The 41,179-nt window shown below is 49.2% G+C and carries 36 protein-coding genes, 1 tRNA gene and 1 pseudogene; 17 read left to right on the forward strand and 21 right to left on the reverse strand.

The genetic code is table 11. The features are described 5' to 3' along the window. Positions 1–140: pseudogene (locus LVQ76_RS21205) on the forward strand (IS4 family transposase); the annotation flags it as partial. Positions 141–197: 57 nt separating this feature from the next. Here LVQ76_RS21205 and LVQ76_RS21210 read toward each other — a convergent pair. The 3 genes from LVQ76_RS21210 to pncB all read right to left on the reverse strand — a co-directional run bounded on the left by LVQ76_RS21210 (position 198) and on the right by pncB (position 4,773). Beyond that, entirely contained in the window at positions 198–1,379 is a 1,182-nt protein-coding gene (locus tag LVQ76_RS21210; protein ID WP_151992702.1) for a porin, read from the reverse strand. 595 nt (positions 1,380–1,974) lie between these two features. Continuing rightward, entirely contained in the window at positions 1,975–3,375 is a 1,401-nt protein-coding gene (asnS, locus tag LVQ76_RS21215; RefSeq protein WP_232864997.1) for an asparagine--tRNA ligase, read from the reverse strand. A 195-nt stretch (positions 3,376–3,570) separates the two neighbouring features. Next, on the reverse strand, positions 3,571–4,773 hold the full coding sequence (gene pncB, locus LVQ76_RS21220) for a nicotinate phosphoribosyltransferase (protein WP_232922423.1): 1,203 nt from the start codon (positions 4,771–4,773) through the stop codon (positions 3,571–3,573). Between the two features lie 266 nt (positions 4,774–5,039). Here pncB and pepN point away from each other — a divergent pair, with 266 nt between their 5' ends. Beyond that, entirely contained in the window at positions 5,040–7,652 is a 2,613-nt protein-coding gene (gene pepN, locus LVQ76_RS21225) for an aminopeptidase N (protein WP_232922424.1), read from the forward strand. 92 nt (positions 7,653–7,744) lie between these two features. On the opposite strand, the gene ssuB is transcribed toward pepN, so the two are convergent. From ssuB to ssuE, 5 genes are read right to left on the reverse strand one after another with little or no spacing between them, the layout of a single operon-like run. Further along, complete coding sequence (gene ssuB / locus LVQ76_RS21230) at positions 7,745–8,518, reverse strand: aliphatic sulfonates ABC transporter ATP-binding protein (protein ID WP_232864994.1); 774 nt, start codon at positions 8,516–8,518, stop codon at positions 7,745–7,747. Next, the gene (gene ssuC, locus LVQ76_RS21235) at positions 8,515–9,306 is read right to left on the reverse strand and encodes an aliphatic sulfonate ABC transporter permease SsuC (RefSeq protein ID WP_064517571.1); all 792 of its coding nucleotides are present in this window, start codon (positions 9,304–9,306) and stop codon (positions 8,515–8,517) included. Before ssuC ends, ssuB begins: the two co-directional genes overlap by 4 nt. 10 nt (positions 9,307–9,316) lie before the next feature. Next, positions 9,317–10,462, reverse strand: coding sequence for an FMNH2-dependent alkanesulfonate monooxygenase (gene ssuD / locus LVQ76_RS21240; RefSeq protein WP_064517574.1), 1,146 nt, complete (start codon positions 10,460–10,462; stop codon positions 9,317–9,319). Beyond that, entirely contained in the window at positions 10,459–11,430 is a 972-nt protein-coding gene (locus tag LVQ76_RS21245; RefSeq protein ID WP_232864992.1) for a sulfonate ABC transporter substrate-binding protein, read from the reverse strand. The genes ssuD and LVQ76_RS21245 overlap by 4 nt, the downstream gene beginning before the upstream one ends. Next, the gene (ssuE, locus tag LVQ76_RS21250; RefSeq protein WP_232922425.1) at positions 11,423–11,998 is read right to left on the reverse strand and encodes an NADPH-dependent FMN reductase; all 576 of its coding nucleotides are present in this window, start codon (positions 11,996–11,998) and stop codon (positions 11,423–11,425) included. Before ssuE ends, LVQ76_RS21245 begins: the two co-directional genes overlap by 8 nt. Before the next feature lie 248 nt (positions 11,999–12,246). On the opposite strand from ssuE, the gene pyrD reads away from it, so the two are divergent. Together pyrD and zapC are read left to right on the forward strand one after the other, a co-directional pair. Beyond that, positions 12,247–13,257 (forward strand): quinone-dependent dihydroorotate dehydrogenase, encoded by a 1,011-nt coding sequence (pyrD, locus tag LVQ76_RS21255; protein WP_232922426.1) that lies wholly within the window; start codon positions 12,247–12,249, stop codon positions 13,255–13,257. 173 nt (positions 13,258–13,430) lie between these two features. Beyond that, the gene (zapC, locus tag LVQ76_RS21260) at positions 13,431–13,973 is read left to right on the forward strand and encodes a cell division protein ZapC (protein WP_232922427.1); all 543 of its coding nucleotides are present in this window, start codon (positions 13,431–13,433) and stop codon (positions 13,971–13,973) included. Here zapC and LVQ76_RS21265 read toward each other — a convergent pair. Then, the gene (locus LVQ76_RS21265; RefSeq protein WP_232922428.1) at positions 13,970–15,082 is read right to left on the reverse strand and encodes a YcbX family protein; all 1,113 of its coding nucleotides are present in this window, start codon (positions 15,080–15,082) and stop codon (positions 13,970–13,972) included. The two genes, zapC and LVQ76_RS21265, sit on opposite strands and share 4 nt — an antisense overlap. Positions 15,083–15,206: 124 nt before the next feature. On the opposite strand from LVQ76_RS21265, the gene rlmKL reads away from it, so the two are divergent. The 6 genes from rlmKL (at position 15,207) to rmf (ending at position 23,141) form a co-directional block, all read left to right on the forward strand. Then, positions 15,207–17,324 (forward strand): bifunctional 23S rRNA (guanine(2069)-N(7))-methyltransferase RlmK/23S rRNA (guanine(2445)-N(2))-methyltransferase RlmL, encoded by a 2,118-nt coding sequence (gene rlmKL, locus LVQ76_RS21270; protein ID WP_151992691.1) that lies wholly within the window; start codon positions 15,207–15,209, stop codon positions 17,322–17,324. Between the two features lie 5 nt (positions 17,325–17,329). Then, positions 17,330–19,237: an ABC transporter ATP-binding protein gene (locus LVQ76_RS21275; protein ID WP_154149520.1), complete on the forward strand. Its 1,908-nt coding sequence runs from the start codon at positions 17,330–17,332 to the stop codon at positions 19,235–19,237. A 16-nt stretch (positions 19,238–19,253) separates the two neighbouring features. Continuing rightward, a complete protein-coding gene (gene pqiA / locus LVQ76_RS21280) occupies positions 19,254–20,522 on the forward strand; it encodes a membrane integrity-associated transporter subunit PqiA (RefSeq protein WP_232864989.1) in 1,269 nt (422 codons plus the stop codon). Then, the gene (pqiB, locus tag LVQ76_RS21285; RefSeq protein WP_232864988.1) at positions 20,512–22,152 is read left to right on the forward strand and encodes an intermembrane transport protein PqiB; all 1,641 of its coding nucleotides are present in this window, start codon (positions 20,512–20,514) and stop codon (positions 22,150–22,152) included. The genes pqiA and pqiB overlap by 11 nt, the downstream gene beginning before the upstream one ends. Continuing rightward, positions 22,149–22,715 carry a membrane integrity-associated transporter subunit PqiC gene (gene pqiC, locus LVQ76_RS21290; protein ID WP_232922429.1) on the forward strand — a complete coding sequence of 189 codons (567 nt, stop codon included), beginning with the start codon at positions 22,149–22,151 and terminating at the stop codon, positions 22,713–22,715. Before pqiB ends, pqiC begins: the two co-directional genes overlap by 4 nt. 258 nt (positions 22,716–22,973) lie before the next feature. After that, positions 22,974–23,141, forward strand: a complete 168-nt coding sequence (rmf, locus tag LVQ76_RS21295; RefSeq protein WP_034456319.1) for a ribosome modulation factor — start codon at positions 22,974–22,976, stop codon at positions 23,139–23,141. A gap of 259 nt (positions 23,142–23,400) precedes the next feature. Here the strand turns inward: rmf and fabA are convergent, their stop codons facing one another. Continuing rightward, positions 23,401–23,919, reverse strand: coding sequence for a bifunctional 3-hydroxydecanoyl-ACP dehydratase/trans-2-decenoyl-ACP isomerase (gene fabA, locus LVQ76_RS21300; protein ID WP_034494356.1), 519 nt, complete (start codon positions 23,917–23,919; stop codon positions 23,401–23,403). 68 nt (positions 23,920–23,987) lie between these two features. Further along, complete coding sequence (locus LVQ76_RS21305; RefSeq protein ID WP_232864987.1) at positions 23,988–25,742, reverse strand: AAA family ATPase; 1,755 nt, start codon at positions 25,740–25,742, stop codon at positions 23,988–23,990. Between the two features lie 175 nt (positions 25,743–25,917). Here LVQ76_RS21305 and matP point away from each other — a divergent pair, with 175 nt between their 5' ends. Then, entirely contained in the window at positions 25,918–26,370 is a 453-nt protein-coding gene (matP, locus tag LVQ76_RS21310) for a macrodomain Ter protein MatP (RefSeq protein ID WP_151992685.1), read from the forward strand. Positions 26,371–26,475: 105 nt separating this feature from the next. Here matP and ompA read toward each other — a convergent pair whose 3' ends face one another. Both ompA and sulA read right to left on the reverse strand, forming a co-directional pair. After that, positions 26,476–27,555 carry a porin OmpA gene (gene ompA / locus LVQ76_RS21315; RefSeq protein ID WP_232864986.1) on the reverse strand — a complete coding sequence of 360 codons (1,080 nt, stop codon included), beginning with the start codon at positions 27,553–27,555 and terminating at the stop codon, positions 26,476–26,478. 359 nt (positions 27,556–27,914) lie between these two features. Continuing rightward, positions 27,915–28,424, reverse strand: coding sequence for an SOS-induced cell division inhibitor SulA (sulA, locus tag LVQ76_RS21320; RefSeq protein ID WP_232922430.1), 510 nt, complete (start codon positions 28,422–28,424; stop codon positions 27,915–27,917). Positions 28,425–28,644: 220 nt separating this feature from the next. Between sulA and LVQ76_RS21325 the strand changes: the two genes are divergently transcribed. Continuing rightward, positions 28,645–29,259, forward strand: coding sequence for a TfoX/Sxy family DNA transformation protein (locus tag LVQ76_RS21325; protein ID WP_232905455.1), 615 nt, complete (start codon positions 28,645–28,647; stop codon positions 29,257–29,259). On the opposite strand, the gene yccS is transcribed toward LVQ76_RS21325, so the two are convergent. Both yccS and LVQ76_RS21335 read right to left on the reverse strand, forming a co-directional pair. Next, positions 29,256–31,391, reverse strand: coding sequence for a YccS family putative transporter (gene yccS, locus LVQ76_RS21330; RefSeq protein ID WP_232864984.1), 2,136 nt, complete (start codon positions 31,389–31,391; stop codon positions 29,256–29,258). The two genes, LVQ76_RS21325 and yccS, sit on opposite strands and share 4 nt — an antisense overlap. A gap of 24 nt (positions 31,392–31,415) precedes the next feature. After that, on the reverse strand, positions 31,416–31,862 hold the full coding sequence (locus LVQ76_RS21335; protein WP_232905454.1) for a YccF domain-containing protein: 447 nt from the start codon (positions 31,860–31,862) through the stop codon (positions 31,416–31,418). A 131-nt stretch (positions 31,863–31,993) separates the two neighbouring features. On the opposite strand from LVQ76_RS21335, the gene helD reads away from it, so the two are divergent. Further along, positions 31,994–34,048 (forward strand): DNA helicase IV, encoded by a 2,055-nt coding sequence (gene helD / locus LVQ76_RS21340; protein WP_232922431.1) that lies wholly within the window; start codon positions 31,994–31,996, stop codon positions 34,046–34,048. Here helD and mgsA read toward each other — a convergent pair whose 3' ends face one another. Together mgsA and csgI are read right to left on the reverse strand one after the other, a co-directional pair. Then, the gene (gene mgsA / locus LVQ76_RS21345; protein ID WP_064517611.1) at positions 34,049–34,507 is read right to left on the reverse strand and encodes a methylglyoxal synthase; all 459 of its coding nucleotides are present in this window, start codon (positions 34,505–34,507) and stop codon (positions 34,049–34,051) included. A 95-nt stretch (positions 34,508–34,602) separates the two neighbouring features. Next, positions 34,603–35,268: a curli synthesis inhibitor gene (gene csgI / locus LVQ76_RS21350; protein ID WP_232864982.1), complete on the reverse strand. Its 666-nt coding sequence runs from the start codon at positions 35,266–35,268 to the stop codon at positions 34,603–34,605. Between the two features lie 187 nt (positions 35,269–35,455). Between csgI and LVQ76_RS21355 the strand changes: the two genes are divergently transcribed. Continuing rightward, positions 35,456–35,869 carry a CoA-binding protein gene (locus LVQ76_RS21355; RefSeq protein WP_064517615.1) on the forward strand — a complete coding sequence of 138 codons (414 nt, stop codon included), beginning with the start codon at positions 35,456–35,458 and terminating at the stop codon, positions 35,867–35,869. Positions 35,870–36,022: 153 nt separating this feature from the next. Here LVQ76_RS21355 and hspQ read toward each other — a convergent pair whose 3' ends face one another. Continuing rightward, entirely contained in the window at positions 36,023–36,340 is a 318-nt protein-coding gene (hspQ, locus tag LVQ76_RS21360; protein ID WP_034456306.1) for a heat shock protein HspQ, read from the reverse strand. Positions 36,341–36,400: 60 nt separating this feature from the next. Continuing rightward, positions 36,401–37,591 carry a 23S rRNA (cytosine(1962)-C(5))-methyltransferase RlmI gene (rlmI, locus tag LVQ76_RS21365; RefSeq protein WP_232922432.1) on the reverse strand — a complete coding sequence of 397 codons (1,191 nt, stop codon included), beginning with the start codon at positions 37,589–37,591 and terminating at the stop codon, positions 36,401–36,403. Between the two features lie 90 nt (positions 37,592–37,681). On the opposite strand from rlmI, the gene yccX reads away from it, so the two are divergent. Beyond that, positions 37,682–37,963: an acylphosphatase gene (gene yccX, locus LVQ76_RS21370; RefSeq protein WP_232864980.1), complete on the forward strand. Its 282-nt coding sequence runs from the start codon at positions 37,682–37,684 to the stop codon at positions 37,961–37,963. On the opposite strand, the gene tusE is transcribed toward yccX, so the two are convergent. Continuing rightward, positions 37,960–38,289, reverse strand: a complete 330-nt coding sequence (gene tusE, locus LVQ76_RS21375; protein ID WP_064517637.1) for a sulfurtransferase TusE — start codon at positions 38,287–38,289, stop codon at positions 37,960–37,962. The two genes, yccX and tusE, sit on opposite strands and share 4 nt — an antisense overlap. 107 nt (positions 38,290–38,396) lie before the next feature. Then, positions 38,397–39,056 (reverse strand): FtsH protease modulator YccA, encoded by a 660-nt coding sequence (gene yccA / locus LVQ76_RS21380; RefSeq protein ID WP_034456301.1) that lies wholly within the window; start codon positions 39,054–39,056, stop codon positions 38,397–38,399. Positions 39,057–39,282: 226 nt separating this feature from the next. Between yccA and LVQ76_RS21385 the strand changes: the two genes are divergently transcribed. Together LVQ76_RS21385 and LVQ76_RS21390 are read left to right on the forward strand one after the other, a co-directional pair. After that, the gene (locus LVQ76_RS21385; RefSeq protein WP_232922433.1) at positions 39,283–40,911 is read left to right on the forward strand and encodes an ABC transporter substrate-binding protein; all 1,629 of its coding nucleotides are present in this window, start codon (positions 39,283–39,285) and stop codon (positions 40,909–40,911) included. A 162-nt stretch (positions 40,912–41,073) separates the two neighbouring features. Further along, positions 41,074–41,161, forward strand: a tRNA-Ser gene (locus LVQ76_RS21390). The last annotated feature ends 18 nt before the right edge of the window (positions 41,162–41,179 follow it).

The following is a 41,179-nucleotide window of genomic DNA, read 5'->3' on the forward strand; positions in this document are numbered from 1 at the left end:
TCCCGGGTCACCTGAAGCATTTTTACAGCAACGCAGCGATGCTAAAACTCCCCTCGAGGCGTGAGCGTGAATATGCAAGGGAAGTGAGAGAAAAAAGGTCGAAATATCCCTTAAAAAACAATGCCGGTCACCTTAAGTGACCGGCATTAGCCGAAGCCCTGTTTTTAAATCATCCTTGCAACAAAGTTGCTGGATAATTAGAACTGGTAAACGATACCAACAGTGGTCTGGTCATCAGTTTCTTGACCAGTCGCTTGTGCGTAGCTGTTGTCGTCCAGCAGGTTAAATTTGTATGCCGCGTAAACGTTCATGTTTTTGTTGAAGTAGTACCAGGTACCGACTTCGACATATTTAACCAGGTCAGCATCGCCGCCTGCAAAGCCTTTACGACCAACAAGGTCCTTACCTTTAGACTGCACGTAACCCACGGATGGACGCAGACCGAAATCGAATTGGTACTGAACAACCGCTTCGAAGTTCTGAGTTTTGTTAGCGAAGTTTGCATCTGGTTCACGAGTCATGTTCTGCGTTTCTGCATACATAACTGCTGCGTACACGTTGTTTGCATCGTATTTAGCAGAAGTAGACCATGCTTCAGCTTGATCACCACTTGCGCCGCCGTTATAGCGAACACCCGCTGGAGTTGATGCTGTTTCTGCATTCTTCTGTGCATCGGTACGGTCAGAGTTTGCATAACCCGCAGCTACGCTGAAGCCTTCTGCAAAGTCATAAGTTACAGCAGTGCTGTAGCCTTCGCCGTTAGCTTTAGCGCCGTTACCACTCAGGCTAGCTGAGATTGGGGTACCAGTAGTGTCGTCATAGTTAACGGTAACTGGACTGTTACGATCGTTTTTACCCTGGTATTGCAGAGCAAAGTTCAGACCGTCAACCAGACCGAAGAAGTTGCTGTTACGGTAAGTCAGAACACCATTAGTACGGCCAGTCATGAAGTTGTCGGTAGCAGCCCATGAATCGCCACCCCAAACAACGAACATATCGGTGTAAGCCGCTACGTCGTAGATTGCGCCATAGTTACGGCCGTAATCCAGGGAACCTGCATCACCAAATTTCAGACCAGCAAATGCCAGACGAGTATTTTGGCTCTGAGCGCCTTCCGGGTTGGAAGCGGTCATGTTGTATTCCCACTGACCGTAACCAATCATCTGGTCATTGATCTGGGTTTCACCCTTGAAGCCAATACGAGCATAGGTAGAGTCAGCGTTTGTGCTGTGACCGTTAGTCGTCCAGCCATGCTCACCAACAGCCTTACCATAGAAGTCCAGTTTGTTGCCGTTTTTGTTGTAGATTTCTGCAGCGTTAGCTGCACCGGCTACCAGCAGAGCAGGGATTAACACTGCCAGAATATTGCGCTTCATCATTATTTATTACCCTCATTAGGTTTTTTTGTAACACCTGCCACTGCCGTCAATAATTCTATACGGAACTATTGATGAGAGTTTGGTGTCTTTCTGTATCTGTCAGGCATCTTTCCATCCATGAAACCGTTTCGCTAGCCTGAAAGTGCTACAAACATCGAGAGTGAGTTACAAGAAGAAACTATGTGTAACTAAATGTGTATTTTATGGAACTTTGTGAACTAACTCAAACTTCTTAGCCGCTTCGTATAAAATTCGACCTTTCCATTCCTATATATATGAATTACTTATGTTTAATCCGTATAAGGATAAACTTAGTGAATTCTTCGCTTACATTTGCACATTTTTCGAGTGTTTTTTGGATGTCCAGACATCTGTGTGAATTTTGGCCGAATGTGCTAAGTCAAACATCAGAATGAGGCTGCAAGGGGAAAGTAAGGTTATTTTGTGTTTGTCTGTTTCATAGACACAATTGGTAACGGGCAAGTTGCAGGAAGGGGTTGAAATTGACGTTTGTTTAACTTTCGTTGAAGAAAAAAGACGTTTGTACGACAGGCAAAAAAAAGGCCAGCGATGCTGGCCTTAGAAAAACGACGACTTAGAAGCTTGCGTTACGCGGTGTACGTGGGAATGGAATCACGTCACGAACGTTCTGAACACCGGTTACATAGGCAATCAGACGCTCAAAACCAAGACCGAAGCCCGAATGTGGAACGGTGCCGTAACGACGCAGGTCGCGGTACCACCAGTAGTCTTCTTTATTCAGACCCATCTCAGCCATGCGCGCATCCAGCACATCCAGGCGCTCTTCACGCTGAGAACCACCGATGATCTCACCGATGCCCGGCGCTAACACGTCCATTGCGGCAACGGTTTTACCGTCTTCGTTAAGGCGCATATAGAACGCTTTAATATCTTTCGGGTAATTCTTCACAACTACCGGTGCTTTGAAGTGTTGCTCAGCAAGGTAACGTTCATGCTCAGAAGAAAGGTCAACGCCCCAGTAAACTGGGTTTTCGAATTTCTGGCCACAATTCTCGAGAATTGTAACAGCGTCGGTGTAGTCAACCTGAGCGAAATCAGCATCAATGAAACGCTGTAAACGTGCGACTGCATCTTTGTCAACGCGCTCTGCGAAGAACTCCATGTCATCCATGCGCTCATCAAGCACCGCTTTGAAGACATATTTCAGCATCGCTTCTGCCAGACCTGCTACGTCGTCCAGATTTGCGAAAGCGACTTCCGGTTCTAACATCCAGAACTCAGCCAGGTGACGGCTGGTGTTAGAGTTTTCAGCACGGAAGGTTGGGCCGAAGGTATAAACCTTGGACAACGCGCACGCATAGGTTTCACCGTTCAACTGACCCGATACGGTCAGGAACGCTTCTTTGCCAAAGAAGTCTTTATCGAAATCGACTTTGCCAGCGTCGTTACGTGGCAGATTTTCCATATCCAGCGTAGACACGCGGAACATCTCGCCTGCGCCTTCGGTGTCTGAGGCAGTAATCAGTGGTGTAGAAACCCAAAAATAACCTTGCTCATGGAAGAAGCGATGCAGCGCCTGGGCCAGTGTATGACGAACGCGTGCAACAGCGCCGATCATGTTGGTACGCGGACGCAAGTGAGCAACTTCACGCAGATACTCAATGCTGTGGCGTTTAGCCGCCATCGGGTAAGTATCAGGATCATCAACCCAACCAGTCACTTCAACTTCAGTGGCCTGGATTTCAAAGCTCTGGCCCTGACCGAGAGACTCTACAACTTTACCTGTGACAACGACTGAACAGCCAGTGGTCAGGCGCAGTACGTCTTCATTGTAATTAGGCAGAGTATTATTAATGACGGCCTGTACAGGAGAGAAGCAGGAACCGTCATAGACGGCGAGGAAGGAGATACCAGCTTTTGAATCTCTACGAGTACGCACCCATCCGCGCACGGTGACTTCTTGGTCAACGGCTACACGGCCCTGGAGTACGTCGGCTACAGGCACAACGCTCATATTTTTCTCTCTATTAATTGGTCAATGACAAAAATAAATTACCCACAATGGGGGGTTATCTATGTTACCTGTCGCGAGCAATCAGACAAGTAGAAAAATCATCAGGGAGCAAGAAATACAATAAAGAAGGGGGCGTGGGGGGATAAATAGGAAAACTCATGGGCTCAATGAATATCACCCATGAGTTTATCTGAATCAGCTGGCTTTCTTAACCTGTGGCAAATCGAAGGCTTTACGCAATGCGCGGACGAACGCTTTATCGTGGCAAATCGTTTTGCCCGGGCTGTCAGAAAGTTTCGCCACCGGCTTGCCGTTACACTCCACCAGTTTGATAACAATATTCAGCGGCTTCACCTGTGGAATATCGCAGGTCAGGCGAGTACCGATACCAAAACTTAAATTGATGCGCGCTGCGAAGTGGCGATACAACTCAATAGCTTTTGGCAAATCCAAATTATCAGAGAACACCAATACTTTGGTTTTTGGATCAATGCCAAGCTTCTGATAATGAGCGATAGCTTTTTCGCCCCATTCGACTGGATCCCCTGAATCATGGCGCAATCCCTGGTATTGGCTGGCAAACGAGAGGTCAAAATCGCGCAAGAAGGCATCCATAGTGATGCAATCCGTTAATGCGATACCGAGTTTGTCAGGATACTCGTCAAGCCATGCCTGGAGTGCTGCACGTTGGCTGTTCGCCAGTGTAGGGCTGATTTGCTGATGTGCCTGGAACCATTCGTGGGCCTGAGTGCCCATTGGGGTTAAATTCAGTCGATGCGCCAGGTCGTAATTACTGGTACCGACAAACCACGTTTCTTGTTGCAGGCGGCTGACAATCGCCTCCTGAACTTCACGGGAGAAACGGCGGCGGGTACCAAAATCCATCAGACGGAATTTGGAAAGGTCGGTGTCTGCTGTCAGTTCTTTGAATTGAACCAGCTTACTTTCCAGACTCTCCAGCGCCATTTGCGGCGTGACGCCGGGTGAACGGTGCTGATGCACCACTTCACTGATCACGGCCAGCAGCGGCACTTCCCACATAATTACTTCCAGCCAGGTGCCGGTCAGACGAATGTCTAAATGACCATTGTTATTGCGGATATGGACTGTCGAGGGGTCGTAGCGAAAAGTACGCAGCCACGCGAGATAATCTGCTTTAAAGAACGGCAGACTTTCCAGGAAGGTAAATTCCTCGTCGCTAAGCGCGAGGTGCTGCATTAAATCAACCTGTTCACGGATGTCATCTGCATAAATGCCCAGCAGATCGTCACCGCGGCAACGGAACTCGGCCGCGACGCTCACGTCGTGATAACGGTGGAAAACCGCCTGCTGCATATGAAGCTTATAGGCGTCAGTATCCAGAAGCGTTTGCAAAATCGGGGAAGCGTATCGTGTCATGGCGCGTTGCAGCATCCTCTCACAGGAGCGTTTCCATAAGGGCTAAGCAGATAAAAGACGCAGGAGTATACCCTGATTATCTGTTTATTAAACCTGGATCACAACACACGAACCGATCCGGGTCGATGGCAATTTGTGCCGCTTGTTATATAAATGTAGCAATATGCGCCAGATGCCCAGAAAAGTTGATGATTCTGCGTGGCAACATTAGAGCAACAGGAATAGACTGAACCCCGAAAACTTACGGAAGATATATAAGGTTTTTTATGACACAACAGCCACAAGCCAAATATCGCCACGACTACCGTGCGCCAGATTACACGATTACCGATATCGATTTGACCTTTGACCTTGATGCCACAAAAACCCTGGTCACTGCGGTCAGCCAAATTACCCGCCAGGGCGCGGCTGGTGCGCCACTGCGTCTTGATGGCGAAGACCTGACGCTGGTTTCAATTTCGGTCAACGGTGCTGCCTGGGAAGATTATCGCCAGGAAGATGGCGCATTGATTATTGAATCGCTGCCAGAAGCCTTCACGCTGACCATCGCTAATGAAATCAGCCCGGCAACTAATACCGCGCTCGAAGGGCTTTATCTTTCAGGCGATGCGCTTTGCACTCAGTGTGAAGCTGAAGGTTTCCGCCACATTACCTGGTATCTCGACCGACCAGACGTTCTGGCGCGTTTCACCACCAAAATCATTGCCGATAAATCCAAATATCCATTCCTGTTATCTAACGGCAACCGCATTGCCGAAGGTGAACTGGAAAATGGCCGTCATTGGGTTCAGTGGCAGGATCCGTTCCCAAAACCTTCCTACCTGTTTGCGCTGGTGGCGGGTGATTTCGACGTCTTACGTGACACGTTCAAAACGCGTTCTGGCCGCGATGTGGCGCTGGAATTGTTCGTCGATCGTGGCAATCTCGACCGCGCAGGTTGGGCGATGACCTCTTTGAAAGCGTCGATGAAATGGGATGAAACCCGCTTCGGCCTGGAATACGACCTCGACATCTATATGATTGTCGCCGTCGATTTCTTCAACATGGGCGCGATGGAGAACAAAGGGCTTAACGTCTTTAACTCCAAATACGTGCTGGCCCGTGCGGAAACCGCGACGGACAAAGACTATCTCGATATCGAAGCCGTTATCGGCCACGAATATTTCCATAACTGGACCGGTAACCGCGTGACTTGTCGTGATTGGTTCCAGTTAAGCCTGAAAGAAGGGCTGACTGTTTTCCGCGATCAAGAATTTAGTTCAGACCTCGGTTCACGCGCAGTAAACCGCATTCAGAATGTGCGCACCATGCGTGCTGCGCAGTTCGCTGAAGACGCAAGCCCGATGGCGCATCCGATTCGCCCGGACAAAGTCATTGAAATGAACAACTTCTACACCCTGACGGTGTATGAGAAGGGTTCAGAAGTTATCCGTATGCTGCACACTTTGCTGGGTGAAGAGAACTTCCAGAAAGGGATGCTACTTTACTTTGAGCGCCATGATGGCAGCGCAGCAACCTGTGATGATTTCGTGCAGGCGATGGAAGATGCGTCGAACGTTGACCTATCGCACTTCCGCCGTTGGTACAGCCAGGCAGGTACGCCTGTAGTCACCGTGCGTGATGACTACGACCCGGAAAAAGAGCTGTATACGCTGACCATCAGCCAACACACGCCGCCAACCGCCGAGCAGCAGGAAAAGCACCCGTTACATATTCCGTTCGACATCGAACTGTATGACAACGAGGGCAAAGTGATTCCTTTGCAGAAAAATGGTCATCCGATTCACCACGTGCTGAATGTGACTCAGGCCGAGCAGACGTTTGTTTTTGATAACGTTTACTTCCAGCCAGTTCCGTCTTTGCTACGTGAATTCTCTGCGCCAGTGAAACTGGAATATAAGTGGAGCGATCAGCAGCTAACCTTCCTGATGCGTCACGCGCGTAACGATTTCTCGCGTTGGGATGCGGCACAAAGTCTGCTGGCAACTTACATCAAGCTGAACGTCAACCGCAGCCAACAGGGCCAGCCGTTGTCGCTGCCGCTGCATGTTGCTGATGCGTTCCGTGCAATTTTGCTGGACGAGAAAATCGACCCGGCACTGGCGGCAGAAATTCTGACGCTGCCATCGCAGAACGAAATCGCCGAGCTGTTCCAGAAAATCGATCCACAGGCAATTGCTGCAGTGCATGAAGCACTGACTCGTACTTTGGCAAACGAGCTGGCTGATGAGTTCCTGGCGGTTTACAACGCCAACAAACTCGATGCTTATCGCGTCGAGCATGCGGATATCGGCAAACGTGCGCTGCGTAATACTTGCCTGCGTTATCTGGCCTTTGGCGAGAAGCAGCTGGCTGAGCAACTGGTGCGTAACCAGTTCGAAAGCGCTGATAACATGACGGACTCTATTGCCGCTTTATCTGCGTCAGTTGCTGCGCAATTGCCGTGCCGTGCAGAACTGCTGGCTGCATTTGATGAGAAATGGCATCAGGACGGTCTGGTTATGGATAAATGGTTTGTGCTGCAAGCGACAAGTCCTGCGGCTGACACGCTGAGCAAAGTGCGTGAATTGCTAAACCATCGTTCATTCAGCATGGGTAATCCAAACCGCGTGCGCTCGCTGATTGGTGCGTTTGCCTCGGCTAACCCGGCTGCATTCCACGCGCTCGACGGCAGCGGTTATCAGTTTATGGTGGAAATGCTCAGCGAGCTGAACCACCGTAACCCGCAGGTTGCGTCTCGTCTGATTGAGCCGTTGATTCGCCTGAAACGCTATGACGAGAAACGTCAGGGCATGATGCGTGCAGCGCTGGAACAGCTGAAAGGGCTGGAGAATTTGTCGGGCGATCTGTTCGAGAAAATTTCTAAAGCGTTAGCTTAATATCGCTTTTATAAGGTGGATGTCGCTTACCGCTAATCCACCCTACAAAAGTTTGACCAGGTCGGATTAGCGTAAGCGACATCCGACATAATTTAACCGGTGCGCACCACGCGTGCCGGTTCTTCTATAACCTGCCGTTTCATCACTCGTTCTAACACCTGAGATTCCAGTTCAGCCAGCCGGACAGAGCCGAGCTTACGGGGACGTGGCAAATCTACCGTCAGATCCAAACCGATCTTTCCTTCTTCAATCAGTAACACTCGATCCGCCATCGCAACGGCTTCGCTAACATCGTGCGTCACCAGCAATACCGTAAACCCATGTTCCTGCCACAAAGAGACAATCAACTCCTGCATTTCGATACGCGTCAGGGCATCCAGTGCACCCAACGGTTCATCCAGCAATAACAGGCGTGGGCGATGAATTAGAGCCCGGGCCAACGCCACGCGTTGTTTCTGGCCGCCGGACAGGGCGGCCGGCCACTCGGTAGCGCGATTGGCAAGCCCAACCGCTTCCAGCGCTTTCATCGCCGATTCTTTCCAGTTCCCTTTCAGCCCCAGGCCAACATTGTTAATCACTGATTTCCACGGCAGCAGGCGAGCATCCTGGAACATTAAGCGTGTTTCATCCTGGCTCTCGCGCAGTGGTGCGTTTCCGGCAATCAGCGAGCCACCGTTGGCATTTTCCAACCCTGCCAATAAACGCAGCAAGGTACTTTTACCGCCGCCGCTGCGCCCAACCACGGCAACAAATTGCCCGGCAGGGATATGTAATTCCAGCTCATCAAGAATCGTTTTATTACCGTAGCGTTTGGTTACGCTGTTAAGGAGCAGGGGAGTCCCCTGGTTTAAGCGAGCGGTATTCATGCGTTCTCCTCCTGCAACTGATAAGCCGGATGCCAGCGCAGCCAGACACGTTCGAGTAATTGCGCGCTGATGTCAGCGAGTTTGCCGAGCAGGGCGTAAAGAATGATGGCGACCACCACCACATCGGTTTGCAGGAATTCGCGGGCGTTCATTGCCAGATAACCAATTCCTGAGTTAGCAGAAATGGTTTCTGCCACGATTAAGGTCAACCACATCAGGCCTAAGGCGAAACGAATTCCGACCATAATCGAAGGAAGTGCACCGGGTAGAATCACCTGCGCGAACAGACTAAAGCCCGACAACCCATAGCTACGTGCCATCTCCAACAAACCCTGGTCGATATTACGGATGCCATGCCAGGTATTGATATAAATAGGGAACAGCGTACCGAGTGCGACGAGGAAAATCTTCGCAGATTCATCGATACCGAACCACAAAATCACCAACGGAATCAGCGCCAGGTGCGGAACGTTACGCAGCATCTGAATCGAACTGTCCAGCAGGCGCTCTCCCCAGCGAGACAGGCCGCTTATCAATCCGAGCACTAACCCCAGAGAACCGCCAATGCTAAAACCAATCACCGCACGCCATGAGCTGATAGCCAGGTGCTGCCATAATTCACCGCTGGCTGAGAGATTCCAGAATGCAATCACCACCCCTTCAGGAGAAGGGAGGATTCGCGACGAGAGCCAGCCTGCGCTCGAAGAGAGTTGCCAGATTGCGATAACCGCAACCGGCAAAAACCACGGTGCCAGCCTCAGTAACAGTTTGTGCGTTGAAGGGGTCATTGGCTGCTCCTTAGCTTTGCGCCACTTTGCGCGGGATAAAGTCATTTGCTACCACTTCGCCCCGTTCATGAACCAGGCGCGGCTGTGGAATTTGTGGAATCGCGACATCAAGATGTGGGAACAGCAACTCCCCAACTCGATAAGCCTCTTCCAGATGCGGGTATCCCGAAAGAATAAAACTGTCGATACCAAGCGCAGCGTATTCGTTGATGCGCTCCGCAACAGTTGGGCCATCACCTACCAACGCAGTACCCGCACCGCCACGCACCAGGCCAACGCCCGCCCACAGGTTCGGGCTAATTTCCAGGTTGTCACGTTTGCCGCCGTGCAACGCCGCCATGCGGTGCTGCCCGACGGAATCGGTGCGCGCAAATGCGGCCTGCGCTTTGGCGATGGTTTCATCATCAAGCTGAGAAATCAGGCGATTAGCGGCATCCCATGCTTCTTCGTTGGTTTCGCGCACTATCACATGCAAGCGAATGCCGAAACGTACCGTGCGGCCATGAGCTGCGGCTTTCGCTCGGACTTGCTCAATTTTTTCTTTCACTAAATGTGGTGGCTCGCCCCAGGTGAGATAGAGATCCACTTGTTCGGCGGCAAGATCCTGTGCCACATCTGAAGAGCCACCAAAATAGAGCGGGGGACGGGGCTGTTGCACTGGCGGGAACAACAGTTTTGCCCCTTTAACCTGAATGTGTTTGCCTTCGTGATCTACCGTTTCGCCTTCCAGCAAACGACGCCAGATATTGGTAAATTCCGCAGAGGCTTCATAACGCTCTTTATGATTGAGGAACACGCCGTCTGCAGCCAGCTCTTCCGGGTCGCTACCGGTCACCAGGTTAAATAAAGCACGCCCGTTGGAAAGTCGGTCGAGCGTTGCGGCCTGGCGTGCAGCCACGGTTGGCGAGGTCACGCTTGGGCGCAGCGCGACCAGAAATTTCAAACGCTGCGTCACCGGAATCATAGATGCGGCAACCAGCCAGGCATCTTCACAAGAACGGCCCGTTGGGATCAGTACGCCAGTAAAACCGAGTCTGTCAGCAGCCTGAGCAATCTGTTGCAGATAACCGTGATCAACCGGGCGTGCTGCATCGTTGCTTCCTAAGTAGTGGCCATCGCCATGGGTAGGTAAGAACCAGAACATATTTAAACTCATGACTTGTTTCCTTGTGTTGAGGGCTGCCAGATGCGGGTGCGAATATCGACTTTCTTAGGCACTAAGTGGTTGTCATAAAACAGATCTGCGGTTTGCTGTTGTTTTTTCGCAGTCTCGGCGCTGACTGGTGTAATCACCGTTGGTGGGCGATGATCGAAATAGGTGGCAATCACTTTTTCCGGTAGCCCCATGGTTTTTGCCAGCAGCGCGACGCTTGCATCACGTTGGCTACGGGTTAACGCATCGGCGTCGCTAAATGTTTTCAGAACCTGTTGCAGGAACGGACCGTTTTGTTCGGCATAAGGGCGTGAAGCAAGATAGAAAGAACCCGTCTGATTCAGCTCGCTACCGTCGGTTAACACGCGCACACCGCCGTTTAACAAGGCCGCAGAATAGTACGGGTCCCAAATCGCCCAGGCATCAACGTTGCCCTGTTGGAATGCAGCACGCGCATCAGCCGGAGTTAAATAAGCAGGCTGGACATCGGTAAATTTCAGCCCAGCTTTTTGCAGCGCTCGTAGTACCAGGTTGTGGGAACTGGAACCTTTCTGGAAAGCAATTTTATGCCCTTTAAGATCCGCCACGGTTTTTATTGGGCTATTTTCCGGTACCAGAATCACTTCGGCTTTTGGTTTTGCAGGCTCAGACCCGACATACACAAGATCAGCGCCCGCGGCCTGCGCGAAGATTGGCGGAATATCACCGGTGCTGCCGAGATCGATACTGCCGATGTTCAGCGCTTCGAGCATTTGCGGGCCCGCCGGGAATTCAATCCACTGGAATTTTGTGTTTGGATACTCTTTTTCCAGCAGCTGGTGGCTTTTCGCCAGCACCATGCTGACCGAGCCTTTTTGATAACCAATGCGTAGCTGCTCAGGACCAGTTTCAGCCGCGTGAAGTGTAGCGCTCAGGCTTAATGTTCCTGCGAGTGCAAGCCAGGGCGCGGTTCGTTTCAGAAAGTTAAACATGAGCAACTCCTTGCGTTTTAAAAGGGGAGGAGACAATGAAATCCCGGCGGTGCAGAGCCTGCCAGAAGGTTTCCAGCGAGTTATCGAGGCGTTGTTGTAAGTTGTTGCTGAACACTGGTTTGTGCTGGTAATCCGCTATCTGGCTGTCATCAGCAAACACGCCATGTAGGATTTCCTGTGCTTTTAGCGCATTAAGGACAGGCTTTAGTGCGTAATCGACTGCCAGCATGTGCGCGACCGTACCGCCAGTGGCTAAAGGCAGAACGACTTTCTTATCCAGTGCGCGCTCAGGAAGCAGGTCGAGCAGCGTTTTCAGAGCGCCAGAAAATGAAGCTTTATAAACAGGTGTTGCGATGATCACGCCATCGGCCTGCTGCAATTGCTCAATGAGCGTTAAAAGAGCGGGGCTATCGAAACGTGCGTACAGCAAATCTTCAGGCGCAAAATTTTGTAGATGCCAGTGACACACCTCGATATCCAGAGCGCTCAGTTTTTCGCGGGCATATTCCAGCAGTGCACTAGAACGGGATGGGAAGCGCGGGCTTCCAGCAAGGGTAATCACACGCATATTGTTTCCTTATAACTAATTGTTTGCTTTTAGATAACATTGATAACAATTGAGTGTGATATTCGCGCAGAACTCTTATTCCACTAAATGATTTATCTGGAAAACAATTGCTAAAAAACGCATAACATCAGGGATAGAGGGAAACGATTGCGCTGATTCAGCCTTTTTTGTCACAGGTCAATTCCATTCAATGACGTTATCGACGATAATACGGCCCCGGTTTGCATACCGGGAATCCAGGAGAGTTCATGTACTACCCCTTCGTTCGTAAAGCCCTATTCAAGCTCGATCCAGAGCGCGCTCATGAAGTGACATTCCAGCAATTGCGTCGTGTATCAGGTACACCTCTCGAATGGCTGGTGCGGCAAAACGTGCCGTCAAAACCTGTCACTTGTATGGGATTGACCTTTAAGAACCCATTAGGTCTGGCTGCAGGTCTGGACAAAAATGGTGAGTGCATTGATGCGTTGGGTGCAATGGGCTTTGGCTCCATTGAAATTGGCACGGTAACGCCTCGCCCACAGCCTGGTAATGACAAGCCAAGGATCTTTCGTCTGGTAGAGGCTGAAGGATTAATTAACCGTATGGGTTTCAATAACCACGGTGTTGATAACTTGGTTGAGAATGTCAAAAAATCCCATTTTGACGGGGTGCTTGGCATCAATATTGGTAAGAATAAAGACACTCCAGTTGAACAAGGGAAAGATGACTATTTGATCTGCATGGATAAAATTTATCCTTACGCGGGTTATATAGCGATTAATATTTCATCACCAAATACCCCTGGATTACGCACGTTGCAATACGGCGATGCGCTGGATGATCTGTTATCTGCAATCAAAAATAAGCAGCGAGCGCTTCAGGAATTGCATCATAAATATGTCCCTGTGGCAGTGAAGATCGCGCCGGATCTTTCTGAAGAAGAATTGATCCAGGTAGCTGATAGTTTGGTACGCCATAATATTGATGGGGTAATTGCGACCAATACGACATTGGATCGCAGCCTGGTTCAGGGCATGAAATATTGCGATGAAATGGGTGGCTTAAGTGGTCGCCCGGTTCAGTTAAAAAGCACAGAAATTATTCGCCGCTTGTCGCAAGAATTAAATGGTCGCTTGCCGATTATTGGCGTAGGCGGTATTGATTCATTGATTGCCGCACGCGAGAAGATGGCAGCGGGTGCCTCTTTAGTACAAATATATTCCGGCTTCATATTTAAAGGCCCACCTCTGATTAAAGAAATTATTTCAGGTTTGTAATCTCTGAATGTTTTACTTTCGGACAACCGGGGCTTTATTTTGAGTCCCGGTTGTTTTATATTCCATCACTGTTGCTAATTTGAACATATTGGTCTTTTATTAATGTGTTCATTTACGAAGCGGTGATAAGGATATTTCTAATCGCAGGTATATGGGGATAAGGGCAAATAATTATGCGGATTAAACCGGACGATAATTGGCGTTGGTATTATGATGAGGAGCATGATCGTATGATGCTCGATTTAGCCAATGGTATGCTTTTCCGTTCCCGTTTCCCTCGTAAAATGCTTACTCCCGATGCCTTTGAAAACACAGGGTTTTGTGTTGATGATGCAGCTCTTTTTTTCTCTTTTGAAGAAAAATGTCGTGATCTCGTATTAAGCAAAGAGCAGCGCGCTGAACTGGTATTAAACGCACTCGTAGCGATTCGTTATCTCAAGCCGCAGATGCCAAAAAGCTGGCACTTTCTCTCTCATGGGGAATGCTGGCAGCCAATACCGGGCGATGCAGCCTGTGTGTGGTTAAGCGACGATATGCAGCAGGTGAATCTGCTGGTGGTAGAAACAGGTGATAACGCTGCACTCTGTTTATTAGCACAACCAGGCTTGCAACTTGCTGGCCGTACCATGCAGCTCGGTGATGCGATTAAAGTGATGAATGACAGATTAAAGCCGCAACCAACAAGTCACGCCCTTAACCTTGATCAGGCAGTTTAATTTCCCGCTAACTCTACATCTCCTGCAGGAATACAACTACAGCAAAGGATTGTGCCATCATCATTGATAGCATTTTTCTTCAACGCTTTGACTTCCCCACTGACTAACTTTATCCGGCAGCTGCCGCAAATCCCGGCCCGACAAGAATAGGGCACGCGAATTCCTTGTTGTTCGAGTTGTTCTAGTAAAATTTGTTGGTTGTTACCGCGAAATTGTTGACCCTGCCAGTCAATCGCCACCAAACTTTCTTGCTGCTCGAAAGGCTCAAGAGTTTCTTCGGTCACTCCTGCGCCATAAACTTTCGCAGGTTTTGTCGCCAGTACTTCGAGTTCATCACCCACGCGAATCACACCGCTATTGCGGGCAATCAGATTTTGGCCAAAATCGACATCACCATTATCCAGTGCGGTACGGAATTTTTGTAATGTTGCCAGCGGCTCGCCACTCGGATGTTTGCGGCCACGCTCCGGGCTGACGGTGGTGAAAATACAGCGGCTACATGGTTTTGCTACATCAAAGGTGACGCCGCCAATCCGTACTACTTGCCAGCTATCTTCGTCCCAGGCTTGTGCGCCGGTGACCACAATATTCGGGCGAAATTGCGTCATTTTTACACTCGCTGGGCAGCGATTTTGCAAATCGCGCAGCGAAGCTTCATTAGCCAGCAAGAATGGGAAACCGTCGGCAAAAGAGAGTGGTACCTCTTCATGGCGTTTAACGCGGCGTGTTAAATTTTCACCCAGCCAGCGCAGTTGTACCGGGCGTGAGAAAAAACCGCTTAGCCATTGGTTAATGTCATCTGGAGCAATTTGCGCGGTGAAATGGTTTCCCCAGACTTCCGTTGGCGCAGCCTCAGGCCGGAAATCGCTAAAGCGTATTGTGGCGGAACTGCCGTCTGGCGCACTCAAAAATAGACCATCGTGAATAATGGCCGGAGTAAATAGCACCATCTGCGGGAACTGACGTGCGGTAATAAAAGTGCCGTCAGGTTCTGTCACCATAAAGATGCGGTCAAAAGCTAAGCCGCTAGTTGTTGCCTGTGCATGGGAGAGCGCAAGGCCGCGCATCGATTTCACCGGGTGAATATAAAGCTGGGATAGGGTGATCATGATACGCACGCGCTCCTTGCATAAATGAAGAAAAAGAGAATATAAGAGGCCAACTTTATGACATGCGTGGCGGATTGGCTATAATGCGCCACAATTTTCTTTTTATACCTGATTAAGTGACGATATGAATTCTCTGTTTGCCAGTACGGCGCGTGGGCTTGAAGAGCTATTAAAAACTGAACTGGAGGGCCTTGGTGCGCAAGCATGCCAGGTGGTTCAGGGCGGCGTACATTACCAGGGGGACTCACGTCTGCTCTATCAAAGCTTGATGTGGAGCCGCCTTGCGTCCCGCATTTTGCTGCCATTAAATGAATGCAGTGTTTATAGCGACCTGGATTTATATCTGGGCGTACAGACCATCGACTGGCCTGCATTGTTTGGCTCGGATGCCACATTTGCAGTGCATTTCAGTGGCCTGAATGACGTCATCCGTAACAGTCAATATGGCGCGTTAAAAGTGAAGGATGCGATTGTTGACTCCTTCACGCGTAAAAACTTGCCGCGTCCGAACGTTGAACGTGAACAGCCAGATCTGCGCATTAACGTTTGGCTGAACAAAGATACCGCCAGTATCGCGCTGGATTTAAGCGGCGAAGGTCTACATCAGCGCGGTTACCGCGATAGCACTGGTGCTGCTCCTATTAAAGAAACGCTGGCATCCGCTATTGTTATGCGTTCAGGCTGGCAGCCGGGTACTCCGCTGCTCGATCCAATGTGCGGTTCCGGCACGCTGTTGATTGAAGCTGCGATGATCGCCACCGATCGTGCGCCTGGTTTACATCGCAAACATTGGGGCTTCCTTGGTTGGGCGAACCATGATTTCGATCTGTGGAAAGAGATCACCACCGAAGCGCAGGTTCGTGCGCGTAAAGGTCTCGGCGAATACACTTCGCGTTTCTATGGTTCCGATAACGACTCACGCGTGATTGAACGCGCCCGCGCCAACACCCGTCGTGCAGGTCTGGGCGATATCATCAGCTACGAAGTCAAAGACGTGGCTAAATTGACCAATCCGCTGCCGGAAGGCCCGGTTGGTACGGTTGTTAGTAACCCGCCATACGGCGAGCGTCTGGATAGTGAACCTGCGTTGATTGCGTTGCACAGCCTGCTTGGCCGCAATATGAAAAACCATTTTGGCGGCTGGAATTTGTCGCTGTTTAGTGCATCTCCGGATTTGCTAAGCTGCCTGCAACTGCGCGCCGAACGCCAGTTTAAAGCTAAGAACGGCCCGCTGGATTGTGTGCAGAAAAACTATCAGTTATCTGCCACCAGCACGGGTGCACAATCAGGCCAGATCGCTGATGATTACGCGAACCGCCTGCGCAAAAATATCAAAAAACTCGATAAATGGGCGCGGCAGGAAGGCATCGAATGCTACCGAATTTACGATGCCGATTTGCCAGACTATAACGTTGCTGTTGACCGCTACGGCGAGTGGGTTGTGGTTCAGGAATATGCGCCGCCGAAAACGGTTGATGCTAATAAAGCACGTCAGCGTCTGTTTGATGTAATTGCTGCAACAATGTCTGTACTGGAATTACCATCCAACCGACTGATCCTGAAAACCCGTGAGCGTCAGAAAGGGAAAAGCCAGTATCAGAAAATGGATGAGAAGGGCGACTTCATGGAAGTGAGCGAATATAACGCTCGTCTGTGGGTCAACCTGACTGACTATCTTGATACCGGTTTGTTCCTCGACCACCGTATTGCGCGCCAAATGCTGGGCAAAATGAGCAAAGGGAAAGATTTCCTTAACCTATTTGCTTATACCGGCAGCGCGACAGTTCACGCAGGGTTAGGTGGCGCTAAAACGACGACCACCGTTGATATGTCTCGTACTTACCTTGAGTGGGCTGAGCGTAACTTGCGTCTTAACGGCTTGAGTGGCCGTGCACACCGCCTGGTTCAGGCTGATTGCCTGGGCTGGTTGCGTGAAACCGATGAACAGTTTGATCTGATTTTTATCGATCCACCGACGTTCTCAAACTCAAAACGTATGGAAGAATCTTTTGATGTCCAGCGCGACCATATCGTGCTGATGAAAGACCTTAAGCGTCTGTTGCGCCAGGGTGGCACCATTATGTTCTCCAACAATAAACGTGGCTTCAAAATGGACTTTGACGGGCTGGCTAATCTGGGCTTGAGTGCTCAGGAAATCACGCAGAAAACCTTGTCACAAGATTTTGCCCGTAATCGCCAAATTCATAACTGCTGGCTCGTTACTCACGTAGCCAAGGATTAATTGTCATGTCATTGATTAGTATGCACGGTGCCTGGTTGTCGTTTAGTGACGCACCGTTGTTAGATAACACCGAACTCCATATTGAAGAAAACGAACGCGTCTGTCTGGTTGGCCGTAACGGTGCAGGTAAATCCACACTGATGAAAATCCTCAACCGTGAAGTGCCGCTTGATGATGGGCGCATGGTTTACGAACAGGATTTGATTGTCGCGCGTTTGCAACAAGATCCTCCGCGTAATGTCGCGGGCACGGTTTACGACTTCGTTGCGGAAGGCGTGGAAGAGCAGGCCGAGTACCTCAAGGCGTATCACGATATTTCCCATAAAGTGATGACCGACCCGAGCGATAAAAACCTCAATGAAATGGCGCGTATCCAGGAGATTTTGGATCATCAGAATCTCTGGCAACTGGATAGCCGCATCAATGAAGTGCTCGAACAATTAGGCCTGGAAGCTGATACTGAACTGTCGGCACTTTCTGGCGGCTGGTTGCGTAAAGCGGCACTGGGCCGTGCGCTGGTGAGTTCTCCACGCGTTTTGTTGCTTGATGAGCCAACCAACCACCTGGATATCGAAGCTATCGACTGGCTGGAAGGTTTCCTGAAAGAGTTCCAGGGCAGCATTATTTTCATCTCGCACGACCGTTCATTTATTCGCAATATGGCGACGCGTATCGTCGATCTTGATCGCGGCAAACTGGTTTCTTACCCTGGCGATTACGATCAGTATCTGCTGGCAAAAGAAGAAGCTTTGCGTGTTGAAGATCTGCAAAATGCCGAGTTTGATCGCAAACTTGCGCAGGAAGAAGTGTGGATCCGTCAGGGCATTAAAGCACGCCGTACGCGTAACGAAGGCCGTGTGCGTGCCTTGAAAGCGATGCGTAACGAACGTAGTGCTCGTCGTGAAGTGTTGGGCAGCGCTAAAATGCAAGTTGGTGAAGCGGCGCGTTCCGGCAAGATCGTCTTTGAAATGGAAAACGTGTTTTACCAGATCGCTAACAAAAATCTGGTGTCCGATTTCTCAGCCCAGGTGCAGCGCAGCGACAAAATCGCGCTGGTGGGGCCAAACGGCTGTGGCAAAACCACATTGCTGAAACTGATGTTAGATCAGTTGAAAGCGGATAGCGGGCGCGTGCATTGCGGTACCAAACTTGAAGTTGCGTACTTTGACCAACACCGTGCGGAGCTTGATCCTGATCGTACGGTAATGGACAACCTGGCGGAAGGTAAGCAAGAAGTGATGGTGAATGGCAAGCCACGCCATGTACTGGGTTACTTGCAGGACTTCTTGTTCCATCCGAAACGCGCCATGACTCCGGTTCGTGCGTTGTCTGGTGGTGAGCGTAACCGCCTTTTACTGGCGAAGTTATTCCTAAAACCAAGCAACTTGATGATTCTCGATGAACCGACGAATGACCTGGATGTCGAAACGCTCGAATTACTTGAAGAGTTGATTGATGGTTACCAGGGCACGGTCATGTTGGTGAGCCACGATCGTCAATTTGTGGACAACACTGTTACTGAATGCTGGATTTTTGAAGGCGAAGGTAAGATTGGTCGTTACGTCGGTGGTTATCATGACGCCAAAGGTCAACAGGCATCTGCGCAAACTTTGCGCCACTCTGTGGCAGATAAGGCGCAAAACAACCAGCCAGCAAAGGCGGAAGTTGTTAAACGTGCAAGTAGCAAGCTAAGCTATAACCTGCAACGTGAATTAGAGCAATTACCACAACGTCTTGAACAACTTGAAGCGGAACTGGAAGCTATCCAGGCTAAGGTCGGAGATGCTGAGTTTTTCAACCAGCCACACGACGTCACACAAAAAACATTGAGCGACCTGACCACGGCAGAAAAAGCACTGGAAGAGGCTTTTGAACGCTGGGAATATCTTGAAGCTCTGAAAAACGGCGCGTAACACAAGGAGACACGATATGTGTGCCACGCATCATCATCGTTCACACATATTATGCTCACAATGTGACTTACTGGTTGCGCTACCGGTATTGGAGGACGGCCATAAGGCCGTCTGTCCACGTTGCGGTACAACACTTCTCACTCAGTGGTCCTCACCACGTCAACGTCCTACAGCTTATGCGCTGGCAGCTCTGTTTATGTTGCTGCTCGCCAACCTATTTCCCTTCATCAACATGAAAGTAGCAGGACTCAGCAGTGAAGTTTCGCTGCTTGAAATTCCTGGCGTCATGTTCAACGAAGACTACGCAAGCCTCGGCACTTTCTTTATGGTCTTTGTGCAGGCGGTGCCTACGTTCTGTTTAATCACGATTTTGTTATTAGTTAACCAGGTGGCATTACCACTAACTCTTAAAAAGCGCCTGGCACGAATCCTATTCCAGCTAAAGTCCTGGGGTATGGCTGAAATTTTTCTTGCTGGCGTCTTGGTGAGTTTCGTCAAATTAATGGCTTACGGCGATATTGGTGTCGGGAGCAGTTTTATTCCGTGGTGCCTGTTCTGTGTGTTGCAACTGCGGGCTTTCCAGTGTGTGGACCGGCGCTGGCTTTGGGATGATATTGCGCCTGAGCCGGCGATTTCGGTACCGCTTAAAGTCGGTGTATCAGGCCTTCGCCAGGGGCTGCGTTCTTGTTCATGCTGCACAGCAATCGTGCCAGAGGATCAGGAAATTTGTCCCCGCTGCGAAACCAAAGGGTACGTTCGTCGCCGTCATAGCTTGCAATGGACACTCGCTCTGTTGCTGACTTCAATTATGCTTTACCTACCCGCAAATATATTGCCCATTATGATAACCGAAGTATTGGGCAGCAAAATCCCGTCGACGATTATTGCCGGGGTTATTTTGTTGTGGAGCGAAGGCTCTTATCCGGTTGCTGGAGTTATTTTCATCGCCAGTATTTTGGTTCCGACACTGAAAATGTTAGCGATTGCCTGGTTGTGCTGGGATGCTAAAGGCCACGGTCAGCGTGATAGTGAAAGAATGCATTTGATCTACGAGGTGGTCGAATTTGTCGGGCGTTGGTCAATGATCGATGTGTTCGTTATAGCGGTATTATCGGCCCTGGTGCGTATGGGAGGATTGATGAGTATCTACCCGGCGATCGGAGCCGTGATGTTTGCATTAGTAGTGATTTTGACAATGTTTGCGGCGATGACCTTTGACCCTCGCTTGTCCTGGGATCGCGCACCGGATTCAACTCATGAGGAGTCGTCTGAGCATGGAAAATAAAAGCGGGGAAGCAAAAGTAGCAAAGGTGAAAAATTGGTCCCCGGTATGGATTTTCCCTATCGTAACCGTGCTAATCGGCGCGTGGATCTTATTTTATCACTACAGCCATCAAGGGCCTGAAGTCACGTTGATTACCACTAATGCCGAAGGCATCGAAGGTGGGAAAACCATGATTAAAAGCCGCAGTGTCAATGTGGGCGTGGTTGAAAGCGCGGTGCTGTCAGACGATTTGCTTCATGTCGAAATTACAGCCCGGCTGAATTCGGGCATGGAAAAACTTCTGCATAATGACACAGTATTTTGGGTCGTTAAGCCGCAAGTCGGGCGTGAAGGTATTTCCGGGCTTGGTACTCTGCTCTCTGGTGCATATATCGAACTGCAACCGGGCAATAAGGGGTCGCAATCCGCTAAATATGATTTGCTGGATGCTCCTCCATTGGCACCACCTGATGCTAAAGGTATCCGCATTACCCTCGACAGTAATAAAGCAGGGCAGCTTTCTCCAGGTGACCCGGTGCTGTTCCGTGGCTATAGAGTTGGTTCAGTAGAAACCAGTACCTTTGATGCGGCGAAACGTAGCATCAGTTATCAGCTATTCATCAGTGCGCCAAACGATCGCCTGGTGACCAGTAACGTACGCTTCTGGAAAGACAGCGGCATTGCCGTTGATATGTCTTCACAAGGTATGCGCGTAGAGATGGGGTCTCTTACCACGCTGTTTAGCGGCGGTGTTAGTTTTGACGTACCAGAAGGCTGGGAGCTTGGTAAACCTGCGAAACCGGGTAGCGAGTTCAATCTCTTCGACGATCAGAAAAGCATTCAGGATTCTCTGTATACCGATCACATTGACTACCTGATGTTCTTTAAAGATTCAGTGCGTGGTCTGCAGCCAGGAGCACCAGTTGAGTTCCGCGGCATTCGATTGGGAACCGTGGCTAAGGTGCCATTCTTTACCGATGGGATGCGCCAGAAGATCAATGATGACTTCCGTATTCCGGTTCTGATCCGTCTTGAACCTGAGCGTTTGCAAAATCTTGTCGGTGATGATGTCCATATCCAGGACAACATGACAGCGTTGATTAAACGTGGTTTACGAGCGTCTATGAAAACGGGCAGCATTGTTACCGGGGCACTGTTTATCGACCTGGATTTCAATCCTAAAGCGCCGCCGGTAACCGAGTTACCGACATTTGCGGGTTACCCGATAATCCCAACGATGAGTGGTGGACTGGCGCAAATCCAACAACGCTTGCTGGAGACACTGGATAAGATTAACAACTTGCCGCTCAATCCGATGATTGAACAAACCACCAATTCGCTTGCGGAAAGTCAGCGAACCATGAAGCGCTTGCAGCAGACGCTCGATAATCTTAATAAGATTACCGCGAATAAGTCGATGCAATCTTTGCCTGAAGATATGCAGTCAACGCTGCGTGAACTTAATCGCAGTATGCAGGGCTTCCAGCCGGGTTCTGCGGCCTACAACAAGATGGTGGCCGATATGCAGCGTCTTGATCAGGTTCTGCGTGAATTGCAGCCTGTACTGCGCACGTTGAACGATAAGAGCAATTCGCTGGTCTTTGAAGCGAAGGATAAAAAAGATCCCCAGCCGAAGAGGGCGAAAGAATGAAAAAATGGTTCCCACTCTTTGCTGCATTGGCTCTAACGGCCTGTAGCAGCAGCGATAATGGAAAGACCTATTATCAGCTACCTCAAAGCTCCGCACCTGCTATGCAGGCCGTGAGCCAGCCTGGAACCCATTTATTGTGGGTAGAGCAGGTTGCGGTTCCTGATTACCTCGCTGGCAATGGCGTGGTTTATCAGACCAGTGAGGTGCAGTACGTCATTGCCTCCAGCAATTTGTGGGCAAGTCCGTTGGATCAGCAATTGCGAAATACTCTTGTCAGCAATCTGAGTAGCGCGTTACCTGGTTGGGTTGTGGCATCACAACCACTAGGCAACGATCAGGATACTCTGAATGTTAACGTGACCGGTTTTCACGGTCGTTATGACGGGAAAGTGATTGTAAGTGGCGAGTGGTTGCTCAAACATCAGGGGCAATTGATTAAACGTCCGTTCCACGTTGAGCTGAAGCAAGAAGCTGATGGTTATGATGCCATGGTGAAAACCTTAGCTCAGGCCTGGCAGCAAGAAGCGAAAAGTATCGCTGGTGAGCTGACTCGCTTTAACTAATCATCTCAGTAGCACAAAAAAGCTGCGTCATTCGCCTACAAAGCGGAACGCAGCTTTTCTTTTGGCATTAATTTGTTACCCATGCGTTCTCACACTTTTTGTGCAAAACAAAACTCTTGTAGCTCACATTTATGACATTGGCGTGAATTTTGCGCATTGACGATAGAGGCTTTAGGAGTTATTGCTTATATGTGGTTGCACGTTTTGTGGCCACTGTTTTCTTTCCACCAGATTATATAGAAATGAGGGAAACGAGGCATGAAGAGACAAAAACGAGATCGCCTGGAACGGGCTCATCAACGTGGTTATCAAGCAGGTATCGTCGGACGCTCCAAAGAGATGTGTCCCTATCAGACACTGAATCAAAGGTCGTACTGGATGGGAGGCTGGCGAGAAGCCATGGAAGACAGGGCGGTTACCGCGTAATCACTGTCTCTTTAGAAAAAGAAACCTCCGCATAGCGGAGGTTTCGCGTTTATACCCTTCATACTTCGAGCTGCATCTTTGTTGGCTCGTTCACGCGCCCGACAAATCTGCCTGGAGCAGATTTGAACGCTGTTACCAGCGCCCCGAAGGGGTGAGGCGCATGGATGGGCCGAATAATCACTTACTTATGTAAGCTCATCGGGACTTGCTCTCTTGCCGCCTCGATGCCACTCGAATTATTTTGGGTATAAAATCAGGCTTAGAAAGCGGTGGTGTCTTTGAAAAGACCCACTTTCAGATCGGTGGCGGTGTAAATTACACGGCCATCAACCAACACTTCACCATCTGCCAGGCCCATAATCAGGCGGCGATTGATAACGCGTTTGAAGTGAATACGGTAGCTGACTTTTTTCGCTGTCGGCAGGATCTGACCCGCGAGTTTAACTTCACCCACGCCCAGTGCACGGCCTTTACCTTCACCGCCTAACCAGCCGAGGTAAAAACCTACCAGCTGCCACATCGCATCCAGACCCAGGCAACCAGGCATTACTGGATCGCCGATAAAGTGGCAACCGAAGAACCACAGGTCAGGATTAATATCTAATTCTGCTTCAACGTAACCTTTATCGAAGTTACCACCGTCTTCGGTCATCTTGACGACGCGGTCCATCATCAGCATGGATGGCGCAGGCAAACGTGGGCCTTCAGCACCAAACAGTTCGCCACGACCAGAGGCAAGAAGATCTTCTTTTGTATAGGATTCGCGTTTATCTACCATGTTTACAGTAAGCCTTATTGTAATGAAGCACGCATGTTAGCTAACACGTGTACGCTCAACAAGTCCGATCAGTTTTGATTGAACCAATTGAGCCAACGCAGTGGCCATGGATAGCGGTGCCGAATATCTTGCGCGGATGCCTGAGCGATTCGCTCTTGTACCGCACGCATGAGCGTATTTTGCCCTTCGCCATCCCAGGGCAGATTTGTTAATAAGGGTAGTGCATCAGTGACATCATCGATGGCCCAAATGGTGAATTGCCCTTGTTCTACAGCATCCAGAACGTCCTGGTGCAGGCAAAGGTGACGCACGTTGGCAACCGGGATAATCACGCCTTGTTTGCCGGTAAACTCGCGTTGTTGGCAAATTCGGAAGAAACCTTCGATCTTCTCATTCAGACCGCCAACGGGTTGCACTCGACCAAACTGGTCTACGGAACCTGTCACCGCAATATGCTGATAAATAGGTACATTTGCCAGTGCGCTGATTAATGCGCAAAGTTCGGCCATTGAGGCGCTGTCGCCATCCACTTCACTATAAGACTGTTCAAAAGTCAGAGATGCAGAGAAGGGGATTTGCTGGTCAAGTTGCAATTCAGACATTAAAAATGCCTGCATGATCATCATGCCTTTCGCATGAATATTGCCGCCCAGCTCCGCTTTGCGTTCAACGTCAGTAAACTCACCATCACCGACATGCACCACACAGCTGATACGAGAAGGTTCACCAAATGCACGTGGATGCCCTGGGAACTCAATCACCGACAGGGCATTGATCTGGCCGACCATTTCACCTTCAGTTTCGATGAGGATCTGCTCAAGCAGAATTTCATCTTGCATACGTTCAGCAAGATAACCTTCACGCCACTCACGTTGTGCCAGCATTTGCGTTAGTTCGTCAGCACCGAAACTTTTTTCTTCAGTAAAGGCGGCAACTTCGCGCAACTGACGGCTAATCCACGATGGGCATAGCGGCAGTGTTTCCTGGTCGCCGGTATAACGCACGGCTTCACGGATTAACACTTGCCATGCATCAGTTGCAGGGGCAGGCAGAGATTTTGATTTGGCTACCGCGTAAATCCACTGGCACCATAACGCCATATCATCAGCAGAGGCGATCTGCAGATTTTCTTCAAATTCACTATAAATCGCCGAAGTAGCCAGTTCAGGTTCCATATCCTGGAAGTCTGCCAGCGATTCGCGCTCGCCTACCAGAATCAGTTTCAGGCTCAATGGTAATGAAGGAATATTAATTGGCAGAGGACGCGTTTCGTCAGGTGAAATCCAGTCGAAGCGACCCTGAATGACCATTTGCTTTAGGCGTAACCACAATAGCGGTTGTGCGAGCACACTGCGCAATGACAGCACCAGAATGCCACCGTTTGCACGGTGAACCAGGCCTGGAGTCAGAGTAATTTCGCCTGCAAACTGGCGCACGCAGCCAAACAGCTGGTCCGCTTCAATCCAGTCGGCAGCGACAACCTCAGACAGCCCTGCAAAATTGTCTTCTGCGGACTCGGCCGGGCGTAACGTTACGTGACTGCCTTCTACCAGATAATGACCGCCCGTCAGAGCGTTGTCATGCGACCAGCACTCGCGTGCTGCTTCGGTAATAAGATTAAGGTATTCGGCTTCTTCAGCGGCTTTTACCAGCATCAGATCGGCCGAGGCTACCGGTTGGCTGAGCTGCACCAGTCCGTAAGACAGACGGGGTTGCACAGCGGAGAAAGGGGCAGTTTCGGAATCATAAGGCTGTGCGAAAATTTCCTGATAGCTTTCGGTATCAGGTACAAGAGCACGCCATTCAAGTCGATTAGTCGTCAAAGTCGCTATTTATTAATTAGATGTCAAAGGCGCGATTATACAAGAATAGGGAAGGCAGCACACGGTTTATGCGGAGCGGCAAGTTTACTTAGCTCACAGCTTTCATTTTTCAGGTAAGCGAAAATAAAAAAAACTGTTATTCTGAAATGAGTTACACGGTCACACTGAGATCGCAATGAAATATCAACAGTTGGAAAATCTCGAGAGCGGCTGGAAGTGGAAGTATCTGGTCAAAAAACACCGCGAAGGCGAATTAATTACACGTTACATCGAAGCTAGTGCGGCGAAAGAAGCCGTTGATGAACTGTTACGCTTCGAAAATGAACCTGTGCTTGTGTTGAGTTGGATTGAGAAACATATGAATCCAGAGCTTCATAATCGTATGAAGCAAACTATCCGTGCGCGGCGTAAAAGGCACTTTAATGCCGAGCATCAACATACCCGTAAGAAGTCCATCGACCTTGAATATTTGGTTTGGCAGCGGTTAGCAGGGCTTGCTCATCGACGAGGATGCACTCTCTCAGAAACTATTGTGCAATTGATTGAAGATGCTGAGCGTAAAGAGCAATACGCCAATCAGATGTCATCGCTCAAACAGGATCTCCAGGCTTTGCTAGGCAAAGAGTAGAGGGGCGGTTGTATTGACCCAGAGTTCTATTTTTGGGTTCTGGGTATCCACCAAAGAATAAAAACAAAAAACCCCGCCTTAGCGGGGTTTTTTTATAACGGTAACTTATGCCGCAGGCTGAGTTACAACGTCTTTGATACCTTTAACTTCGATCTCTACGCGACGATCTGGAGCCAGGCAATCAATCAGTTTAGCTTTAGGAGCTACGTTATCACAGGTGTTGCCAGTAACTGGGTTAGATTCGCCCATACCGCGTGGGGAGATCTTGTTAGCTGGGATACCTTTAGAGATCAGGTAATCAACAACTGACTGTGCACGTTTTTCAGACAGTTTGTTGTTGTATTGATCGGAACCGATACGGTCGGTGAAGCCCAGAACTACAACAGAACCATCTTTCGGGTCGAGGTTGCTCAGCTGAGTATACAGCTGATCCAGTGCCTGCTGACCTTCTGGTTTCAGAGTTGCTTTGTTGAAGTTAAACAGAACATCAGACTTCAGAGTGAAGTGCTTGGTCTGTACTTCTGGAGCTGGAGCTGGAGCTGGAGCTACTACTGGAGCTGCAACTTCGCCCTGACCGAAACGGTAAGAAACACCCAGGCTCAACAAGCCGTTGTCTGGACGAGTACCAACGGTAGCAGCGTCACCAATGTTGTTAGTCCACTGGTATTCCAGACGGGTAGCGATATCGCGGGTAACAGCCCACTCGATACCACCAGCAGCCAGCGGAGATACGCCAGTGTCGTGATCGCTTACACGGTTACCAGCAGCATTCATAGCTGTAGAATCTGCACGCCATACCATACCACCCAGACGAGTGTAGATGTCCAGATCGTCAGTGATTGGGTAGCCCAGTTTAGCGGTCAGTTGAACGCCTTGCGCTTTGAAAGCACCGTTTTCTACGCTGCCTTTATATGGCATACGACCTAACCAGTCATAACCCATTTCAAAACCAACGTACGGGTTAACCTGGTAACCACCGAACGCACCAGCACCCAGTTGGCTTTCATGAGTAGGGCCATTACCGATGCCGCTATCATAGCCGTTCTGGTTAGAGAAACCGGTGTCGTGGAATTGGGACCAACCCAACTTACCACCTGCATACCAGGTGTTATCTTTCGGTGCGGCCTGCGCTACGGTAGCGAAGCCAGCCAGTGCCACTGCAATCGCGATAGCTGTCTTTTTCATTTTTTGCGCCTCATTATCATCCAAAAAGGCCATGAGCTTTAAAATCGCTCTAAAGCCCAGGGTTAAATCCTTCGCCCGAGTTTATGCTCACTTGTTACTCTACCGATCAATCGGTGTTATGAAGAGCAACCCTGGCGAGCTAAAGTCTACAACGTAGTTTAAAACTTACAAGTGTGAAGTCCGTCAGGCATATGAAAAAAAACGACTTGTATAAACATTTTCTAACATTTTTGCGCGTAATTCACACTCTAAAGATTTGCTGGAAGGCCGCCTGGAGCGGCTTGGGACGCGGATTCTTGATAATTCACAATGGATTGTCAAGAGTTCATAAAAAGTTCCAGGAATTCTCTTAAATTTACTTAATGATACAAACTAGAATGAATTTTTAGCTCACTTCGTGGTCGACACCCTGTTTCCGAGATACGGGTTGGACGCATAATGAAGCCGATCGCATTCCCTATTTCGGCGGCAGATGACAGTTGCAAATGCTCTTCATCCGTCAATTCTTCAGGTAACCAACCGATAACAACACTGTAATTTCCTGTCTGCAATGCTTTTACCATAGCATCTACTGTGAAAAGTGGATCTAACTGGCTCACTTGCATAACTTTTGCCAGCGGAAGACCTGCTGATTGTACCCACTGACGACTTAATTTCTGCTGTGGTGTTAGCCACAGCTGCCAGCGTGACTGTTGCCCCAGTTGTTGAAGCAGTGGCAATAAAACCAGCTGTGTAACCCATGGCTGATCTTCGCTGTAGATCACTTCACTGATCAACCCTTTAATTTTGTTACCCGCTGATGACTGGGCCACAGAAGGCACAGCATTTGTAACAGTGGCAACCTGAGTTCGAACGTTATGTGAATGCATAGTTAATCCCGCCTGATGGGTTACTGTATGGATATACAGTAATACCTGTTTGGATAAAGATCAATCTAAATTTCGGAAAGTGTCTCGCAATTTCATCATGTAATTCGACGGAAAGTGAGAATGTGATTGCGGTGAGTGATTAGGTTACTTATTTTCGTACTACAGGAAGCGGTAATAAACTGTGATGATGCGTTAATACATGATATTTAGGGATATATTCATGAAAAATAAATCATATGCAAGGATTCATCAGTCCAAAGAATACTTATCACCACTAGGGGAAATAGGCTGTCGATCGCTATTTGGTGGATATAGCCTGACGGTAGAAAATGTTGTGTTTGCCATGGTTTCAGAAGGGGAGCTCTACCTGCGAGCATGTGAACAAACGGAAGTCTATTTTGTTAAACGAGCCTCGCAGCCTCTGCTCTACAATAAACGCGGACGTACTATCGAACTAAATTATTACCTCGTTGATGAGGGGTTGTGGAGCGATCGGGAAAAGCTAGTGCAACTGTCAATGGATGCTCTATTCAGTGCCCGGCGCCAAAAATCCCGGCAGCGTGCTCAGCAAAGGCTTAAAGATTTACCCAATTTAACGCACAGTCTGGAAATGATGTTGTGGGAAGTCGGTATTGCCGATGTACGTACCCTTCATGCCTACGGCGCAAAGCGCTCCTGGATAAAGCTTAGAGGCATTAAGAAAGGGCTTGGCGTACAGGTATTGCTGGCATTAGCTGGTGCTATTTGCGGAATTCATGAGGCTGCACTCCCGGCGGCAACGCGCCAGGAGTTGGTCGAGTGGGGGCATCATTACGAGAAACGCCAAAGGCGTTAATCGTGTTGTTGCGACACAAGTTGTTGAAGGCGCGATATCTCAGGTAATAGCGCAACCAGCAGACCAACCTGCTGAAGCACCAGTGGCTCTTTGGAGTCTGGTTGCGGTTCAAGTGTGGTTATACGTTCAGATAGTCCCTGAAGTGCTTTTTGTACTCGTTCTTCATCTGCTGGCAGGTGATGAAGTGCATCGTCGACGTAGCACACAGCATCATCAAGCAGGAGCAAAATATCCTCGTTGGTCAGTCTTTCACGATGTGCACCTAACGCTGAAATATAGCTGTTGAAGGTATGATTCAGGCACAATAGTCGAAATGCTGTTTCCCGCATCTCCGGTGAAACACGCGGTTCAGACGACATATTCGACACAACAGAAGCCAGTTCAGCATCTTTGTTATGTGCATCCCGGCGTGCAATACGGTACTCAAGCCTATTGTCACGACCCTGGTGATATTGCTCAAGAATCGCATCCAGATAACGGCAGTTAGCGTTAAATGCACGCTCCACCACTAATGGCAATCTGCGAAAACGCCAGTCAGGCCAGATGAAACTGACTGCGGCCCAGGCTATGGCACATCCTAATAAGGTATCGAAGATACGTGGCATTGCGACTTCAAACCCTTCGCCCAACAGGTTGAAACAGAGCAACACTAGCAAGGTGATAAACATGGTGGCGTGCGCATATTGTACGTTGCGAAAAGCAAAGAACAGCACGCCGGTAATCACAATTAAAACAAGCTGTCCTTCAATTGATGGCACAAAGAACAATACCGGAAGCCCGACAGCCACGCCTACCAAAGTGCCAATAATACGTAAAGCCAGGCGTCGGCGAGTGGCGCTGTAGTTAGGCTGGCAAACAAAAAGGCTGGTCAATAGTATCCAGTAGCCATGTTTTAACCCGGTGAATTGAATAAATGCATAGCCGACGCACAGTACAACGGACATGCGCACCGCATGGCGGAATAACGCTGATTCTGGAGTTAAATTGCGTTTTAATCGCTGCCAGATATCACCAAAGCCAGTTAAGCGATCATCCAACAGTCGGTTTTCAATATCGCTGTGCGGCGCGGCGAGGGCTTGTTCAGATTCAATAGTTGCTAACTGAGCATCAATGGCGCGCAAATTACTCACCAGGAAGCCAAGTGCTTTTAATTCACTGGCCAGAGACTGATCCGTTTTTAATCTCTCAATGGCGGCGTCAAGATGGGTAAACGCTCGCTCGAACCGTGGGTCATGTTGATATTTCACGCGTAATAAAACGGAGCGTGAAAGCTGCAAGCAGGCCTGAGATTGCATGGTTAACAGGCGTTGAAAGCGAAACATGATGTCGCTGTAGCGAAACTTATCGCGCAGTGCCTGGTACTGGATGTGGGAAGAGCTGGCGCGCTCATGAATATCCTGAGCGACAAAATAGTAGTGCAGAGTCCGCCGAGTGCCTCGCTGCCCACGATCTCCTCGTAAGCGCGTCAGCAACGAGCCTTTGGTTTGATTCAACATTGTCACAAGCTGGCTATTCGCCATCGCAAGTTCAAGCATTGGTGCCTGGCTTTCTTCTTCGATATCGGGGTCAAATAGGGTTGCTTTGACTTCGAGATAACGCGCGAGGCTTTCATAACAGCGTGCCAGGTTATCCTGAAGCGGTCGAATCGGGAATATAAGATGCCCAGCAAGTGTCAGTAAGTTGTACCAGATGGCACCTGCCAACAGCAAAATAGGTTGTTGATACCAGTGATCGTACAAAGAAATGCCGAGCATGGTATAGATGGCGATAAGCAGCGCCCCAAAAGCGATAGTGGCGTAACGCTGACCTAATCCTCCCAGAAGAATAAACCCGCTGGTGGAAACCATTAGCCCAATACCAAACAGTACAGGCCATGGATATAACAACTCCACCGATGCGGAAGCGATGAAGAAACTAACCAAAGTAATCAGAAGATTACGTATACGCCCGGTGAGACGGTCATCTAAATCTGCAAGAGCTGCGGCAACAACGCCAAGCGTTAACGGAATAGTGAGCTTGACCTCGCCCAACCACCATGGGAAGGCAGCGGTGCCCGTAAGCGCAATGAAAATACGTAAGTTATAGAGCCAGGTGCTGTTCCAGGTATAGCGGCGCAGAATTGGGCTAAGCATTAATACTCACTATTCTTGTCAAATTTACTGGAAACGACGTCGTGCATTAGCTTCACGTGCAGCCTGTGCAGTTTCTACAGAAACGACACGGCGACCCACTGGCCAAAGTGCAATCGCTGCTATCTTGAAGTTAGCGATTCCTACAGGAATACCGATAATAGTGATGCACTGTGCAATCCCGGTACAAATGTGCAGCACACATAGCCACCAGCCGAAAAATACTAGCCAGAGAATATTTAGCAGCGTGCCGCCGGTGTTCAGGATGGTGCTTTTACCCTGCGGGTTGAGCTCATCAACATGAACAGCTTCGTTGCCGTACGGAACGAACGAGAGTTTAGTTATCTCCCAGCAGGAACGAGTCAGCGGGAGAGTGAAAATAAAAATGATACTGACGAGAGTGGCCAGCAACCAAGAGAGAGTGGTGAGAAAACCACCCAGTACAAAGTTCAATACATTAAGGACTGTACGCATAATCACTCTTTGTTGGTATGAATGTAGATAAATGAATAACCACAGCAATTGTAACGCGTTTTTACTCTGGAGCGTCATTCCTTCGGCGGGTAAACTTAACCACAACCATTTTTTGGATCAGGCAAAGCGTAATGGAATTGAAAGCGACCTCCCTTGGCAAACATTTAGCACAACATCCCTACAATCGGGTGAGATTACTGACTGCGGGTGTAGAGGTAAAGGGCGATCGTCATGAATACCTTATTCCATTCAATCAGTTAATCGCAATTAATTGCAAGCGTGGTCTGGTTTGGGGCGAGCTGGAATTTGTCTTGCCCGATGATAAAGTCGTGCGTTTGCATGGTACGGAATGGAGTGAAACGCAGCACTTTTATCATCACCTGAACGAACTGTGGCAGAACTGGAGCACTGAAATGAGCGAAGTGGCAGCTCAGGTGCTACAACAGCAATATGCCGAAATAACACGCAGGGTTCAGCAAGAGAAATGGTTCAAACGCAGTGATATGCAGGCGTTACAGCAAAATGTTCGCGCTGCGTTTTCAGCACTACCGCTGCCATTAGCACGGCTTGATGAATTCGAAAATTGCCGCGAACTTTGGTTTCATTGTAGAGCCTGGCTTGAACAAGGTGATACGCGCCGCCATCAACGCAATACCGCTTTTACCAATCACATGCTGGAAAAGTATGCTGACTTTTTCCAGCACATAGAAAGTTCTCCTCTGAATCCTTCTCAGGCTCGTGCCGTCGTCAATGGCGAAGATTCGCTATTAGTGCTCGCGGGGGCGGGGAGTGGCAAAACCTCCGTTCTTGTTGCACGTGCCGGTTGGCTATTACAACGCGGCGAAGCCAGTGAAGAACAAATCCTGCTGCTGGCATTTGGGCGCAAAGCTGCGCAGGAGATGGATCAGCGGATTGCTGAACGCTTGAATACCGATGCTATCTCTGCACGTACGTTTCATGCTCTTGCATTGCATATTATTCAGCAAGGAAGCAAAAAAGTGCCGCGTGTTAGCGAGCTGGAATCCGATACTACGGCACGCCACCAATTGCTAATTGAAAGCTGGCAACAGCAGTGTCGTGAGAAAAAAGCGCAGGCAAAAGGCTGGCGTGAGTGGTTGCGAGACGAGCTGCAATGGGAAGTGCCGGAAGGTGAATACTGGAAAGATGAACGTTTAGCTAAACGTCTGGCAAGCCGGTTAGATCGCTGGTTGGGGTTATTGCGTATGCATGGTGGTTCGCAGGCGGAAATGATTGCTGCAGCGCCTGAGGATATCCGCGATCTCTTTGCCAAACGCGTCAAGCTAATGGCCCCGTTACTGAAAAGTTGGAAAACTGCGCTGAAAGCTGAAGAAGCAGTCGATTTTTCGGGCTTAATTCATCAGGCAATTAATGTGCTGGAAAAGGGGCGGTTTATTAGCCCGTGGAAGCATATTTTAGTGGATGAATTTCAGGACATCTCACCGCAGCGTGCAGCACTGCTGGCGGCACTCAGAAAACAAAACTCGCATACTTCGCTATATGCGGTGGGTGATGACTGGCAGGCAATTTATCGATTCAGTGGCGCAGAAATGTCGCTGACCACCGCTTTTGCCCACCATTTTGGCGATGCAGACCAGTGTGCGTTAGATACCACTTATCGCTTCAACGATCGTATAGGTGAAATAGCGAATCTGTTCGTACAGCAAAATCCGCATCAGTTGGCTAAACCATTAAATAGTCTGTCTAAAGGCGATAAAAAATCCGTCACGTTATTGGCTGATGACCAGCTCGAAGCACTGCTGGATAAGATGAGCGGATATGTGAACCCGCAGCAGCGCATTCTGGTTCTGGCCCGTTACCATCATTTACGTCCGGCGATTCTGGAAAAGGCAGTAACACGCTGGCCAAAGCTCGCCATTGATTTTATGACTATTCATGCCAGTAAAGGGCAGCAGGCTGACTACGTTGTGGTGTTGGGCTTACAGCAGGGTAAAGATGGTTTCCCGGCTGTAGCACGAGAATCGGTAATGGAAAAGGCATTATTGCCGCAGCCGGAAGATTATCCTGATGCTGAAGAAAGGCGATTATTGTATGTGGCGATGACGCGGGCCCGTCATCGAGTCTGGCTTTTATTCAACAAACAGGAACCGTCCAGTTTTGTCGATATCCTGAAACATCTTGGCGTGCCCGCAGCAAACCGACCGTAATTACTTCAGTCGTTCTGCCAGATAACGTGCGTAATCGGGGATTAAAATTTCAACTGCCTGATTAAAACCCGGTGACTGAATAATAAAATCGGCGGTTGATAAGTTAGTTGCAACAGGTATGTTCCACACAGTTGCCAGACGTAGCAATGCTTTAACGTCAGGATCGTGTGGAACTGCATTAAGCGGGTCCCAGAAGAAAATCAGCACATCAATTTTCCCTTCGGAAATCAAAGCACCGACTTGCTGATCGCCACCCATCGGGCCGCTAAGCATAGCGTTGACATCAAGACCGCTGCCACGCTGGATGAGATTTCCGGTGGTGCCGGTCGCGTACAATACGTGATGTGAAAGATTAACTTTATGGCGCTCAACCCATTTCAATAAGGCATCTTTACAGTGGTCATGCGCAACCAGCGCAATATGTTTTTTTTCCCCCAGGGTGCGGGTCGTTAATTCCATTGGTTAATCCTGATTGATTTATATTGGCTACAGCTTACTGGAAGCCACTGATGCTGCAAGAGAAGGGTGTCAAAAATGCGTGATTTGGAAGTCAATTATTGCGTTGGATTATCTTTTGCCCATTGCAAGAAACGGTCGCGGGTAGGTTTATCTGCTTGTAGAAACCAATATCTGAGGCGCTGCTCGATTAACGTATCGGATTGACGAGGCGGAGCGTCGAGTTCAGATGTTTTCGAGAGTAGTTCGCTGTCGTCTGCCATCATAGTGGCGAATCCTTTTACCGCCGCCGTTTTCCCCGATTTGTTGTAGACCTGAGTATCCCGCTCGTAGTCGATTCCCTGTGATGCGTTTTTAACCGGCAAAATATCTACTTTCGATGGGATGACTCCAGCGTCACCATCGAGCAACTGAAGATGAGGTGCCAGGTCAAATTCATCGCTGTCTTTATCATTTTCAATCCGTGGGATATTGAAATTTACCTGGCTGACTTCTTTGGTATCGAAACTCACCACTAAAGGTGGGGAAATATAAAGGCGCTGTTCTCGCGTGTTGGTTCTGATATTTTTTTCTACACGAAATACTAGCTGATGCGGACCGTTGTCCAACTCAATGCTATCAGCACCTCTTAGCAAAGAACTGGAAACTTTTTTCCCATCCAGTACCAGCAAGTCGATCTCTGTGGACAGACGCAGGGTTGTCGCCCTCGATTCACCAGGCAAAAGAAGGATCCAGCATAGTGCGATTAAGAACACGGTTCTCATCAATTTCTCCTGCCTGAGGGTAAATAGGACCATCCCTTACTGAATGTTTCAAAGTTTTTCATATGGACGGTTCATTAACATATAGACATATTCTCAATAATTGCTCTACTACCAGCGTATGGGAAAGATGGTGAGTCAGTAACGGATGACATACACTTTTGATTACAGAGTCCCAGCGGAGAGAGTGATGAAACAGGCTGATATCGAAACTATTCTAAAAGATACCCGAACCATTGCGCTGGTCGGTGCCAGTGATAAGCCAGATCGCCCAAGCTATCGGGTGATGGCGTATTTGCTCGATCAAGGATATGAAGTGATCCCGGTGTCCCCAAAAGTGGCGGGTAAAACCCTGTTAGGGCAGCAGGGTTATGGCTCACTTGCAGAAATACCTAAGAAAGTTGATATGGTCGACGTGTTCAGAAATTCGGAAGCAGCATGGGAAGTGGCACGCGAAGCGATAGCCATTGGCGCCAAAACGTTATGGATGCAGTTAGGCGTGATTAATGAGCAAGCTGCTGTCCTTGCGCAAGATGCCGGTTTAAACGTGGTGATGGATAAATGTCCGGCGATTGAAATACCAAGACTAGGTCTGGCTAAATAATAAAAACCCCGCGATTGCGTAACACCATTCATTTAAGCTAATGAATTAGGGGAAACGCCGGGATTTGGTTCCCGGAGGGACACCAAACCCGGTGGTCGCCCCCGGATATCTCATTCTTAAACTAACGGTGTTACCGCAATTGCGGGGTTTTTGCTAATTACGCAGGCGAGGTGCCTGAAGCTGTTGCCGTATCGAAGCCGCCAATTCATCCATCGACGGTTGTTCGGGATGCTCGTCTTGTGACTCCCCACTTAACTGGGCTTCAGCAAGATAGGTGTGCACAGCCTGGCCATCATCATCTTCCATCACTACATGATACCAGGGTGCACTACGGAGGGCATCGTTGTCGGCCAGTTCATCTTCTGCCGGCTCATCCAGAGAGTATTCCGGGTCGATATCGACCACTACCCCCAGATAACCCAACAAAGAGTGTCGTACTTGCTGGCCTATGCCGAATTTGCTGGCAATCATAGTCACCTCCTGAGAAACATTACCTGCCATTAATGTGCGGGCAAGTTTTTGTAATTCAAGTTACATGATGCGACAGGCAAACCCTTTCAGATACAGCCCTTCCGGGTAGGTGGCGATCACAGGGTGATCTGCGGCCTGGCGGAACTGCTCTATAAATTGTACATCACGCCCGGCATCTACGGCGGCATCAGCGATGATTTTCTGGAATAAATCTGTCGTCATTAAACCAGAACATGAGAACGTCATCAGAATGCCACCCGGATTCAACAGCTGAATTGCCAGCATATTGATATCTTTGTAGCCACGGCAGGCACCCATCAGTTGGTTCTTATTCTCGACGAATTTTGGTGGGTCCATAATGATAACGTCGAACTTCTCACCCTGATCGCGGTATTTGCGCAGCAGTTTGAATACATCATCACGCACGAAATCAGCTTTGCTCAGGTCGAGTTTGTTTAGCTCAACGTTTTGCTTCGCAACATCTAATGCATCCTGAGATGTATCAACACTGACAACCTGGCTGCAGCCACCCATTAATGCGGAAACCGCAAAACCGCCGGTGTAAGAGAAGCAGTTCAGCACGCGCTTATCTTTCACATACTGGCGAGTTGAAAAGCGGCTGTCGCGCTGGTCAAGGTAGTAACCCGTTTTATGGCCGCCTTTAATATCGACCAGCAACTTCATGCCGTGTTCTTCGATTGGCAACAAATCAGGTGGCAGTTCACCGCTGATGGGGCCTTGCGTCAGTTCCATTCCTTCTTTCTTACGAACCGCAACATCGGAACGATCGTAAATAGCGCATTCTGGATAGAGATTTTGCAAAGCAGCAACCAGCGCAGGGCGTTGATATTCAGCGCCAGCGGAAAGTAATTGCAGCACAAGGAAGTTGCCGAAGCGGTCAATCGTCACGCCTGGCAAACCATCAGACTCGCCAGCAATCAGACGATAACTATCCAGCCCGTCACGAGCCGCGAGCCATTCACGCCACACCTGTGCCTGCTGCAAACGACGAGTGAAGAAATCGATGTCGATGCTTTCATTCGCATCGAAAGTCCAGACGCGCGCACGGATTTGCGAAGATGGCGAATAAGCGGCGCGTGCCAGCCATTTGCCATTGCTATCCACAACATCAATTGTTTCACCGAGATTGGCTTTGCCTTCCATGCGTGCAACAGCACCAGAAAACACCCACGGATGACGGCGCAATAACGATTTTTCGCGCCCTTTGGTTAACACTAAACGTACACTCATAATTTGCTATGCTTTCTTGCTAAGAATTTGGCGCCATTTTCCGGGTTAGACCGGCTAAATGCAACGCAAGAACCCGAAACGGAGGAAGTTATGGCCACAGTATGCACACTTGCCTGGGTCCACGGCCTGGTTCAGGGGGTTGGGTTCCGCTACAGCACCCAGCGTGAAGGGTTAAAACTGGGGTTAACCGGTTATGCCCGTAATATGGATGATGGTAGCGTTGAGGTATTAGCCTGCGGCGAAGAGCAGCAGGTTGATAAACTTATCGCGTGGCTAAAAGCGGGAGGGCCACGCAGCGCTCGGGTCGATAAAGTGCTGACTGAGCCGCATCAACCCGATCGCCAATGGACCGATTTCAGTATTCGCTACTAAATGCACTTCACCGGCTTTGGCAGGCCTGCAATTTTGGTTGCCTGCTTAGCCGGCCCTTTTGGGAACAAACGGTATAGATAGCGGCTATTGCCTTTCTCTTCGCCAAATTTGTTAGCCATCGCTTTAACCAACATGCGAATCGCCGGGGAGGTATTAAATTCGAGGTAAAACTCGCGCACGAATCTCACTACTTCCCAGTGTTCAACTGCAAGGGTAATACCTTCATTGGCGGCAATAGCTTCGGCAAGCGGTTCACTCCACTCCTGGCTATTTTTCAGATAACCATCGGCATCTGTTTCTATTTCTCGGCCTTCAAACATCAACATAATTATTCTTTGCTCCAGACAAACTGGCGGCAGTGTAGCAAATTTTAGCGTGTCAGAAAAAACAAAGCCCCGCGATAGCGAGGCTTTGGATGGGGAACAAGCAGCGATTAGTCGCGGCTTGCGAAGCCCAGGATGCTCAACAGGCTGATAAAGATGTTGTACAGAGAAACGTACAAGCTCACCGTTGCGCGGATGTAGTTAGTTTCACCGCCGCGGATGATATTGCTGGTCTCAAACAAAATCGCGCCAGAAGAGATCAGAATAAATACCGCGCTGATTGCCAGGTGCAGAGCAGGCAGCTGCAGGAAGATGTTCGCAACCATACCCACCAACACCACGACTACGCCTGCCATCAGCATACCGCCGAGGAAGGACATGTCTTTTTTGGTGGTCAGCACATAAGCGGAGCAGCTAAAGAACACCAGCGCCGTGCCACCTAATGCCATACCAATCACATCACCCATACCGGCAGAGATGTAGGAGTTAAGCATTGGGCCGAGGATATACCCCAGGAACCCGGTGAATGCGAAGGCAGCAAGGATACCCGTCGGTTTATCAGCCAGGCGGTAAGTTAAAAACATCAGACCATACATACCAACCAGCGTCAGAATCAGACCTGGAGATGGCAGCATCAACACGGTGCTTGCGGTTGCGGTAATCGCAGAGAACGCCAGCGTCAGGCTGAGCAAGAAATAGGTGTTACGCAGTACCTTGTGGGTACTTAGCAGTGACGAACGGTCACGCGAGGAAGTAATTATGCGATCCATTCAGAAACTCTCTCTTATTACAGGTGTATATGGTGACTGAGAATAATAGCCTCCTTTATTGCAAGGAAGCCCTTTTACCCATCTTTACCTTGCTCTGATTTAATTCACAGATTCGATATCTGTCATAAAACTCACTTATATGTGGCTGAAAATTATTGCTTTAATCATCTCGGATGCTAAGAGTGTTAACCGTACCGTCGTTAATAACTCAAATAAGGCGTGTTTAATGAAAGCAAATAACCACATCACAATTATCAGATCGTTTGTCGCTATTGGCGTTGCTTGTGCAATTTCTGGAGCCTGGGCTGCCAATGTGCCAGCAGGAACAGAGTTGGCCGCAAAACAGGAATTAGTTCGTAACAACGGCAGCGAGCCAGCCTCGCTTGATCCTCATAAAGTCGAAAGTGATGTTGAGTTCAATCTTATTAGTGACTTCTTTGATGGGCTGGTGGTCGTGCGTAACGATGGTTCGATTGAACCAAGGCTTGCTGAAAAATGGGAAGAGAAAGATAACACCGTCTGGACGTTCCATCTTCGCCCAGGCCTTAAATGGTCCAACGGTGAGCCGATTACTGCCGAAGATGTAGTCTGGAGCTGGCAACGCCTGGCTGACCCCAAAACAGCCTCCCCATATGCCAGCTATCTCGGTGGTATGCATATCGCGAATGCTGCGGATATAGCACTTGGAAAACAAGCTCCTGATACGCTCGGTGTTAAAGCGCTCGATGCCAACACGCTACAAATTACTTTGACACAACCGACGGCTGCTTTCCTCGCCATGCTGGCGCACCCGTCTTTAGTAGCAATCGATAAAACGGTAGTTGAGAAATTTGGTGATAAATGGACGCAGCCGGGTAATTTCGTTAGTAGCGGTGCATATACACTTTCACAATGGGTGGTGAACGAGAAAGTTATTGGCTTGCGTAACAAGCAGTACTGGGACGACGGCCACACAGTCATCAATAAAGTGACTTATTTGCCGATCGCATCTGAAACTGCGGATATCAATCGCTATAAAGCGGGAGAGATAGACATTGTTTATACTTTGTCGCAAACACAGTTCGACTCTTTAAAAAAATCCATTCCTGACCAGGTTCACGTTACGCCGAAACTGGCGACATACTATTACGAGTTCAACACCATCAAAGCGCCTTTCAATGATCCGCGTGTACGTCGGGCACTGAACATGGCGCTCGATAAAGACATTATTGCCGAAAGAGTATTAGGACAGGGGCAAATCCCAGCATGGGTGGTTAGCCAGAAGAAAATTGGCGGTGTGGAGATAAAGTCCCCTGAGTACGCAAGCTGGACCCATGAGAAACGCGTTGCCGAAGCCAAAAAACTGCTTGAAGAGGCGGGATTCAATGCTTCTCATCCATTGAGCTTTAATTTGCTCTACAACACCTCTGAAAACCATAAGCGTATAGCCATTGCGGTCAGCTCGATGTGGAGCAAAAATCTGGGTGTTGAAGCGAAGCTGCAAAATCAGGAATGGAAAACTATGCTTGATACCATGCACAACGGGACTTTTGACGTCGTGCGATATGCGTGGGTTGCTGATTACGACGATGCCTCCACCTTCCTAAATACCTTCCGTACCGGTAATAGCGAGAATAACTCAAAGTATAGTAATGCGGCTTACGATGAGGCGCTGAATAATGCGGCTAAGGCAGATAATGTTGCAGATCGCGGCAAGTTCTACCAACAAGCCGAAGACCTGCTGGCGAAAGATGTACCAGCCATTCCGGTCTACCATTATGTTTTAGCCCAATTAGTGAAACCTTTTGTTGGCGGATACGCGCCAAACAATCTCGGTCAGTACTTTACTAGGGATATGTACATCAAAAAACACTGATGCTGGCGGCAGCACCAACGATAAAGTTGCTGTAAAATCTGCTATTAAACCAATCAAATTGTTGAAGTTTTGCCCAAACAATACCGAATTGGTGATTAATCAGGCGAACGAACAAAATCGTGCTTTACATGAAGTATGGGGATGTTTATAGTTCGCCTCGTTGGAAGCGTGGCCGAGTGGTTGAAGGCACCGGTCTTGAAAACCGGCGATCCGAAAGGGTTCTAGAGTTCGAATCTCTACGCTTCCACCAACATTTTAGCCCCAGCTT

The sequence above is a fragment of the Buttiauxella cochleicola genome (assembly GCF_021283185.1).
GTDB lineage: Bacteria > Pseudomonadota > Gammaproteobacteria > Enterobacterales > Enterobacteriaceae > Buttiauxella > Buttiauxella massiliensis.

Bases quoted from the DNA above. Each gene is read 5' to 3' on its own strand.
- LVQ76_RS21210 (WP_151992702.1), bottom strand. From the start codon at position 1,379: ATGATGAAGCGCAATATTCTGGCAGTGTTAATCCCTGCTCTGCTGGTA.
- asnS (WP_232864997.1), bottom strand. From the start codon at position 3,375: ATGAGCGTTGTGCCTGTAGCCGACGTACTCCAGGGCCGTGTAGCCGTT.
- pncB (WP_232922423.1), bottom strand. From the start codon at position 4,773: ATGACACGATACGCTTCCCCGATTTTGCAAACGCTTCTGGATACTGAC.
- pepN (WP_232922424.1), top strand. From the start codon at position 5,040: ATGACACAACAGCCACAAGCCAAATATCGCCACGACTACCGTGCGCCA.
- ssuB (WP_232864994.1), bottom strand. From the start codon at position 8,518: ATGAATACCGCTCGCTTAAACCAGGGGACTCCCCTGCTCCTTAACAGC.
- ssuC (WP_064517571.1), bottom strand. From the start codon at position 9,306: ATGACCCCTTCAACGCACAAACTGTTACTGAGGCTGGCACCGTGGTTT.
- ssuD (WP_064517574.1), bottom strand. From the start codon at position 10,462: ATGAGTTTAAATATGTTCTGGTTCTTACCTACCCATGGCGATGGCCAC.
- LVQ76_RS21245 (WP_232864992.1), bottom strand. From the start codon at position 11,430: ATGTTTAACTTTCTGAAACGAACCGCGCCCTGGCTTGCACTCGCAGGA.
- ssuE (WP_232922425.1), bottom strand. From the start codon at position 11,998: ATGCGTGTGATTACCCTTGCTGGAAGCCCGCGCTTCCCATCCCGTTCT.
- pyrD (WP_232922426.1), top strand. From the start codon at position 12,247: ATGTACTACCCCTTCGTTCGTAAAGCCCTATTCAAGCTCGATCCAGAG.
- zapC (WP_232922427.1), top strand. From the start codon at position 13,431: ATGCGGATTAAACCGGACGATAATTGGCGTTGGTATTATGATGAGGAG.
- LVQ76_RS21265 (WP_232922428.1), bottom strand. From the start codon at position 15,082: ATGATCACCCTATCCCAGCTTTATATTCACCCGGTGAAATCGATGCGC.
- rlmKL (WP_151992691.1), top strand. From the start codon at position 15,207: ATGAATTCTCTGTTTGCCAGTACGGCGCGTGGGCTTGAAGAGCTATTA.
- LVQ76_RS21275 (WP_154149520.1), top strand. From the start codon at position 17,330: ATGTCATTGATTAGTATGCACGGTGCCTGGTTGTCGTTTAGTGACGCA.
- pqiA (WP_232864989.1), top strand. From the start codon at position 19,254: ATGTGTGCCACGCATCATCATCGTTCACACATATTATGCTCACAATGT.
- pqiB (WP_232864988.1), top strand. From the start codon at position 20,512: ATGGAAAATAAAAGCGGGGAAGCAAAAGTAGCAAAGGTGAAAAATTGG.
- pqiC (WP_232922429.1), top strand. From the start codon at position 22,149: ATGAAAAAATGGTTCCCACTCTTTGCTGCATTGGCTCTAACGGCCTGT.
- rmf (WP_034456319.1), top strand. From the start codon at position 22,974: ATGAAGAGACAAAAACGAGATCGCCTGGAACGGGCTCATCAACGTGGT.
- fabA (WP_034494356.1), bottom strand. From the start codon at position 23,919: ATGGTAGATAAACGCGAATCCTATACAAAAGAAGATCTTCTTGCCTCT.
- matP (WP_151992685.1), top strand. From the start codon at position 25,918: ATGAAATATCAACAGTTGGAAAATCTCGAGAGCGGCTGGAAGTGGAAG.
- ompA (WP_232864986.1), bottom strand. From the start codon at position 27,555: ATGAAAAAGACAGCTATCGCGATTGCAGTGGCACTGGCTGGCTTCGCT.
- sulA (WP_232922430.1), bottom strand. From the start codon at position 28,424: ATGCATTCACATAACGTTCGAACTCAGGTTGCCACTGTTACAAATGCT.
- LVQ76_RS21325 (WP_232905455.1), top strand. From the start codon at position 28,645: ATGAAAAATAAATCATATGCAAGGATTCATCAGTCCAAAGAATACTTA.
- yccS (WP_232864984.1), bottom strand. From the start codon at position 31,391: ATGCTTAGCCCAATTCTGCGCCGCTATACCTGGAACAGCACCTGGCTC.
- LVQ76_RS21335 (WP_232905454.1), bottom strand. From the start codon at position 31,862: ATGCGTACAGTCCTTAATGTATTGAACTTTGTACTGGGTGGTTTTCTC.
- helD (WP_232922431.1), top strand. From the start codon at position 31,994: ATGGAATTGAAAGCGACCTCCCTTGGCAAACATTTAGCACAACATCCC.
- mgsA (WP_064517611.1), bottom strand. From the start codon at position 34,507: ATGGAATTAACGACCCGCACCCTGGGGGAAAAAAAACATATTGCGCTG.
- csgI (WP_232864982.1), bottom strand. From the start codon at position 35,268: ATGAGAACCGTGTTCTTAATCGCACTATGCTGGATCCTTCTTTTGCCT.
- LVQ76_RS21355 (WP_064517615.1), top strand. From the start codon at position 35,456: ATGAAACAGGCTGATATCGAAACTATTCTAAAAGATACCCGAACCATT.
- hspQ (WP_034456306.1), bottom strand. From the start codon at position 36,340: ATGATTGCCAGCAAATTCGGCATAGGCCAGCAAGTACGACACTCTTTG.
- rlmI (WP_232922432.1), bottom strand. From the start codon at position 37,591: ATGAGTGTACGTTTAGTGTTAACCAAAGGGCGCGAAAAATCGTTATTG.
- yccX (WP_232864980.1), top strand. From the start codon at position 37,682: ATGGCCACAGTATGCACACTTGCCTGGGTCCACGGCCTGGTTCAGGGG.
- tusE (WP_064517637.1), bottom strand. From the start codon at position 38,289: ATGTTGATGTTTGAAGGCCGAGAAATAGAAACAGATGCCGATGGTTAT.
- yccA (WP_034456301.1), bottom strand. From the start codon at position 39,056: ATGGATCGCATAATTACTTCCTCGCGTGACCGTTCGTCACTGCTAAGT.
- LVQ76_RS21385 (WP_232922433.1), top strand. From the start codon at position 39,283: ATGAAAGCAAATAACCACATCACAATTATCAGATCGTTTGTCGCTATT.